Annotated in this window: 54 protein-coding genes and 1 tRNA gene; 24 read left to right on the top strand and 31 right to left on the bottom strand. The window is 49.2% G+C overall.

The window, feature by feature from the left end:
* Positions 1–581 precede the first annotated feature (581 nt).
* Positions 582–1,316: a 2-phosphosulfolactate phosphatase family protein gene (locus tag KME12_19740; protein MBW4490019.1), complete on the bottom strand. Its 735-nt coding sequence runs from the start codon at positions 1,314–1,316 to the stop codon at positions 582–584.
* A 145-nt stretch (positions 1,317–1,461) separates the two neighbouring features.
* Here KME12_19740 and KME12_19735 point away from each other — a divergent pair, with 145 nt between their 5' ends.
* Entirely contained in the window at positions 1,462–2,043 is a 582-nt protein-coding gene (locus tag KME12_19735; GenBank protein MBW4490018.1) for a thioredoxin family protein, read from the top strand.
* Positions 2,044–2,423: 380 nt separating this feature from the next.
* On the opposite strand, the gene KME12_19730 is transcribed toward KME12_19735, so the two are convergent.
* Positions 2,424–2,642, bottom strand: coding sequence for a hypothetical protein (locus KME12_19730; protein MBW4490017.1), 219 nt, complete (start codon positions 2,640–2,642; stop codon positions 2,424–2,426).
* A 79-nt stretch (positions 2,643–2,721) separates the two neighbouring features.
* Here KME12_19730 and KME12_19725 point away from each other — a divergent pair, with 79 nt between their 5' ends.
* The 3 genes from KME12_19725 to KME12_19715 all read left to right on the top strand — a co-directional run bounded on the left by KME12_19725 (position 2,722) and on the right by KME12_19715 (position 5,916).
* Positions 2,722–3,405: a Crp/Fnr family transcriptional regulator gene (locus tag KME12_19725; GenBank protein MBW4490016.1), complete on the top strand. Its 684-nt coding sequence runs from the start codon at positions 2,722–2,724 to the stop codon at positions 3,403–3,405.
* Between the two features lie 119 nt (positions 3,406–3,524).
* Positions 3,525–5,312 carry a M61 family metallopeptidase gene (locus KME12_19720; protein ID MBW4490015.1) on the top strand — a complete coding sequence of 596 codons (1,788 nt, stop codon included), beginning with the start codon at positions 3,525–3,527 and terminating at the stop codon, positions 5,310–5,312.
* Positions 5,313–5,436: 124 nt separating this feature from the next.
* Positions 5,437–5,916, top strand: a complete 480-nt coding sequence (locus KME12_19715; GenBank protein ID MBW4490014.1) for a TerB family tellurite resistance protein — start codon at positions 5,437–5,439, stop codon at positions 5,914–5,916.
* Positions 5,917–6,152: 236 nt separating this feature from the next.
* Here the strand turns inward: KME12_19715 and nadA are convergent, their stop codons facing one another.
* Positions 6,153–7,124 carry a quinolinate synthase NadA gene (nadA, locus tag KME12_19710; protein MBW4490013.1) on the bottom strand — a complete coding sequence of 324 codons (972 nt, stop codon included), beginning with the start codon at positions 7,122–7,124 and terminating at the stop codon, positions 6,153–6,155.
* A 527-nt stretch (positions 7,125–7,651) separates the two neighbouring features.
* Here nadA and KME12_19705 point away from each other — a divergent pair.
* On the top strand, positions 7,652–7,927 hold the full coding sequence (locus tag KME12_19705) for a YbjN domain-containing protein (GenBank protein MBW4490012.1): 276 nt from the start codon (positions 7,652–7,654) through the stop codon (positions 7,925–7,927).
* 49 nt (positions 7,928–7,976) lie between these two features.
* Here the strand turns inward: KME12_19705 and KME12_19700 are convergent, their stop codons facing one another.
* Together KME12_19700 and KME12_19695 are read right to left on the bottom strand one after the other, a co-directional pair.
* Positions 7,977–8,306 carry a helix-turn-helix domain-containing protein gene (locus KME12_19700; GenBank protein MBW4490011.1) on the bottom strand — a complete coding sequence of 110 codons (330 nt, stop codon included), beginning with the start codon at positions 8,304–8,306 and terminating at the stop codon, positions 7,977–7,979.
* A gap of 2 nt (positions 8,307–8,308) precedes the next feature.
* Positions 8,309–8,686 carry a type II toxin-antitoxin system RelE/ParE family toxin gene (locus KME12_19695; GenBank protein ID MBW4490010.1) on the bottom strand — a complete coding sequence of 126 codons (378 nt, stop codon included), beginning with the start codon at positions 8,684–8,686 and terminating at the stop codon, positions 8,309–8,311.
* A 128-nt stretch (positions 8,687–8,814) separates the two neighbouring features.
* Between KME12_19695 and KME12_19690 the strand changes: the two genes are divergently transcribed.
* From KME12_19690 to cobA, 4 genes are all read left to right on the top strand, one after another.
* A complete protein-coding gene (locus tag KME12_19690) occupies positions 8,815–9,744 on the top strand; it encodes a TIGR04168 family protein (protein ID MBW4490009.1) in 930 nt (309 codons plus the stop codon).
* Between the two features lie 108 nt (positions 9,745–9,852).
* A tRNA-Ser gene (locus KME12_19685) sits at positions 9,853–9,937 on the top strand.
* Positions 9,938–10,005: 68 nt separating this feature from the next.
* Positions 10,006–10,860, top strand: a complete 855-nt coding sequence (locus KME12_19680; protein MBW4490008.1) for a DUF72 domain-containing protein — start codon at positions 10,006–10,008, stop codon at positions 10,858–10,860.
* Positions 10,861–10,992: 132 nt separating this feature from the next.
* Positions 10,993–12,636 carry a uroporphyrinogen-III C-methyltransferase gene (gene cobA / locus KME12_19675; protein ID MBW4490007.1) on the top strand — a complete coding sequence of 548 codons (1,644 nt, stop codon included), beginning with the start codon at positions 10,993–10,995 and terminating at the stop codon, positions 12,634–12,636.
* A 302-nt stretch (positions 12,637–12,938) separates the two neighbouring features.
* On the opposite strand, the gene KME12_19670 is transcribed toward cobA, so the two are convergent.
* A complete protein-coding gene (locus tag KME12_19670; GenBank protein ID MBW4490006.1) occupies positions 12,939–14,492 on the bottom strand; it encodes a hypothetical protein in 1,554 nt (517 codons plus the stop codon).
* A 509-nt stretch (positions 14,493–15,001) separates the two neighbouring features.
* On the opposite strand from KME12_19670, the gene KME12_19665 reads away from it, so the two are divergent.
* Positions 15,002–15,835, top strand: coding sequence for a tetratricopeptide repeat protein (locus KME12_19665; GenBank protein ID MBW4490005.1), 834 nt, complete (start codon positions 15,002–15,004; stop codon positions 15,833–15,835).
* A 43-nt stretch (positions 15,836–15,878) separates the two neighbouring features.
* On the opposite strand, the gene KME12_19660 is transcribed toward KME12_19665, so the two are convergent.
* Together KME12_19660 and KME12_19655 are read right to left on the bottom strand one after the other, a co-directional pair.
* Positions 15,879–16,265 (bottom strand): ankyrin repeat domain-containing protein, encoded by a 387-nt coding sequence (locus tag KME12_19660; protein ID MBW4490004.1) that lies wholly within the window; start codon positions 16,263–16,265, stop codon positions 15,879–15,881.
* 209 nt (positions 16,266–16,474) lie between these two features.
* A complete protein-coding gene (locus KME12_19655) occupies positions 16,475–16,669 on the bottom strand; it encodes a hypothetical protein (GenBank protein MBW4490003.1) in 195 nt (64 codons plus the stop codon).
* Between the two features lie 336 nt (positions 16,670–17,005).
* Between KME12_19655 and KME12_19650 the strand changes: the two genes are divergently transcribed.
* The gene (locus KME12_19650) at positions 17,006–18,079 is read left to right on the top strand and encodes an SGNH/GDSL hydrolase family protein (GenBank protein MBW4490002.1); all 1,074 of its coding nucleotides are present in this window, start codon (positions 17,006–17,008) and stop codon (positions 18,077–18,079) included.
* Here the strand turns inward: KME12_19650 and KME12_19645 are convergent.
* Complete coding sequence (locus tag KME12_19645) at positions 18,036–18,839, bottom strand: creatininase family protein (protein ID MBW4490001.1); 804 nt, start codon at positions 18,837–18,839, stop codon at positions 18,036–18,038. The genes KME12_19650 and KME12_19645 overlap by 44 nt on opposite strands.
* Positions 18,840–19,238: 399 nt before the next feature.
* Here KME12_19645 and KME12_19640 point away from each other — a divergent pair, with 399 nt between their 5' ends.
* From KME12_19640 to KME12_19615, 6 genes are all read left to right on the top strand, one after another.
* The gene (locus KME12_19640) at positions 19,239–19,844 is read left to right on the top strand and encodes a lytic transglycosylase domain-containing protein (GenBank protein MBW4490000.1); all 606 of its coding nucleotides are present in this window, start codon (positions 19,239–19,241) and stop codon (positions 19,842–19,844) included.
* A 191-nt stretch (positions 19,845–20,035) separates the two neighbouring features.
* A complete protein-coding gene (locus KME12_19635) occupies positions 20,036–20,998 on the top strand; it encodes a polyphosphate kinase 2 family protein (protein MBW4489999.1) in 963 nt (320 codons plus the stop codon).
* Between the two features lie 88 nt (positions 20,999–21,086).
* Complete coding sequence (locus KME12_19630; protein MBW4489998.1) at positions 21,087–22,427, top strand: cytochrome P450; 1,341 nt, start codon at positions 21,087–21,089, stop codon at positions 22,425–22,427.
* 281 nt (positions 22,428–22,708) lie between these two features.
* Positions 22,709–23,779 (top strand): AAA family ATPase, encoded by a 1,071-nt coding sequence (locus KME12_19625; GenBank protein ID MBW4489997.1) that lies wholly within the window; start codon positions 22,709–22,711, stop codon positions 23,777–23,779.
* Positions 23,763–24,512 (top strand): hypothetical protein, encoded by a 750-nt coding sequence (locus KME12_19620; protein MBW4489996.1) that lies wholly within the window; start codon positions 23,763–23,765, stop codon positions 24,510–24,512. The genes KME12_19625 and KME12_19620 overlap by 17 nt, the downstream gene beginning before the upstream one ends.
* Before the next feature lie 341 nt (positions 24,513–24,853).
* Positions 24,854–25,063, top strand: a complete 210-nt coding sequence (locus KME12_19615; protein MBW4489995.1) for a sister chromatid cohesion protein PDS5 — start codon at positions 24,854–24,856, stop codon at positions 25,061–25,063.
* Between the two features lie 91 nt (positions 25,064–25,154).
* Here the strand turns inward: KME12_19615 and KME12_19610 are convergent, their stop codons facing one another.
* On the bottom strand, positions 25,155–25,481 hold the full coding sequence (locus KME12_19610) for a hypothetical protein (GenBank protein ID MBW4489994.1): 327 nt from the start codon (positions 25,479–25,481) through the stop codon (positions 25,155–25,157).
* A gap of 411 nt (positions 25,482–25,892) precedes the next feature.
* On the opposite strand from KME12_19610, the gene KME12_19605 reads away from it, so the two are divergent.
* Positions 25,893–27,596 carry an NAD(P)H-quinone oxidoreductase subunit 4 gene (locus KME12_19605; protein MBW4489993.1) on the top strand — a complete coding sequence of 568 codons (1,704 nt, stop codon included), beginning with the start codon at positions 25,893–25,895 and terminating at the stop codon, positions 27,594–27,596.
* Between the two features lie 126 nt (positions 27,597–27,722).
* Here the strand turns inward: KME12_19605 and KME12_19600 are convergent, their stop codons facing one another.
* The 6 genes from KME12_19600 to KME12_19575 all read right to left on the bottom strand — a co-directional run bounded on the left by KME12_19600 (position 27,723) and on the right by KME12_19575 (position 34,310).
* The gene (locus tag KME12_19600; GenBank protein MBW4489992.1) at positions 27,723–29,078 is read right to left on the bottom strand and encodes an FAD-binding oxidoreductase; all 1,356 of its coding nucleotides are present in this window, start codon (positions 29,076–29,078) and stop codon (positions 27,723–27,725) included.
* On the bottom strand, positions 29,079–30,410 hold the full coding sequence (locus KME12_19595) for a cytosine deaminase (protein MBW4489991.1): 1,332 nt from the start codon (positions 30,408–30,410) through the stop codon (positions 29,079–29,081).
* A 15-nt stretch (positions 30,411–30,425) separates the two neighbouring features.
* Positions 30,426–31,226, bottom strand: a complete 801-nt coding sequence (locus KME12_19590; GenBank protein ID MBW4489990.1) for an ABC transporter permease — start codon at positions 31,224–31,226, stop codon at positions 30,426–30,428.
* 206 nt (positions 31,227–31,432) lie between these two features.
* Complete coding sequence (locus KME12_19585; GenBank protein ID MBW4489989.1) at positions 31,433–32,308, bottom strand: ABC transporter ATP-binding protein; 876 nt, start codon at positions 32,306–32,308, stop codon at positions 31,433–31,435.
* A gap of 84 nt (positions 32,309–32,392) precedes the next feature.
* Positions 32,393–33,445 carry an ABC transporter substrate-binding protein gene (locus tag KME12_19580; GenBank protein MBW4489988.1) on the bottom strand — a complete coding sequence of 351 codons (1,053 nt, stop codon included), beginning with the start codon at positions 33,443–33,445 and terminating at the stop codon, positions 32,393–32,395.
* An 88-nt stretch (positions 33,446–33,533) separates the two neighbouring features.
* Entirely contained in the window at positions 33,534–34,310 is a 777-nt protein-coding gene (locus tag KME12_19575) for a sulfite exporter TauE/SafE family protein (GenBank protein MBW4489987.1), read from the bottom strand.
* Between the two features lie 185 nt (positions 34,311–34,495).
* Here KME12_19575 and KME12_19570 point away from each other — a divergent pair, with 185 nt between their 5' ends.
* From KME12_19570 to KME12_19550, 5 genes are all read left to right on the top strand, one after another.
* Positions 34,496–35,806 (top strand): ABC transporter substrate-binding protein, encoded by a 1,311-nt coding sequence (locus KME12_19570; GenBank protein MBW4489986.1) that lies wholly within the window; start codon positions 34,496–34,498, stop codon positions 35,804–35,806.
* Positions 35,807–35,827: 21 nt separating this feature from the next.
* Complete coding sequence (locus KME12_19565; GenBank protein MBW4489985.1) at positions 35,828–36,742, top strand: sugar ABC transporter permease; 915 nt, start codon at positions 35,828–35,830, stop codon at positions 36,740–36,742.
* Positions 36,739–37,641, top strand: a complete 903-nt coding sequence (locus KME12_19560; protein ID MBW4489984.1) for a carbohydrate ABC transporter permease — start codon at positions 36,739–36,741, stop codon at positions 37,639–37,641. Before KME12_19565 ends, KME12_19560 begins: the two co-directional genes overlap by 4 nt.
* A 35-nt stretch (positions 37,642–37,676) precedes the next feature.
* Positions 37,677–38,066, top strand: a complete 390-nt coding sequence (locus KME12_19555) for a four helix bundle protein (protein MBW4489983.1) — start codon at positions 37,677–37,679, stop codon at positions 38,064–38,066.
* Between the two features lie 78 nt (positions 38,067–38,144).
* Positions 38,145–39,230, top strand: coding sequence for an ABC transporter ATP-binding protein (locus tag KME12_19550; GenBank protein MBW4489982.1), 1,086 nt, complete (start codon positions 38,145–38,147; stop codon positions 39,228–39,230).
* 21 nt (positions 39,231–39,251) lie between these two features.
* Here the strand turns inward: KME12_19550 and KME12_19545 are convergent, their stop codons facing one another.
* From KME12_19545 to KME12_19535, 3 genes are all read right to left on the bottom strand, one after another.
* Positions 39,252–39,779, bottom strand: a complete 528-nt coding sequence (locus KME12_19545; protein MBW4489981.1) for a class I SAM-dependent methyltransferase — start codon at positions 39,777–39,779, stop codon at positions 39,252–39,254.
* A gap of 456 nt (positions 39,780–40,235) precedes the next feature.
* The gene (locus tag KME12_19540; protein MBW4489980.1) at positions 40,236–40,520 is read right to left on the bottom strand and encodes a hypothetical protein; all 285 of its coding nucleotides are present in this window, start codon (positions 40,518–40,520) and stop codon (positions 40,236–40,238) included.
* 79 nt (positions 40,521–40,599) lie between these two features.
* Positions 40,600–40,836 carry a hypothetical protein gene (locus tag KME12_19535; protein MBW4489979.1) on the bottom strand — a complete coding sequence of 79 codons (237 nt, stop codon included), beginning with the start codon at positions 40,834–40,836 and terminating at the stop codon, positions 40,600–40,602.
* Between the two features lie 296 nt (positions 40,837–41,132).
* Here KME12_19535 and KME12_19530 point away from each other — a divergent pair, with 296 nt between their 5' ends.
* Positions 41,133–41,378, top strand: coding sequence for a helix-turn-helix transcriptional regulator (locus KME12_19530; GenBank protein MBW4489978.1), 246 nt, complete (start codon positions 41,133–41,135; stop codon positions 41,376–41,378).
* A gap of 17 nt (positions 41,379–41,395) precedes the next feature.
* Here the strand turns inward: KME12_19530 and KME12_19525 are convergent, their stop codons facing one another.
* From KME12_19525 to KME12_19470, 12 genes are all read right to left on the bottom strand, one after another.
* On the bottom strand, positions 41,396–43,396 hold the full coding sequence (locus KME12_19525; GenBank protein MBW4489977.1) for a tetratricopeptide repeat protein: 2,001 nt from the start codon (positions 43,394–43,396) through the stop codon (positions 41,396–41,398).
* On the bottom strand, positions 43,386–44,678 hold the full coding sequence (locus KME12_19520; GenBank protein MBW4489976.1) for an ATP-binding protein: 1,293 nt from the start codon (positions 44,676–44,678) through the stop codon (positions 43,386–43,388). Before KME12_19520 ends, KME12_19525 begins: the two co-directional genes overlap by 11 nt.
* Positions 44,679–44,703: 25 nt before the next feature.
* On the bottom strand, positions 44,704–45,285 hold the full coding sequence (locus KME12_19515; GenBank protein ID MBW4489975.1) for a Uma2 family endonuclease: 582 nt from the start codon (positions 45,283–45,285) through the stop codon (positions 44,704–44,706).
* A gap of 146 nt (positions 45,286–45,431) precedes the next feature.
* On the bottom strand, positions 45,432–47,045 hold the full coding sequence (gene ndhD1 / locus KME12_19510) for a photosynthetic/respiratory NAD(P)H-quinone oxidoreductase subunit D1 (protein MBW4489974.1): 1,614 nt from the start codon (positions 47,043–47,045) through the stop codon (positions 45,432–45,434).
* A gap of 76 nt (positions 47,046–47,121) precedes the next feature.
* Positions 47,122–49,206 carry an NAD(P)H-quinone oxidoreductase subunit 5 gene (locus KME12_19505; GenBank protein MBW4489973.1) on the bottom strand — a complete coding sequence of 695 codons (2,085 nt, stop codon included), beginning with the start codon at positions 49,204–49,206 and terminating at the stop codon, positions 47,122–47,124.
* Positions 49,207–49,682: 476 nt separating this feature from the next.
* On the bottom strand, positions 49,683–50,042 hold the full coding sequence (locus KME12_19500; protein ID MBW4489972.1) for a thioredoxin: 360 nt from the start codon (positions 50,040–50,042) through the stop codon (positions 49,683–49,685).
* 41 nt (positions 50,043–50,083) lie between these two features.
* The gene (locus KME12_19495) at positions 50,084–50,797 is read right to left on the bottom strand and encodes a hypothetical protein (GenBank protein ID MBW4489971.1); all 714 of its coding nucleotides are present in this window, start codon (positions 50,795–50,797) and stop codon (positions 50,084–50,086) included.
* A 94-nt stretch (positions 50,798–50,891) separates the two neighbouring features.
* A complete protein-coding gene (locus KME12_19490) occupies positions 50,892–52,838 on the bottom strand; it encodes a serine/threonine protein kinase (protein ID MBW4489970.1) in 1,947 nt (648 codons plus the stop codon).
* Between the two features lie 59 nt (positions 52,839–52,897).
* A complete protein-coding gene (locus KME12_19485) occupies positions 52,898–53,554 on the bottom strand; it encodes a 4-vinyl reductase (GenBank protein MBW4489969.1) in 657 nt (218 codons plus the stop codon).
* A gap of 91 nt (positions 53,555–53,645) precedes the next feature.
* The gene (locus tag KME12_19480; GenBank protein ID MBW4489968.1) at positions 53,646–54,116 is read right to left on the bottom strand and encodes a hypothetical protein; all 471 of its coding nucleotides are present in this window, start codon (positions 54,114–54,116) and stop codon (positions 53,646–53,648) included.
* 88 nt (positions 54,117–54,204) lie between these two features.
* Complete coding sequence (locus KME12_19475) at positions 54,205–54,525, bottom strand: hypothetical protein (GenBank protein ID MBW4489967.1); 321 nt, start codon at positions 54,523–54,525, stop codon at positions 54,205–54,207.
* The gene (locus KME12_19470) at positions 54,522–55,205 is read right to left on the bottom strand and encodes a 4-vinyl reductase (protein ID MBW4489966.1); all 684 of its coding nucleotides are present in this window, start codon (positions 55,203–55,205) and stop codon (positions 54,522–54,524) included. The genes KME12_19475 and KME12_19470 overlap by 4 nt, the downstream gene beginning before the upstream one ends.
* Between the last annotated feature and the right edge of the window lie 462 nt (positions 55,206–55,667).

Genomic DNA, 55,667 nt, shown 5'->3' with positions numbered 1-55,667 from the left:
GCTTTAATCGTGTCATTGAACATCGTTGGAGGGTTTCCTTCACTAGCAAGCTTGAGCAAGGGAGGGAACTCCCGGCTCCATTCTTGCTAGAGTGACTGGTATCTTATTTATTTGCAAGCCCCTTACAACAGTTTCTTCAACACCAATAAATACAAATAAATATACCTAGCGCTTGGAATGAAATTTGTGACGGAAGCTATCATCCCAATATTGTTGAGCAGCACTGAAAGTAATAGGTAGCCTCTGGACTAAAGCCACTAGTTCTTCTAAGTTGCTATAAAGTCTGCTTGTGAAATGCGGGCTTTCTAGCCAATAGAACTCTTCACCGCCAAGGCTTTCTGTTTTTAGCAGGCATCCTCTAGACATAATTAAACTAGAAATGCTGTCCATCGAAGATCCATGCCTCACTGTGTCTGTGTTGTCATCATCCGATTACTTGATGACACAACTCATCCGCAAAGCAACTGACTTTCTTCCGCTGAATGATGTATTTAGGCTGGGGATTGGCAGTTCAGCTCTCAACCCCCATTCCTGGCTCACGAATACGCCATCAAGCTGGCCCTACTAGCGGTCAATTTGAGTTACTTGCTGACCAAAACTCCAGGTTCTCGCTGAATCGGCAGCACATCTAGAATGTCCGTTGTGGCGCAATACTTCAAATCTTCGTGACCATTGAGGCGGAGCAAACGTTGACCGTGGCTGGCGTGGTGCAATAGGTCTAGTAAACGCTCTTGCCATTGCGTGTAAAGCGCGATCGCTCCAATGACTTCATCATTGCCTGCCAACTCATCTAGTTTGGCCCCACTTTCTGTCAAGACCGTATGCGCGATCGCCCCAGCACAAACCGTGTCTTCCAGCGAAAAACTACCTTCCCAGCCAGAGCCTGCAAGCCAAACCGCCTCTGGCTGTTGTGCTAACAAATAATTTGCCACTGTTCGACGATTGATCAGCGCTGCCGCTAGCACCGTTTTTGCATTTTGCACCCTTTGCAGGCAGCGTGTGCCATTGGTCGTGCTAATAAAGAGCCGTCGCCCCTGAACTCTAGCTGCGGTGCAATCTAGAGGAGAATTGCCCATATCAAACCCTTCTACCTTGGCACCTCCCCGCTCTCCAGCCCGAATCCGCTGCTCAGCAGGCCATTGCTCACTCACCTGGAGCAACTCCGACAAATCACTAAACACTTGCACCGCTTCTGCCCCCTCTGCCAAGGCCGTCGCCATTGTGCTCGTGGCTCGCAAGACATCAATTGCGATCGCGCAATCAGGAATTGCGTCAGACGGAACCAACTCAGGCGTGTGATAAACAAATAGCTTCATATCAGTCGGGCTACAAAACAAAGACGACGTGGCTTCTAATTTTTACCGTTTCTCTACAGCACATTACAAGCCATTGGCTCAACTTCCCAGACGAAGGCGTTAAGATGCCAAGGGTGTTTGAGATGAATTGTAAGGAGTTGATCACATGGCACGCACTGCCTCAACCATGCTGGCTTTGGGTACCCAAGCCCCAGATTTTCAGTTACCCGATGTGGTGTCCGGTCAAACCATTTCCTTGTCCACCTTTGCTGACAAACAAGCGCTACTCGTTATGTTCATTTGTCAGCATTGCCCCTTCGTCAAGCACATTCAAGACCAACTCGCCCAACTCGGTCAAGACTACACCACCCAAAACCTTGGTATCATCGCCATCAGCGCCAACGACGCCGAAAAATACCCCGACGACGGCCCCGACTCCCTCAAAGCAATGGCTCAAACCCTTGGGTTCACCTTCCCCCTGTGCTACGACGAAACCCAAGCCACAGCCAAAGCCTACACCGCCGCCTGCACCCCCGACTTCTTCCTGTTTGACGCCAATCGCCAGCTGATCTATCGCGGTCAACTCGACGACAGCCGCCCCGGAAACGACAAACCCGTTACAGGCCAAGATTTACGAGCCGCGATCGATGCAGCCCTATCCAACCAACCCATCAACTCCCAGCAACTCCCCAGCATCGGCTGCAACATCAAATGGAAACCAGGTAACGAACCTGCCTACTACGGCTAGAGCCAGGGTTAAGGCTACGGTTAAAGCGATCGCTAATCTACCCACTACACCCACTTCTAAAGCAACATTGGCCTTCTCCCCCGGCCCCTCGCCCAGAATTGGGCGAGGGGAGTAAAACAGCCAACAAAACCAACCAATGTTGGAGGAGTTCAATTTTGGGCGAGGGGAGTTAGACAAACTTTCAAAATAATCAGAAAAACCACTTTGGAGGGGGTCTGGGGGACGCAACCGTCCCTCAGCGGGGGTTTGGGGGCGAGTGCCCCCAAGGCTCGGTTTTAGTCAACGTACCGCAACCTAACAAATCAACCCACACCCGGAAACCTCAGCCCTATCCCCATCGTCCACCAAAGCATCAATATTTTTTGCTACAGAAATATCCATCAGGGTGCTTCATGAACATTAGTAATAGACCATCCCTCAACACCCCAACCGCAAGCTGTAACATAGAAGGAACAGGTTAGACAGCGCAAAACTAGGACTTTGTCTCCTAAATCTGCTGCCCAGCGATCGCTAATATTACCGAGACTCACTTCTAAGAATCCGTACATTCCCGCTTTAGCTACATCCACCCGCCCTATCATCGTAGAGAGGAACAGCACCTTCACTGCTCCCTCTAGGTTCCTCGGTTTTCTAGTTTTGACCTGCTGCTAATCCTACGTCCTATCCTAAAGATCCTTCATGCAGACTGAAGCTTTTAACGAGCTTTTTCCTCTCTTTAACGCCGCCAACCCCGAAACCTTGGAATGGCTGATGTCCATTGCCACAGAACACGACTACCCAGCGGGCCGAGCGGTTTTAATGGAAGACGCTTGGGGTAATGCCGTTTACTTTGTAGTTTCCGGTTGGGTGAAAGTGCGTCGGCACGCTGGAGAAGATGTGCTGACCTTGGCAATTTTAGGTCAAGGAGACTTCTTTGGTGAAATGGCCATTCTGGACGAATCTCCCCGATCGACCGATGTCATTGCCCTCTCAGCCGTTCAATTGCTCAGCATTTCGGCTCAGCGATTTATCCAAACCTTATTCAAAGACTCCCAACTCCATCACCGCATGCTGCAACTGATGGTACGGCGGCTGCGGCAAACCAATATCCGGTTTCAACTGCGGCATCAACCCCCTGCCGTCAAGCTCGCCAATACCCTGGTTTCTTTGGGTGAAAACTACGGCCAAGCCTCCAACAAAGGCACCGAAATCTTCAATATTCCCTTTCAAGACTTGGCAGACGTAGCCGACATTGGGATAGAAGAAACTGCCAAAATTATGGAAAAGCTCAATGATAAAGGCTGGATCAAAATCGACCCAGCTCACCAGGTAATTCATCTGGTGCATCAGAAACAACTGGCACATCTCGCGGGTAAAGCCTAAGCCGCCAAATTTTGCAAGATGACCTAACCTAAAGGGATGGGTTGAGTGATGGGCTGGGATCAGCGATCGCCACTCACTCCAACCCTGTGCCGACACTTCTTGCTGCTTAACTATCACCTATGACTGAAGCGACGCAGACTCGTCCTAGCAACTCATCCCGCACCAACCTGGAAATTTGCTACCAGGTGGCAATGCCCAACCCCCAAACTCACCTGTTTGAAGTCACCTTGCAAGTACAAGAATGGACAGCACCAGTACTGGATCTGAAGCTACCTGTCTGGACTCCTGGTTCTTACTTGGTGCGTGAATATGCTAAACATCTGCAAAACTTTAGTGCTACGGGTCAAGATGCTTTGCCTTGGCGCAAAGTTAGCAAAAACCATTGGCAAGTAGACACGCTAGGGCAGTCAGCAATTACCGTTTGCTATCGCGTCTTTGCCAACGAACTCTCTGTCCGCACCAACCATCTAGACAGCACCCACGGCTACTTTAACGGGGCAGCGCTGTTCTTTTACCTCCCTGGATTTGAGTACCAACCGATTCAAGTCGCGATCGCGCCTCCATACCCCAACTGGCAAGTCGCCACCCCCCTCCCTCCAGTGCCTGGTCAAACTCATACCTTCTACGCCGCTGACTTTGACACCTTAGTAGATAGCCCGTTTGAAATTGGCACCCATGCCCTGTATGAATTTGAAGCTCAGGGCAAACCGCATCAACTGGCAATCTGGGGCCAAGGCAACACCGACCCCGATCGGATCATTCAAGACACGCAAAAAATTATTGACGTAGAAGCCGAGCTATTTGGGGGTCTGCCCTATGACTCCTACCTGTTTTTGCTGCACCTATCCCCCCAAGGCAACGGCGGCTTAGAGCACAAAAACGCTTGCTCCCTCAACTATCCCCGCTTTGGCTTCCGCGCGAAAGAGAAGTACCAGCGGTTTATGCAGTTGGTGGCGCACGAATTCTTCCATTTGTGGAACGTCAAGCGGATTCGCCCTAAACCGCTAGAAGTGTTTGACTACGAGCAGGAAAACTACACCACCTCCCTCTGGTTTAGCGAAGGCACCACCAGTTACTACGACCTCAACATCCCTTTTCGGGCAGGCATCTACGACGCGAAAACCTTGCTCAGCAACTTAAGCAAAGAAATTACCCGCCTGCAAACCACCCCCGGTCGGCAAGTGCAGCCTGCCAGTGAATCCAGCTTTGATGCCTGGATTAAGCTTTATCGCCCCGATGCCAACAGCGCCAACTCACAAATCTCCTACTACCTCAAAGGCGAGATGGTGTCCTTCCTGCTGGATCTGCTGATTCGGCAACGGCATAGTAACCAGCGATCGCTCGACGACGTACTGCGACAGATGTGGCAGCAGTTTGGCAAAGACGAAATCGGTTTCACCCCAGAGCAACTGAAAGCCACCCTAGAAGCGGTCGCCGACACTGACCTGTCTGACTTCTTTGCCCGCTACATCGACGGCACCGAAGAACTCCCCTTCGACACCTTTCTAGAACCCTTTGGCCTGCGATTACAAGCCGAGGGCGACAGCGACGACCAACCGCCATTCCTAGGGCTAACCGTCAAAACTGAAAACAGCCGCGAAACAATCAAGTTCGTTGAAACAGGTTCCCCCGCCCACCAAGCAGGGATTGACGCTGGAGATGAGCTGCTTGCCATCAATGGCTTCCGGATTAGCGCTGACCAACTGAGCGATCGCCTCAAAGACTTCCAACCCGGACAAACGGTTGAGATTAGCCACTTCCATCAAGACGAGTTACGCAGCAGCGCCGTCACCCTAGCAAAACCGCGTCCCACCCGTTACCAGCTTGTCGTAGTTGACGACCCTTCCCCAGCTCAAGAACAAAACTTTGCGAGTTGGTTAGGAGTTCCCCTTAAGGCGATCGCCTAACTCAATTCGGAACTCATTAAGAACCGCATCAACTATTAAAGCGCTTCCGGAGTTGTATGTTAGCGTGAGGGCAAGCAATTCGATGTTTGCCTACTTCTTCACACTTCCCAATGGGAGGGAAATCATGCCGACTCAACCGCCCCCATCCATTACCCCTCGCCAGATGAACTTGTTGCGAGCCGTGGTATCAATGGCTTGGTCAGACGGCCACCTGGCTACAGAAGAAATTGACCTCATACTCGACCAATTCAGTCGCTTGTTTGCCACCGATCCCAAGCAGCAACAGAAACTGCAACAAGAACTGCGAGACTATCTGATTCAAAATATTCCGCTCGAAGAGATCATTCCCAAACTAGACAGACAGGAAGAGCGCGAGCTAGTACTACGACTAGGCTACGAAGTGATTCGCTCCAGCGCCCGTACCCCCAACGAACCAGAAATTAACGAAGAAGAAGCCACAGCCTACGAGCGCCTAAAAAGCTTACTAAACCTGTCATCCGATGTCGTGCAGCGAGTCGAAGCCGAAGCCGAAACCAGTCTAGAAACCCAAGACGGCATCGTCGAGCTGTTAGTCGTGCAAATTCAGCACTTTATTAATGGGTAAATGACCTAACCCCCCAGCCCCCTTCCCTACTAGGGAAGGAGGAGTAAGAAGCCAGAAGGTGAGGGGTAAGGGGAGAGGAGTGAGGACTGAAGAACTCACAACAATGCCTGATATCGAAATACTCACACTCAAGTTCGTTTGGAGGGGGTCTGGGGGACGCAACCGTCCCTCAGCGGGGGTTTGGGGGCGAGTGCCCCCAAGGTTCGGATTTTGCAAAAATGTTTAACTAAAGCCGTTTAACTCATCTCCAACATCCGCTGCATCGGACGTAACGCCGCCACCCTTATATCTTCTGGTAATGTAACCTCCGGCGATCGCTGCTTCATCGCCAAATACAACTTCTCCAGCGTATTCAGCCGCATGTGCGGACACTCATTGCAGGCACAATTATTCATCGGCGGCGCAGGAATGAATCGCTTGTGAGGTGCTTGCTTCTCCATTTGGTGAATAATCCCCGGTTCCGTCGCCACAATAAAAGCTTGGCGATCGCTTTGCTCTGCATACTTTAGCAACGCCGTCGTCGAGCCAATATATTGAGCATAACGTAGCACCGCAGGTTCACATTCCGGGTGAGCAATCACTTCCGCCTCTGGATGCTCCATCTGCAACTGCACAATCTTTTTCTCAGAAAAAGTTTCATGCACCATGCAACTTCCTTGCCACAACACCAAATCTCGCCCAGTTTGCTCCATCACATAACGACCCAAGTTGCGATCGGGCGCAAAGATGATCGGTTGGTCTTCGGGAATTTGGCGCACGATTTTGACCGCGTTGGAGCTGGTGCAAATGATGTCACTCATCGCCTTAATCTCAGCGGTGCAGTTGATATAAGACACCACCAAATGATTCGGATGAGCTGCTTTAAACTCGGCAAAAGCTTGAGGTGGGCAACTGTCAGCCAAGGAGCAACCCGCGTCTAAGTCGGGCAGCAACACCAACTTAGTAGGGTTGAGAATTTTGGCAGTTTCCGCCATAAAGTGAACCCCCGCAAACACGATCACATCCGCATCAGTTTGGGCGGCTTGTTGCGAGAGACCCAATGAATCTCCCAAGTAATCAGCGACATCCTGAATGTCTGGGTCTTGGTAGTAGTGAGCCAGAATAATCGCGTTCAGTTCTTGCTTCAGCGCTTGGATGGCTGCAAACAGGTCATGAGGCAAAGCAGTGGATGGGTTGGAGCGTTGCTGAGGAAGGGCAGTGGTAAACACAGTTGCAAGCCACCTAGAGTGCAAAGAAGTGTGAAGTATTCTATTGTACTTCAATTATAGTGTTTTTCACCAAAAGCCAGGTGTTCCGTGTTCCAGCCCCAATATTGCACTTGAAGCACTTCAGTGAAATCAGATATCCCTGAAACAGAGGGTAATCACTTTAGGAAATAAAAATGGGCATAATCATTGAGAACATATTTAGTAAGGAGTAGAAAGTGATTGAATTTAGCTGTCACCAGTGTGGAAATGAATTAAGCGTTGACAGACAACTCGAAATCTGGGCTACGCGGAAAATGTTCTCGATGCTCTTCGATAATTGTTGTGCCAGCCGTATCAACTCCCAGCAATCAACTCATATTTGTAGATGATGATAATTTCTTCTCGGATGACGAGCTAAATATACTTTACAAACAGTTTTTGGATCTGCGAGAGAATTCAATTTACAGCCATCAAGTATTAACTGAAAAGTGGGGAGATTGCGCCAGATTTGAAATTGCTACTAGCACCGGACGTCACAGCTTGTATGGTTGATTAACTTTAAGAGTGGTACTGGTGAAAGTTGGGTAGGTATTTTTAGTATTGTTGGTGAAATTACTCTTATGGAATCAGCAGTTCATGCTTTACGCAGCGTAGACGCATTTGCTCCTTATTGCTTAAGGCTAGATGACAAAAATCAACTAGTCCTAACGGTAAGTGCCAAAATTAGCAATCTTGATATCGAGTCCTTTGCTCGAAGCATTATGATGGTTGCATCTAAAGCTGACGAACTGGAAGAGACATTATTCGGTGTTGATCAACTTTAAGATTTTCAATTACCTAAAATTTCTATCAATCAGAGTAAATACGAAAAAATTATGAAGTAACAACCCGCGTTCTAGCCTGCAAGTGAGATTTAGGTTTAGTTTTTACTACAACCTCCACATCTTGACCCAAAGCGTTTAAGAAGCGGAATAGTCGTACCGTCGAAAACCCTGATAACTTTCCATTCATTAGGGCAGACACTTTTGGTTGGTCAATCTTCAAAAGCTCTGCTGCTTCAGCCTGGGTCATTTCTTGCTTGGTAATAATGCTGCTGATCTTACGAGCGAGCTCTGCTTTCACCAGCAATTCATCCGAGTTCTCCAACCCTAAGTCGGCAAAGACATTGCCACTACTTGCTTGTACTTTAATTTCTTGATTCATCCTTATTTTCCCTGCTGCTTTTTGTAGTTTTGAGAGTGGTGTTCCTTGGCTCGCTTAAGCCTTGCCTCAATCAACTTAATGTCTTGTTTGGGTGTAGCAATCCCTTGCTTTGATTTCTTCTGAAAAGCGTGCAAGACATAAACGACATCGACAAATTTTATGGTGTAAACAGCTCGATAAGTGTCTCCATCAAAGTCGTCCACTACTTCAAGCACCCCAGCACCCTTAAATCCTTTGAGTGGTTTAGCAAAGGGATGCTTCTCACCGCATTGAGCCAAGTACAGAGCATATCCAACAACCTGCTGAACTTCCTCTGGAAAATCTTTCAGATCCTCAAGGGAGCTTCCAACCCATTCAACTGGTTTCAAATTTGAACTCATATCATCAGTATGCTAGTTTTGGCATATTAGTGTCAACTCTGTCCTAAAGTCCTGTTAAAACGTTCAATGCTTGCCTATCCTGGAAAAGGGTTGGTTTGGTCAGCCCCTAGCGACGAAAAGGAATAGGCATGAGCAGTCAGAGCGATCGCAATCAAACCATCAAAATTGCTGTTATTGGTGATGTCCACGATGCTTGGGAAGCCGAAGATGGGCAAGCCCTGAAACATTTAGGCGTGGATTTAGCGTTCTTTGTGGGCGACTTTGGCAACGAATCCGTAGAAGTGGTCCGGGCGATCGCTGCTGTAGAGGTGCCTAAAGCCGCCATCATGGGCAACCACGACGCTTGGTATAGTGCCTCTGACTGGGGCAGAAAAAAATGTCCCTACGATCGCACTAAAGAAGACTGGGTGCAAGACCAATTAGATTTGCTCGGTGAAACCCACGTCGGCTACAGCAAGCTCGACTTTCCCGTTTTTAACTTAACCGTTGTGGGCAGTCGCCCGTTTAGCTGGGGTGGCTCCTCTTGGAAGAACGAACAATTTTACCGAGAACGTTACGAAGTGACAAGTTTCCAAGAATCGACCGCCAAAATCTTAGAAGCAGTTCAAAGTACGACTCACGAAACCGTGATCTTTTTAGGTCACTGCGGCCCTACTGGACTCGGCGATCGCCCAGAAGACCCTTGTGGCCGAGATTGGATGCCCATCGGCGGAGATTATGGTGATCCTGACTTTGCTGCTGCGATCGCGCAAACTCATCTCCTCAACAAAACAGTGCCACTAGTCGCTTTTGGGCACATGCACCACAACCTCCGCCACACCAGAGATCGCTTAAGAACTTCTGTCTATGAAGACGCGAGAGGTACCGTTTATCTCAATGCCGCCAATGTGCCTCGAATTAAGGCAGTTGAGGGCGATCGCTTACGCAATTTCTCTTTGGTTTCTCTCCAAGCTGGGGTAGTGGAGCAAGCGTCTTTGGTTTGGGTAAATCAAGCGTTTGAGGTAGTTTCAGAGCAATTGATGTACCGCAAAACCAATGCTGTGGCCGAAGCAGTGTAGAAAAAGTCGTAAGATTGCCGCAAAAATACAACAGTTTGGAGCTGAACGGGTTAGAATATTCTTCGGTTTGGGTTTGCCTGAGTGGATAGAAACCTTAACTAAATACCTGGAGAGGTGGCAGAGTGGTCGAATGCGCTCGACTTGAAATCGAGTGTCTCGAAAGAGACCGTGGGTTCGAATCCCACCCTCTCCGTTGAGAAATAGAAATGTCGGGCGAGTCTTAGTGAAACCAGAGTAAGGTTTCAGTCTAGGATCAAGAACATGAACTTTTTTCTAGGCTGTGCCGTTTGGGCTTACAAAGATTGGGTGGGAGATTTATTTCCCCCGAAGAGTCGTCCTGCTGATTTCCTGCAACTCTACAGTCGTCGCTTTACTACGGTGGAAGGCAACACCACGTTTTACTCGGTTCCTGATGCAGAAACGGTGGCGCGATGGGCAGCAGAAACACCTCCTGGCTTTGAGTTTTGCCTCAAGTTACCGCGCGATATTACCCATCAAGGATTACTAGAGCCGCAAATTCCCGCCGCTTTGGGATTTCTAGAACACATGCAAGGGTTGGGCGATCGCTTGGGGCCGATGTTTGTGCAGTTGCCGCCCAGCTACAATCCTGCTTGGATCGATGATCTCACCGCTTTTCTCCAGGCATGGCCGCGCGAAACAGCGCCTCTAGCTTTAGAAGTGCGCCACCTAGATTGGTTTAAGGCCACTCATGCCATCAAACTCACTGAGCTTCTAGAAAACTTGGGGGTAGGACGAGTTTTGCTCGACACTCGCGCGGTTTACAATGGCCCGGACGACCCGCAGTTAAATTCAGAGCGACGCAAACCTAAGCTGCCGCTGCAACCCAGTGTCACGGCTCCGTTTAGTTTGGTTCGCTTCATCAATCATCCAGAGCGAGACGTGAATCAGGAATATTGGGCGGAGTGGGTGACTCATGTAGAGCAATGGCTGCATCAAGGCACTCGCGTTTACTTCTTTATGCACTGCCCCCAAGAAGCGCGATCGCCCGGTCATGCCCGCGCTTTTCAACACCTGCTGGAACAACAAGGTGTACCCATCCCTGCCTTACCGTGGGATAGTTTCGATCAGCCTCCCGCTCAGCTCAGCTTGTTTTAAGAACGGTATTTGCACAACTAGATGGACGCAGAACAATCAAACATAGAACCTAACCCCCTAACCCCCTTCCCTACGAGGGAATGGGGAATTAAAAGCCCCTCTCCGTATCGAGGAGGGTTGGGGAGGGGGCAAATGATTGAGCAACCAGGCAAAGTTTATTTGGTGGGTTCTGGGCCAGGAGATGTAGCTTACCTAACGGTGCGCGGATATCAACTGCTCACCCAAGCTGAGGTGTTAGTTTACGATGCCTTGGCCGAGGAGGAGTTGCTGCAATTCGTCCCTGAGACTTGCTTGAAGCTGAACGTGGGCAAACGAGGGGGACAACCAAGCACACCCCAAACTGAGATCGATCGCCTGCTGGTGGAGTATTGCCTCCAAGGAAAACAAGTGGTGCGACTGAAGAGTGGTGATCCGTTTATTTTTGGTCGCTCTACTTCAGAAATTCAGGCTTTGGTGGCAGCTAACTGTGTGTTTGAAGTCGTACCAGGAATTTCTTCTGCGATCGCCGCGCCTTTATTTGCAGGTATTCCCCTCACTGATCCAGTTCTAAGTTCCTGCTTTGCCGTTGCCACCGCTCACGACCTAGATGCACTCAATTGGGCCGCTTTAGCTCAAATCGAAACCCTCACCTTGCTGATGGGCGGCAGAAACTTAGCCGAGATTGTGACGCGGTTGCAGCAACAGGGGCGATCGCCCGATACCCCGATCGCGATTGTGCGTTGGGCAGGACGACCACAACAGCAAGTTTGGGTCGGCACCTTGGCAACCATCGTGGCGCAAACGGCGGGCATCGCTCTCTCGCCTTGCGTGATTACGATTGGTGAAGTTGTACGGCTACAAGACTACCTGCGATCGCCCACCAACAGGCAGAATGATACACAGACAAACCCGATAAACGGGTTGGTTTTGAATTCTCTGTTATCCCCTGGAACTGTGGTTAGCACTCCTGATCAAGCCTTAATAACTCAATTGCCCCTCACGGGTAAAACTGTCCTAGTGACTCGCTCGGTCGGTCAGTCGAGTGAGTTTTGCGATCGCTTGCAAGCCATTGGTGCTCAAGTGATTGAAATGCCCACTTTAGAGATTGGCCCGCCGTCCAGTTGGCAAGAGTTGGATCAGGCGATCGCGCAGCTTCACAGCTTTGACTGGTTAGTCCTCACCTCAACCAATGCTGTGGATTACTTTTTTGAACGTCTAGCCGCTCAAGGCAAGGATGCGCGAGCCTTGGCAGGCGTTAAAATTGCCGTGGTAGGACAAAAAACCGCTAGCAGTTTAGGACAGCGTGGCCTTAAAGCAGATTTCACCCCACCCGATTTTGTTGCAGATTCCTTAGTGACCCATTTCCCTGAAGCTAGCTTGCAAGGTAGCAAAATTCTGTTTCCCAGAGTTGAGAGTGGGGGTCGAGAAGTGCTGGTGAAAGAGTTCAGCGCTCAAGGTGCAGAAGTGGTTGAAGTGGCTGCCTACCAATCTGCTTGCCCTGCCGCGATCGCCCCTGCTGCCCTCAATGCTCTACAACACGGCTCCGTGGATATCATCACCTTTGCTAGCTCCAAAACCGTGAAGCATTTCTGCCAGCTTGTCGAAGCAGCCCTGGGACATTCGTTTCTGATTGATGAACTTCAACGAATTTGCATTGCTTCTATCGGCCCCCAGACCTCCAAAACCTGTCTTGAGCGTTTTGGAAGAGTCGAGGTCGAAGCACAAGAATATACTCTGCCAGGGCTGACCCAGGCGATCGCTCAGTGGGCTGTAGAGCGGGCCACATCACAAGCCTAACGACTGATAACCTTTGTCGCCCCCTAGCCCCCCCAATTCTGAGCAGTGCTGTTCCATGTTACAAGAGGAAAAATTGAAATGTGGTTCAACTCCCTGCACTGCCCCCTAAATCCCCCAATTCTGGGGGACTTTGAGTCTTGTTCCCCCCAAACTTGGGGGGCTAGGGGGGCCTAGTTCGGAACGCTTTCGTTGTATGAAACAACCCTGCCAATTCTGGGGGAATAAGGCTTGAAGCTTCACAAAATATAGCCTTGCGGGCATACCAGAAAAGGGGATTCAGCGTAACGATTTGGGCAGGATGTTTACCGCAATTTGCAGGATTTGCGATCGCGATCGGATTGGGGGTCTTGCCAGGAGTAGGCAAAGTGGCTAACTGCATTAATTTGGGGAGCAGCTTGGCGAATCGCTTGCATCTGAAGTTCTAGAGGCGGACGGTTGCCGAGAGATTGCCCCCAAGCACCCGCGATCGCTGGAGTAATTCTGGCACCTGGAGGAGCCATACTGACGACCCGCCGCACCAAGGAGACAATGCAGCTAGAGTCAGAGGCACCGCAAACACCATAAGACATTGGGTGCCACTCAATCGAAGCAGGAAAACGCTCCCACGGCTGCAATCGGGAATCGAACCCTTGCCCAATCGTCTGGTTGCCGTCGGGGAAAAAGACAGCACCCGCCGTCATGCCCTGCTGCTGCACTTGCGAGACTGCCAGATTCAAGAAGTCCACAATGCCCTGCAACGCATGAGCCACCGTCAAAAGCCATAGCTCTTGTTGCAGGAAAGGTTGGCGCTGAGTCGCTGGCAACGCCTTAGTCAGGTTAGAAGGAATGCGGCCCTGCCACATCGGTTCTGATTCTTGGGGATACAGCTTATCCGCCGCCGCCACATCTCCAGCCGTGATATATCCCCGCCCTAAAAATCGTCGAATTAGCTCTAAGCCCTTATTATTCAAGGCGCGTTGGTACAAGGCTTGTTGAGCTGAGTCCCCGTAGATCCACAAATCGTGAACTTTACTGGAAACTGAAGCTGCCCCTGTGCCTCTGGGATAACGAATGTAGTCAAACAGCACTCCGTCTGGACGGCGACGGGTCACTGCCTGCACCATCTGGTAATAGTCTTGTTTGGCTTGAATACTATAAGGATCGATAAAAGTTTCATCTGCAACCACCACACCCGTTTCCCCGTTGGGGTCAAAAATATTGCGGGTGGTTGTTGTGGTCTCGCCTCTGCCGTTGCGAGCGATCGCTTGTTGCCGATCGGGTCGTTGGGAGTAAGAATAGCCAAAGTTCATCGTGAACATCCAGGCATAGACTTTCAGCCCCCGCTCACGGCCTTTCTCGATCGCTTGGGCTAACAAATCAGCTTTTTCAGAACCTGGTACGCGAACCACGGAAGGCCAAGACGTAGGATTCTCCGCCATTGGTAGCAACACTTGCCCGTTGTAGAAAACTTCTACATAGACTTGGTTGTAGCCACGATTGATGATGCGATCCATGACGCTTTCGATCGCTCCTGGCTGCAAGTCGCAGGGGTAAAGGCGCAACCAAATGGCTTGCGTTTGGGGCCAGGTACGGCTGCGGCACTGCTGCATTTGCGCCGCATGTTCACGAACTAAGGCTTTGTAACGCTCTTTAGCTTTCTCTTCTCCTTTCATGGCTGCTTGACGAGCCGCTTCTTTTTGCGCGATCGCCTCAGCTGAAAGCTGGCAGTAGGCTGCTGCTTGAGCTTGAAGAGGTTGAATCCAGGCGGTTTGGCTGATGAGGCTGGTTGTCAAGGCAGCAGTAGCTACAAAACCGCGATAGTAAGACTTCCAAGAGGGAGTTTTTGGGGTTTGGCTCTGACGACATACAGAGGGCAACAGTCGCGAAAATCTCATGGAAAGGTGAAATACTCCTTCGCACACACAAGAACAGGACTAGGCAAAACTGGCTTGATGCAGCCTACGGCAGTTCAAATCTTTCAAATCTTCAACCAATTCACTGATTGAAACAAAGTATTCCTATAAAGTTCCCTGTTCTAGGACAAAGTACAACCTAGGCTTGACGCTAAGAGCAAGTAAATAATGCATCAGCAGACATCTTAAACCATCTTGGTTCTGTGGACTTATGAATACACACCTTCAGGTGTATTCCTTCTAGTAGATTAGCTGGTACAGAATTACCCAAAACCTCCGTGCTCAGGCAAGCTTAGCGATCGCCCTAGCTTTGTTTATTCCGGCGTACGACTACGGGCTGACTGGGAGGTTGCAACAGTCTCTCTTTGGCTTAGTGAACTTGCTGACTCAGTTCAGTAACCTAATGGGTAAATAACAAATGTTTATCAGACACCGCATCGGATTGAGCCGATTTTTAGTAAATGGAGACGACTATGACTAGCAGTAGCATCCAGGCTTTCGACCAACCCTTTGAGACTGCTGATCTCACCACAACTCAGTCCACCTCAGAGCAGGTAGAAGGCCGTACTCTAGCGGAGAAACTGGGAACTGATCCCGTCAAAACCACCGTTGCGGCTGCTGTGAGTGCAGGCGTAGCAGGTGCAGCGATCGGGCGTTTGTTTGCGGGTCGGGTCGGAGCCACGATTGGGGCTGTGGTTGGGACCATTGCTGGGGCGACTATTAGCAATGACGACAGTCCGACAACTACTCAAGCCATTGAAGGAGCAGTTAGCACTGTTAAGGATGCTTCTGAGCAAGTCAAGACTTCTGCCACTCGCCTTGCTGACTCTGCCCAGCAGGTGGTTCATTCATCTCAAGTGAAGCTAGCCGACACGGCTCAGACCGCCAAACAGCAAGTCCAAGCCTCTCAAGCTCAACTGAGCAGCGCTGCTAGAAAAGCCGCCGAGAACTTACGCCATCAGCAACTGCAACCTCAACAGGCAGCTAATGGCTCTCACCGCTTTAGTTTGGAGCAAAACTACGAACTGTCGGCTGAGATGCATTATCAGATTGGTGTAGCTCTAGGCCGACAAGGAAAACTAGATAAGGCGATCGAGGAGTTTCAAGAAGCGCTTGATCTCGCTCCTGACTCTGCCGAAACTCATTACAACTTAGGCATTGCTTTTAGTAAGCAAGGCGATGTAGATCAAGGTTTGGAATACTTACAACAAGCCAATGAGCTGTGCTTAGCCCATGGCAATCCTAAAGGAGCCAAGCTAATTAAGCGAGCCATTAAGAGGATAGACCAGACGCTGGTGCTTGATTAGGTTTGTGGCTTGTGGGCGATCGCTTAGACAGCAAGTCTAGAAGCTAGGGGTTAATTTCGGCTCCTGCGGCTAATAGCAGCTCAAAAGCTTTTCTTTTTTCAATCGCATAGGCAGACGCTAAATAGTGCAGTACGGTTTTGCCCTGGTTATCCTTGGCGTTCACATCCGCGCCTTGCGTCAACAATAGTTTGATCTTGTCTCCTTTGGCGTCCTGGAATTGAGCCGCGATCGCTAAAGGAGTCATGCCATCCTTACGTTTGACTTGCACATCACCTCCTCTTGTCATCGCATTAGGATTACCACCACTGTTGAGGTAACGCCTCATGGCGGTGGCATCTTGGCAAAGACTAGGGTGGGGTTGGATGCTGAGCTTGCTTAAAAGTGCCCATTGATAAGGATTGGGCACAGTGGCGATCGCAGCAGTTGCCAAGGCTCGCGATCGCCAGCCACCCTAAAGATCCTAAAAACTTATTGCTCATCAACTGTATCTAGAGCTTGGCATGTCGCTTGCCCGTTTGGGTTTGCCCGCTCCTAGTTAAGGCGAACCATATTAAGGCCAACCATTAGAGATGACGTTTGTGGGGGACATCCCTAATGGTGTGCAGTGTCAATTTTATTTAGAATCAGGCGGCTAAAGGCTTAATAGCTGTCTTCTCCTGGGACTGCGTCTGCACTAGGCTCCGAAAAGTCTTGCTGCATAGAGCCTTCGCAGATGGCTTGCCACTGGCAAAAAAGTTCGTAGCCGTGCAAATCGGTATTGCGATAGCGCTGAATGGCTTGATCTAACTCTTGAGGAGTCCGGGGAACTGGAATCGTACAGGTAAGCTCAGGCATAATCAAAACCTCGACTGACAGAACTAAATACTGTGGCTTAGAAACTGTGGCTTAGAATCCGTAGCTGAAATCTGGAAGTTGAACTGTCTCTAACTCCAATGTAATGAAATCAAGACGGAAATAGTATCTAAAGTTACAAATTTTAGGCTGTAGTTAGGGTAAAGAGCGAAAATAAAGTCTAGCGATCGCACTGGAGACTTCACTTCCTTAGCCCCGTTGTAACACTCCTGTTTAGCAGGCTGGTGAACTTCTCGTAAATTTATTCCAAAGATTGGGTGATCTTACGTAAAGGTTGCTACAAATAGTATGAACAATACCTAGAACTACGGCAGCTTCATGAAATCAGTATTGACAGGAATTGCTGGAGTGGCGATCGCGGTTGGCAGCTTGGCTTTGGTCAGCCAGCCTAGCACCGCAGCCACCCTAAGCTTTAACCAAGTCTATTTTTTTGGCGACAGTCTGAGCGATCCTGGTAACGCCTATAGAGCATCAGGGGGTTTAGTTCCTCCTAGTCCTCCCTATGCCCAGCGATTTAGCAATGGCCCTGTTTGGGCGGAATACTTAGCAGGTCAACTGGGTCTCAGCCCCTTACCTAGCACTCAGCTTTCAGCTCAAAATCCACCGATTCAAGGAGCCAATTTTGCCTTTGGGGGTGCCACCTCAGGCACAGCCAATACCGTATTTCCCCTTTTCCCAGCACTGCAACAACAAATTGCTCAGTTCCTGAGCTTACCGCTTCCTGCGAATCCAAACGCCCTTTTTGTACTCTGGGCAGGAGCCAATGACTACCTACCCACGCAAAGCGCTTTTCAGCCCTTCAACGACCCTAACCCTTCGGTTACCAACCTCACAACGGCAGTGACTGCCCTTGAAGGGGCTGGGGCGCGAAGTATTTTAGTGCTGAACTTGCCAGATTTAGGCACTTTACCTTTAACCCGTACCACTCCCGATGCTCAGAGGCTGAACAACTTATCTCAAGCTCACAATAATCTTCTCTTTCAGGAAATTGGAAATTTAGAGCGCTCGCCTGGTTTTGATGCCAATATCATTCCGCTTGACGTCAATGCTTTGTTTCAACAAGTCATTAGCCAACCGTCGCAGTTTGGCTTTACCAACGTCACCGAACCCTGCTTTAATCAACAACCCTTTAGCATCTGTAGTAATCCCAACGAGTATTTGTTTTGGGATAGCATTCATCCCACCACAGCCGCTCACCAGGCTATTAGCAATTTGGCCTTGACAACACTTCGCTCTAGCGATGAAGATCCCGCTTCTGTACCCGAACCTACTGCTACTTTGGGCTTACTAGCCTTAGCAGGTTTAGGCATCAGCCAAGTGAAGCGGCGTGGCCTAATCAATAGGGCTGCTAATAAGGCTGAAGGGGCTGAAACGCATACACATCTTGAATAACTTGCGCCCAACCTGCTGCTAGCGACTCTAGGAGGCGATCGCCCTTCTCTGCGGTGGCAGTCGTTGGGTCACCGATTACTCCACTTTGGCTCATGTCTCGCGTGGCCCAAGCAAAAGGTAGTTTGCCTTCCATACTCAAGAGGCTACCTTCAGGTTGCTCTGAGGGATACTCGGCGATCGCCCGTTCCATCCGGATTTGGTTTGGCAAAATAGCCAGCATCAGGCTAGTTTCTGCATCTCCCGCATGAATGCCCCATGCCAGTTCTTTGGGACTGAGGAGTTCTTTGGCAATGTGGGGTGCTTGCCAGGTAAACAAAGGGAAAATGCTGAAATCTTCGTACTTAACGTGCAAATCCCGCGCAACAATTTCTAGCACTTGTGGCTGTCCACCGTGAGAGTTCATCAGCACCAACTTGCGGAATCCAGCTCTGTAGACGCTCTCAGCAATTTCGCTTAGAGTTGCCAGCAACGTTTGGGCACTGAGCGTAATCGTACCCGGAAAGTGCCAGTGCTCATTTGACTTGCCATAGTACAGCGGCGGTAAGGCATAGGCAGGAATGCTAGCCTCTAGTTGATGCAAGGCTTTGCCCAAAACAGCCACCCCGATCGCGGCATCGACAATCAGCGGTAAATGTGGCCCATGTTGCTCGATCGCCCCTAGTGGCTGAACTAGCACTACATTGGCCTTATCTGGCATGGCTTGAATTTCAGTCCAGGTAAGGTAAGGAAAAAACCGCTCCGGGGGAATAAAGCTATGCATAAATTAAAATCTTTGTTAAAAAATTATCCTGATTCATTCAATACCGTAGTTCACCGATTGCTTCAAGCTAATTCCTAGCCTCTCACGCTCTAGAACTTCATTCGGTTCAGTATAAGCACGAAGGTTTCCTTCTAGCGATCGCCCCAAACCTTGCTAGTTCAATCACAAGTCCAATTACATGCGGTGGCTGCTTGGATTCATTTTGGCCTTAGTCTAAACCAAAGCATCAGCTTTTCAGCGATCGCAACCCTGCTAATTGCCGCTAAATTCTCTGAGCAGAGAGCCAACAGCCGTAGATTCACTGATTTGCTGTTTTAGGAGCACAGGCATCTTAAGGAGACTTGAGTTTTGGTCTGTCTCTCAAGTTCAGTGTGAAGTTGACTTTAGGAAGGTTAGATTTTGCTAAAACAGTGGACAAGTTCGCGCTCCCTCACAGCCGTAACTGCTCTGATTGTTCGAGGCTTATTGGTGGGAGGGCTAGCTTTGCCAGTGGTGGTTCCGGCTGCTCAGGCAAGTACTTACGATTTCCAAGTAGAACCAGCCTCAACGCTCCCTGCTCAGGTGGTTGCTTTGCGCCGCGCCATTATTGGACAAGAAAGTGGAGCTAATTTTCGCGCTGTGAACCGCCATTCTGGAGCGTTGGGCTATGGTCAGGTTATGCCTGCTAATGTCCCTAGCTGGACGAAAGAAGCTCTGGGGCACTCCATTAGCGCCTCCGAATTTCTCAACAGCCCCGAACTGCAACTACAAGTGATTGACTTCAAACTCAATCAATACTGGCAAGCCGCTTTGGTTGCTAGCAACGGAGATGAAGCGATCGCCGTTCGTCGGGTGGCTTCTCATTGGTACAGTGGCAAGCCTTACCGCTATAACTACACGACAGCCAGCTATTATGGTGGGCATCGCTACCCCAGTGTTGCCGAGTATACGCTAGCCATTTTGCAGCGCTATGAACAACAAAAAGGCTTGTTAGGACTGACTCAACTGGGCTACAGCTCCTGGTAATGATGGCCAACTGAGATCTGTTGAAAGCTTTCTGGATGAAAGGGCGACTAAATGCTGTCGCTAGAATAAGGCTGAAGGCGATCGCGGCATTGCAAAGCAAAAGTTAGCGATCGCCTGACCTTAGAAAACAGACAACCTGAAATGGCGCAATTCAGTCAGGTTAGTCAAGTTGATCAACCAGGGAGAAGGACATGGGCAAGAAAAAGCACGTAGCCAAAAACGCAGCGGTAGAAGGCGACGCTAATTCTGAGATGCGTCAGGCTAAGAAAGCCGCGAATCAGGCCACCGATGCAATTGCTGATGTCATGACCCCAGAGGATAATGTTGGCGATCGCCCGCCTAGCCCAGATTATCCGCGTTATCGCGTTCGCCCCAATCAACCCATTGTTCTGGCCGATCTAGACCCCAATGCGTCAAATGATTACCCCACTAAGAAAGACGCAGAACAAGAATTAGAAAAGCAACGCCAACGGCTCCAAGAACTACAAGCTCGTCTTTATGCAGAGCAAAAACAAAGCCTCTTGATCGTGTTGCAAGCCATTGATACCGGAGGCAAAGATGGCACGATCAAGAACGTGTTTCGGGGCGTGAATCCGCAGGGATGCCAGGTTTGGTCATTTAAGCAGCCCAGTGTTGATGAACTCAGTCACGACTTTCTCTGGCGGTATCATCAACGCGCGCCGGGACGGGGCATGATTGCTATTTTTAACCGATCGCACTACGAAGATGTGCTGGTGACAAGAGTGAAACAGTTGGTGCCAGAGCAAGTTTGGCGGGGGCGCTACCAGTTGATTAATGAGTTTGAGCATATGCTGGCTCTGAACCATATCATGGTGCTCAAGTTCTTTCTCAACATCTCCAAAGATGAGCAAAAGCGTCGCCTTGAATCTCGCTTAGCTGAACCCAATAAGCGCTGGAAGTTCTCGGTGAACGATGTCAAAGAGCGTCTCCTTTGGGATGATTACCAATTGGCGTTTCAAGATGCGCTCAATTCCTGCTCGACAGAATATGCGCCTTGGTATGTGATTCCCGCTAACAAGAAGTGGTATCGCAATCTAGTGGTGGCCCGCACGATCGCAGATACGCTAGAAGCCATGAATCCTCAATATCCCACTGACCCTGCCGGATTAGATGAGATTGTGATTCCCGATTGAGCGATCGCCCTAAAGCAGCAAGTGCGAGATCAGACAGCGTGAAATCATAAAACGCTAGATCATAAAAGTAGATCAGCAAAGAGAGATCATGTCTAGCCCCTTACCAAATCTCATTAATAAACCTGCTTGGTGGCAACTGTTCAATTGGATTGCCGATCCCATCAAGTTTCAACAGAAATACAGCCAGCAGTATGGTGATATCTTCACGATGCGGCTAGGCAGCTTGGGAACTCCGATAGTAGTGGGAAATCCGCAAGCAATTCAGGATATTTTTAATCAGGATGCCAAGTTTGATATTGGTCGAGCCAATGCGATCGCGGAACCGCTGATTGGGCGCAACTCTTTGATGTTGATGGATGGCGATCGCCACCGTCGCGATCGCAAACTGTTAATGCCGCCTTTTCATGGAGAAAGGCTCCAGACCTACGCCCAACAGATCTGCCTAATCACAGAACAGGTAGCTAGCCGCTGGCAAATTGGGCAAACCTTCGTGGCTCGAACTGCCATGCAACGGGTCAGCCTAGAAATCATTCTGCAAATTGTCTTTGGCTTAAGCGAGGGAGAACGCTACCAACAACTCAAATCATTGCTTACCCAGTGGCTAGACATGACGGATTCTCCCCTCCGCTCCAGTGTCCTATTCCTGAAATTCTTGCAAAAAGATTGGGGAGCCTGGAGTCCTTGGGGCCAAATGCGACAGCGGCAACGCCAGGTGCATGATCTCTTGCAAGCAGAAATTGCAGAGAGACGAACCCGAGATACAGGTCGAAAGGATGTCCTGAGTTTGATGATGGCGGTGCGGGATGAACAGGGAAAAGCCATGACCGATGAGGAGATCAGAGATGAACTCCTAACAATCTTGTTTGCAGGACATGAAAGCACGGCTACCACCCTGGCTTGGGCTTTCTATCAAATTCATCGCAACCCACAGGTTCTAGAAAAACTGCTGCATGAATTAGATAGCCTGGGCGATCGCTCCTCTCCAATGGAGTTAACTCAGTTGCCTTACCTGAATGCAGTTTGTCAAGAAGCATTACGGATGTATCCAGTTCTTCCAGTAATCTTTCCTCGCATTTCCAAATCACCTGTGAAGGTAGGAGGGCATGAGTTTGCTCCTGAAACCACTTTTATCCCCAGCATTTATCTGGTGCATTACCGAGAGGAGTTATATCCCAATGCTCAGCAATTCCAGCCAGAACGGTTTCTAGAGCGACAATATTCTCCTTCCGAATATCTCCCCTTCGGTGGCGGCAGTCGGCGGTGTTTGGGATATGCCTTAGCACAGCTAGAAATGAAGCTGATTCTAGCCACCGTGCTTTCTCAATACCAACTAACTTTGACAGGGAATGAGCCTGTGAAACTCCAACGCCGTGGCTTCACCCTCGCTCCTAAAGGCGGAGTACGCATGGTGATGACGGGAAAGAGATGAATTAGGGATATTGTTTTCTGGGTTGTATTTGCATTGCAGTGCTTTGGATTCCGTCTAATACTGCTTTCGGCATATTAAACCGAAGGAGAGAGGGAATTAGTCCAAAGAAATGCTGGGAAATCCTCTGTAATTAGCTAAATCAGGGGTATTATATGGAACATGTAAGTCTCCGGTCAAAAAGCTTCAAGCTATACTGAAGACAAAAGGTTAGGAAAGACCTCACCTTTTCCGTTTTGTTTCGAGCAGCCAGCGATCGCAATCTCACAGGAAGGCTTGGTGCAATGGTTCAAAAAATTGCTTTATTCAACCACAAGGGCGGAGTCAGCAAAACTACAACCACCTTCAACTTGGGCTGGATGCTTGCTTCAAAAGGAAAAAGAGTAATTCTTGTTGACAGCGACCCCCAGTGCAATCTCACAGGCATGGCTTTGGGAGAGGAAACTGAGGATGACGAGGCGAGAATTCAAGAAATATACAATACAACCTCCAATATAAAGGTAGGATTGGCTCCTGCATTCGAGTCGCAACCAAAAGCAATTGAGGCTGTTGATTGCATTCAAATACAAGGTCGAGATGATTTATTTTTATTACCTGGTCACGTTGGCTTTGCTGAGTATGAAGTAACACTAGGCATTGCTCAAGAGCTGAGTGGTTCAATTCAAGCTCTTAAGAACTTGCCAGGTTCTATTAATGATTTATTTGAGAAGACAGCAGCTAAGTTTAATGCAGACTATATCTTGATTGATATGAGCCCCAGCTTAGGCTCAATTAACCAGAATTTGCTGATGATTAGTGACTTCTTCTTAGTGCCTACTACTGCTGACTTTTTCTCTGTAATGGCAATCGACTCTTTGGCTAAGGTTTTACCAAGATGGTATGCCTGGGCTAAATCAGCGAGTTCACTTCAAATCCTAAGAGAGGCTAATTATCCTTTTCCTGATGTTAATCTGCGTTTTTTAGGAACAATTGTTCAGAACTATCGAATTATTCGAGGCAAAGAAACTACTGCGTTCCAAATCTGGATTGAGAAGATTGAACAAGCTGTCTCTAAAAAACTGGTTCCAATCCTAGGGCGAAGCAATATGCTGTTGCCAAGTGACATCTATAGAAATCAGGGGATTGAAAGTAGTTTCACGCTTGCAAAAATTTCAAATTTTAATAGCCTGATTGCTAAATCTCAAGAGCATCGAACCCCAGTCTATGAACTAACTCCTCAGCAACTAGGACAAGGAGGAGTTGTCCTAGTTAACAATCAGCAGAAACAGGAGGAGTTTAGACAAACTTTTTCAAATTTAGCAGACAAAATTATTGCACTAAGTTCCGAAAGCTCTACGTATGCAGTCAGCGCTTGACCAGTTTCGCATCAGTATTAGTCGTGTTCGAGACCTAATTGCACTTCACAATTCTGTAAAAGCTCAAGCTACAGGTGCACTTGATGTTTCAGACATGTTACGTGCTGCACTGGTTCTTGCTGTAAGCGCCTTGGATTATTATGTACATGAAGTTGTAACATTAGGAATGCTGGAAATCCATCGAGGAAGTCGTTCCGAACCAGCACCTTCAGCAAATACAACTCAATCAGCGTTCTCACGCTTTCACGTAACGCTGGGCGGCGCGCGTCAAGATCGACTGACAGCAATTGATATTGCCTCTTGGCTTGAAGCTGAAATTCAACAAACTCAAGGGTATACATTTGTCCAGCAATCTTACACAGTTTCAGACTTAATTCCCGCGATATCAAGTAGCATCCTGGATAAGCTAAATAATACTTCCTGGTTAGAAAGTGAAATCAGGGAACGTCTAGGATATCAGAGCTTTCAACAAGCAGACAAAATTGCCGATGCAATCAGATACATCTCAGACAAGAAATTGTGGGATGAAGTAGCTATTCAAATGACTAAATCTGCAAAAGATGTTAAGCAGCAATTAAATTCAATTGTTGATCGGAGAAATAAAATTGCTCATGAAGCCGATATAGATCCAACTTTTAATATTGGAGGTCGATGGAACATTGATGAAGTACTTGTTGGTGATGCAGTTAACTTTGTTGAGAGGCTTGTTGAGAGTATCCATCAAGTGTTGTAGAAATAGCAAATAAGTTAACTAACAGCTCGGTTGGAGTAGACTAGCAAGGGATGTTGCAAAGGTTCTCAGCAACCACTCAGTCAACATGTTAGCTGGCTCCACGTTGAGTTTTTTCCCTGTGTAGTTATCGGTGTGCTGGAAAAGCACTGCAAAGTTGGTTGGTGGCGTTGCTGGGGAAGGGCATCGCGGTATTAGGACTCGGTATATCGTCAATAATGATTTTGCTGATGTAGTTGGGCGCGATCGCGATATAGCGATTGAAATACCTTGCTAATGGCCGAACTCAGTATTTGCATATACTAAAGTTGGACAAGCATGTTTTCGTAGGAAACCTTGAGCGCATGACAAATCGTGAGCAATTGATTCAGGAACTCGAACAGGCTCCCGATGATCTAGTCCAGACTGTGCTGGATTTTTTGCATTGGGTTAAGGCTCGCCGCAAGAGTCATCCTCTCGCAAAGTTTGCAGGAATTTTAATTACCTCAGAAGCAGAAGAACTACAACAAGCAATTGCAACCGAGTGTCGCCAGGTAGACGTGAGTGAGTGGTGAGATTGCACTAGATACTTCAGTTGCGATTCGTTTCTTGAATGGAGACGCAGCAATTACCGGAAGAGGATCTTGGTGAGTTCCCTTCAGAGATTTATACTCTAATGAGGTTCAGTCCCAACGCCAGCAGGCTTGCTAACCCAACCAAGCCCAGCGATCGCCGAAAGTAGTTAACTCCCTCAAAGAGTTCCTGCCATGCCCAAGTGAATAAAGCACCGAAGGCTACTAAACTTGATACCGTCTGAATTTCGCCGCTTGGGAGAACGAATCGCAGAAAGGCCGCTATGAGCCCAACCAGAATCGGCAGATTGGGCATTTGAGCAATCACAATGTTGCCTTCACCATCTCGAAAGGTGCGATCGAACAATGTGGTTTCCTTCGTCTCAAACTTCTCTAGATCGCGGTTTAATTGAGATGACATCTGCTCTGCCTGAAATACGACTGAAAATTAATGTTAATGCTGTCCTGCATAGCAGCACCTATACCGAGCGTTAGATTAACTAGGCTCGTACGCAGTTTTAGTAATTGTCACTAGGCGATCGCCTCTCATTGATAGGTGTCATTAACTTCTATGGTGCGTTGTCTTATCAATTGGACAGTTTTGGCATCAGCGTTTGAATCTGGTTTGGCTAATATAAGTTTCAAGATGCTGTTCAGATAACGGTCGCTCAAACTCAGCTTGCCTAACGCGATCGCTGGTAAGAAGTGATGCGGCTGATCAATCAATCTCGTAACTTGACCAGACCTTAGGTAAAAGTTCTGTTAAAAATACTTCACAAAGCCTTGTAAAATATCTTTTATTACCAGATAAGTATTTGTTCTTATCCACATGATGCTAGATCGAGTTCCTTGGCTCACCGCGATCGTTCTACTGCCCCTCATCGCTGCCATGTTCATCCCGCTGCTGCCTGATAAAGACGGCAAGTTGGTGCGTTGGTATGCCCTTGGCGTAGGAGTCATAGACTTTGCTTTAATGTGTTTCACCTTTTGGACGCATTACGATGCCAGTAGTGCGACCTTCCAACTCGTGGAAAAAATTGCCTGGGTACCGCAGTTAGGTCTCAACTGGGCAGTTTCGGTTGATGGCTTGTCCGCCCCGCTCGTGTTGTTGGCTGGGCTAGTGACAACGCTCTCAATTTTTGCCGCTTGGCGAGTCGATCGCAGACCGCGATTGTTCTACGGCTTAATGCTGGTGTTGTATGCCGCCCAAGTCGGTGTATTTGTGGCCCAAGACCTGCTGTTGTTCTTCATCATGTGGGAGATTGAGCTGGTTCCGGTCTATCTACTCGTTTGCATTTGGGGTGGGCAAAACCGCCGTTATGCTGCGACGAAATTTTTGATGTATACGGCGATCGCGTCCATCTTTATTTTGGTGGCGGCGATGGCAATGGCATTCTACGGTGATACCACCACCTTCGATATTGCCGAATTGCACCTAAAAGAATTTCCACTGGCGCTTGAGCTGTTGCTGTATGCAGGGTTACTGGTCGCCTTTGGAGTCAAACTGGCAATCGTGCCTTTCCACACTTGGCTACCCGATGCTCATGGCGAAGCTTCTTCTCCAGTGTCAATGGTGCTGGCAGGAGTGCTGTTGAAAATGGGCGGTTATGGCTTAATTCGCCTCAACCTCGAACTGTTGCCCCATGCTCACATCTATTTCGCTCCGGTTCTAGCAATTCTAGGAGTCATCAACATTGTCTATGGCGCGTTGAACTCCTTTGCCCAGACCAACATGAAGCGTCGCCTCGCCTATTCGTCGATTTCTCACATGGGATTCGTCTTGTTAGGCATTGCCTCGTTTACTGATTTAGGGGTGAGTGGGGCGCTGTTGCAGATGATTTCCCACGGGCTGATCGCGTCGGTGCTGTTCTTCCTGGCAGGAGTCACCTACGATCGCACCCACACCATGATGATGAATCAGATGGGTGGAATTGGTCAGGCATTACCTAAGGTGTTTGCACTATTCACGATCGCGGCGTTGGCATCCTTGGCGCTGCCTGGAATGAGTGGTTTTGCTAGCGAGATCGCGGTGTTCATGGGCGTCACCACTAGCGACGTTTATAGTTCTAACTTCCGCACAGCGACTGTGTTTCTCTCGGCAGTGGGGCTTATCCTCACCCCTATCTATCTGCTCTCAATGTTGAGACAGGTATTCTACGGGCCGAGTTCAGAGCTGATGTGCGACATTTTGCCTTCTTGTGACCTAGACGACGTTGACTTGAAGAATCAGGGCAATGATGAACCTGCTTGCTTTGGCACCAACTGCGACTTGCCTGTAGAAGCCAAGTTTGAGGATGCGAATCCCCGTGAGGTGTTCATTGCGGCCTGTTTCATCGCACTGATTGTTGGGATTGGGTTCTACCCCAAAATGGCGATGCAGATGTATGACGTGAAAACAGTTGCGGTGAATGCTCAGCTACGCGAGTCCTATCGTCAGGCTGCCCAAGCCAATCCTCAGATCTACGCTAAGGGTTTTTGGAACTCGACGACGATCTCAGAATCCCAAGCACCTCCTTTGTTGGGCCTCGTTAAGTAGCTCATAAATTCTTGAGGATAAGTTGAGGTCTTGAACCCCTCTCCTCAGACCTCTCTCCTTTGAGGAGAGGGGTTTTTAATTTGGCTACCCTCTCACGGAAGGGGCTGGGGTTGGGTGCGATCGCCCTTAACGCTCTAGCCAAGCTCGCATCTTGCCCGGATTGAGCAAGCCGTAAGGATCGACCATTTCCTTAAACTTCAATTGCTCTACGTTAATCGTCTTCATGCCGCCATCTTCCAGGATGTAAGTGTGGGGATTGAAGATAAAAGCTCCTTGGGCTTCGTGGTAGGCAATGATCTCGTTGAGGCGGGCTTCTGTGGTGTAGCGCACCAACTGGAGGGCCGCAGGACGAGCGACACTCCCCACGCGGAAGAATTCTAGGTGCATCATCAGCTCATCGGCAAAGTGGTGATAGATGTGCTCTACTAACTTGAGATTTTTGTCATCAGGAAAGAGGGTTTGTAAATAAGTGAGGGAGGGGTCAACACTGCGGGCATGAAGTGTAGTGTGATTCCAGGAAAACTCTCCCAACGGCATGCCATGACTGGCTTCTTGAGCAGTCTTTTGGTAGCAAACAGTGCCGCCATACTCTTTGACTAAATCCGCTAGAGGCTCTAGGCAAGACTCGGCCACCATCAACAACGCACAGTGTGCACCTTCGGGGATACAAGAACGGATCGCCGCAAAATAGGTAGGCACTGGCCAAGCGTGGATGCTAATCAGTTTCTTGATGATGCCGTCGGAGTCTGCCAAAGTTTGCCCGAAGCGAGCCGCAGTCATGAAGTCAGGGAAACCGACAATGCACTCAGCCCAAGGATAAGCAGGGCCAAGGGGAATCTCCAATTCGGTGATGATGCCATTCACGCCGTAAGCATGGTTCACCTTTTGCACTTCATCGCCGCGTAGCTCGATCGCGCGGGGGTTGTCTTCCATCGTCACCACCCGTACTGCTAGGAGATTGCCGCGATCGCGCAGTTGCCCATAGGTAATCGAGCCAATCCCACCGCTGCCCCCCGCAATAAATCCACCAATGGTCGCGGTGCGGTAAGTGGAGGGAGCCATACGGATTTCCCAGCCGATTTCTCGCGTTTTCTTGTCGAGATTGGCAAGCTTTACCCCTGGTTCCACACAGGCCAATCCGGGTTTGACCCAATGAATCGCTTGCATGGGACTCAAATCCAAAACCACACCACCATTGAGCGGCACACATTGCCCATAGTTACCCGTGCCTGCTCCCCTCACCGTCAGGGGAACTCGGAACTTCACGCAAGCCGCCGCTACCCGCAACACGTCCGCCTCACTCATAGCCCGCACGACCAAATCGCCTTTCTTCCCAGCTAATTGCGGCTGGAGCACCGGGCTAAAAGTGTAATAATCCTGCGAAAGCTTAGCCACCTGAGCGGGATCGGTGATGATTTCTAACCCTGCCAGTTCAGCAATTAGGGCATCAAGATCCATAGGTTTGACAGGGGTAGTGGTCATCTAGCAAATCTCCGTACCGCACAGATGATCTAATTCAGCATAATTGGGTAGGGCGGTGTCAATAGCTTGGCCCGATCGCAAAACAACCCGATCATGCTGCGATCGCGACAGCAACTCACTAAAGCTGCGGCCCTTAAACAAAATTAAATCAGCGGGTAAACCCACACCAATCCGCCCCACCTCAGGCAATTGCATCAAATCAGCCGGGGTTGTAGCGATCGCACGAGGCCAATCTCCGTAGGGCCGATCTAAGTGGGCAATTTTGGTGGAGAGTGTGAAGACTTCCAGACAATCATGATCACCAAAGCCATGAAACGGATCACGGCAGTTGTCACTAGCGATCGCCACCGGAATTCCTTGTTGCCGCAATTCATGCAGCAAAGTCACCCCTCGCCACCGAGGAGTCCGCTGCGGCACGCGGTCTTGCAGGTACAGATTGCACAGCGGCAAACTGACAATGCCAATTCGCGCTTGCTGCACCAAATTCAACGTCTCGGCCACGTCTTCAGGGCTTTGCACCGCCAAACTGCAACAGTGCCCACAGACAATCTGCCCCGTGAATTCATGCCGCAGAACTGCTGCCGCCACTTGCCTCAGCGTTTTGCTAGCTGGATCGTCGGTTTCATCGGTATGAAAATCTAGATTCAGTCCTCGCTCTTGGGCCAAAACAAACACGCGATCTAGTTGAGCATCTAGTTCCGGATGCGTAGGCGCAAATCCGCCCAAAACGCCTCCTAGTTCCGCTATTTTGTCGGCTAGCACTTCTCCTTGGGGTGTGAGAAACATTTCCAAAGGAGCGAGGGAAACAGCTTGCAGCGTCAGGCGATCGCGCCATTCTTGCTGGAGCAACCGAAACGCCTCGAAACTATGCTGGGAGAACTCCCCAATCGCATCAATATGAGTCCGAATGGCCCGCGTGCCGTGGGCATAGCTGCACTTGAGGCCAAACTCCATGCGCCGATAGATATCTTCCAGGTTCCAATGTTGAGCCGCATCCTTCTCAACCGTGGTCAAGGCACTAGCAAACGTGCCATCCGGATTCGTCGCCCGCTCCCAAATATGTCCCTTATCGAGATGGGTGTGAATATCGACCAAGCAAGGCCAAACCTGCCCACCCCGCAGATCTTGCGAGGGTAAGGAAGCGAGTTCCGGTGCTGTATCCCGCGATCGCGCTGATTGAATCGACTGCACCAACCCAGCCCGAATTTCCAGATCAACTAACGCCAAACCATCGGCATTCTGTTGAGCGGCAATCTCAGGGCGATCGCCTGTAAGCAAACAAACTGGAACGTGGGCATTCAGGAGCCAGTAATGATCAGCAATTGGCAACATGCAAGCATTCAAGAGTTAATTCTCACGTTTTATCGCACTTTCATGCCAGTGGCGCAGTAAGAAATTAGACAACAGCGTCAGCACTACAAAGATCGCCACCCCTAAACCAGTCGTCATCAGCAGCGCCGCAAACATCCGAGGAATTTGCAAGTTATAGCTCGCCATCAAAATCTGATAGGCAATCCCCGCCCGTGCTCCGCCTGTCCCTGCCACAAACTCAGCCACCACCGCCCCAATTAACGCCAGCCCCCCACTAATCCGCAACCCTCCCAAAAAATAGGGCAACGCACTCGGCAAACGCAGATACCACAGAGTCTGCCAACGAGAAGCCCGATAAAGCTGAAACAAATTCAACAAATTATGGTCCGCACTGTTCAGCCCCAGCGTCGTATTGGCAATGATGGGAAACAACGCCACCATCCAAGCACAAACTACCAATGCCGCAAAGGTGTTATTCCGGAGCCAAATAATGATCAACGGCGCGATCGCCACAATCGGCGTCGTTTGCAACAGCACCGCATAAGGAAACAAACTTCGCTCAATCCACTTACTCTGAGCAAACAAAACCGCGATCGCCACTCCAGAAACCACCGCCGCCAGAAACGCCACCACCGTAATTTGCAGCGTCACCAACAGCGAAGGAAATAACTCCGACCAATCCCGAACCAGCGTCCGCAACACTAACAGCGGCCCAGGCAAAAGATAAGGCGGTATCCCCGTCACCCGCACAAAGATATCCCACCCGAAGAGAGCGATAACTGCGATCGCCAAAGGTGCCAGAACATCCGCAGTGACTAGTACTTTTAATTTCTGCACTTCGCCCCCCTAGCCCCCCAATTCTGGGGGGAACTGGAGTGTTTCTCCCCTCCCCACGGGTAAAGCGATAAGAATATTTTTTGGAGGGGGTCTGGGGGACGCAACCGTCCCTCAGCGGGGGTTTGGGGGCGAGTGCCCCCAAGGATCGGATTTCTCAAAGTCATATCTCTCAAACATTCCCTAACCACAAATCTCAAAAACATAGATTAGAACCCAATCCCCCGAGATAATGCCCCCGAAACCTCCCGACAATACTCATTAAACAGCGACGACAAACGAAACCCCTCCGACCGCGGATAAGGAACCGCAATTTCCACCTCAGCCACCACCCGACCCGGACGCGCCGCCATCACCACCACCCGATTCGACAGATACACCGCCTCATAGATGTTGTGCGTCACAAACACCACCGTCCAGCGCTTCTGACCCCACAAACTCAACAAATCACTATTGAGCTGGCTCCGCGTCATCTCATCCAACGCCCCGAACGGCTCATCCATCAGCAAAATATCAGGCTGCGTCACCAACGCCCGCGCGATCGAAACCCGCATCTTCATGCCACCCGATAACTCACGGGGATAGGCTTGCTCAAACCCTTCCAGCCCCACCAGCGCGATCGCCTCAGCCACCGCAGCCCTAGCCGCCAACCTCGACATCCCTGCCAACTGCAACGGCAACCACACATTTTCCAGCACCGTTGCCCAAGGCATCAACGCCGCTTCCTGAAACACAAAAGCTAACTTTGGTCCAGCCTTAGCAGTCGCTGAGCGCTGCCAGAACTTTCTCGCTCCCTTTGCCTCAGTCCGAACCGCACCCCAAGCAATTTCCCCAGAACTCGCCGCCCCCAGCCCTGCCATAATCCGCAGCGCCGTACTTTTACCACATCCCGATGGCCCCACCAAGCTAATGAACTCAGACTCCGCAATCTTTAAGCTCATGTTCTGCAAGGCGATCGTGCCATTCGAGTAAACCTTGCTAACTTGGTGCAGAGCGATCGCACAGGCACTCTGAGCATAACTAGACTCAGACGAGTCGTGTTGGTAGCAGGATTCAGGGCAGTCCTGCGCTGGGGGCGTTTCCATTCCCGGCATATTCCTTACAATATGACCACAGTCTTAAAGATATATTGGCAAATGTAACCCATTGGAGAACGAGATACAGACCCGTTAAGCTTTGTAAGCTTGGACACCCTTATTGATGAACTTTAAGGTGTAAGCCTCTTTGTAGTTAGTGTCAGGTTGAAACACGCCAGCCGTCACCATGCCGTCAAAAAATACCTTCCAGCGATCGTCTGTCATCGCGCCAATTCCCAACTGCTCGGCATCACCAGACACCACAATGCCATACTGCTTCATCTTCTCCAGGCTGTAAGCCAGCTGATCATCCGTCATTTCAGGATTGGCTTTCTTAATCAGCTCGTTGCCGAGTGCAGGATCTTGAAAATAGCTATACCAGCCTTTGATCGAAGCATCCACAAATCGCTGCACCAAGTCAGGCTGTTGTTCTACCAAGTCTTTGCGTGTCTCAATCGTTGTGGAGTAAGGGTCATAGCCGTAATCTGCCAACAAAATTACCACTGGCTCAAAGCCGCCTTGCTGCTTAACTTTGAACGGTTCAGAACTGAGATATCCTTGTTGCGCTAAAGTCTTATCTGCCAAAAAAGGCCCGACATTAAAGTTGTAAGGACGCTTTTGGTCATCAGTGAAGCCATACTTAGATTTCAAAAACGGCCAAAAAGTTGTATTCGCTGCGGCAGAAACCAGAATTGGAGATCCTTTGATTTTCTCTAAAGAGTCACGCCCTGTACCTGGATGAGCCAGCAGAACTTGGGGATCTTTCTGGAAGATAGACGCCACTGTTACTTTAGGGATGCCCTCCGCGATCGCTTTGATCGCATCCGATCCATATCCCATAAAAAAGTCCACTGCCCCTCCCATCAGCAGCTGAGTCCCATTAACCTGTGGTCCCCCCATCTGAATCGTGACATCCAAACCATGCGCTTGGTAAATACCTGCCGCTACTGCTTGATAAAAGCCCCCATGCTCAGCTTGGGCAAACCAATTAGTTCCATAGTTGACTTTATCGAGTTGGTCACTCCCGGTCGCTGCCGAACCCCTAGAAGAGGATGGCTGAGCGTTATTGGCACAAGCAGTCACAATACTGGTTCCTAGCGCCAGTGCGCCATAGTGCATAAATTTGCGGCGCTTCAGTTGCCTCATCATCACCCTACCTCTTACTGGAAACTACAAATCAAGCTTGACCCCTGAGGAGATCAATATTTTCTCGCTTAAGGACTGGCTCCGTTGGTTAGAAGCTACTGTAACTTTGCCAAGCTTGCCAAAAAATGTAGAGCGATAGCACGCCTAGAAACCCTCGAAAAAGCAGGCTAACGATCGCATCTGACAGTTTTGGCAGAAAGCGAGTACTGATTTGCGCTCCCAGCAGCCCGCCCATCCCTAAGAGCAAGCCTTCTGTGGGCAACACATTGCCCGCTAAGGTGTGTCCTATGCAAGCCGAAATTGCGGTAATCACAATCACGCCTAAGCTCGTTTGGATGGCTGTTTTGATGTTCTCTCCTAACAGCAAAATTTGCAAAGGCACCATAATCACGCCACCTCCCACCCCAAACAATCCCGCCAAAATCCCCGCAGATCCGCCTGTCCCCAAGCGAGCCATCATAGGGTTGATATCAGCATGGGTGGCATGAGTCCCCTCGGCAACAAGGCGTTTGCGTAGGTCAACTAAATAAATGTTGAGAAGGAGCAACAGGCCAAAGGCTGCTAGCAAGACATAGGGAGGAATGCGGCTTGCCAAGTACACGCCAATCTGAGCCGTCGCCAAAGCGGGAAAGCCTAGGTAGAGCACTTGCTTGGCATTGAAATACCCCATCCGCCAATTCTGGAGAGTACCAGAAATGGACGTAATCAAAATGGCTAAGCTACTCGTCGCCACTGCTTGCACGGGGCTATATCCTAAAGCCACCAGCAACGGCACCAAAACGGTACCACCCCCAATTCCCAGAAGTCCGGCTAGAATCCCGGAGAATAGACCACCCGCTGCAAGAACTAACCCATTCGCTGGCATGCGATCGCCCTAATAATACATCTTGTCATTTTTGTTAACTTACTTAAACTTACTTTTAATTTATTCTCATATACTCAAACCTTTATTTATTCACTTCTGAAATCGCGATATGACTAGGATGTAGGACACACAATTACAGCGCCTATATTTTTAAGTTCAACTTTTATTAAAGCGTTCAATAATTCATGCCATCCCAGAAACTTTTTAGTAAATTGAAAATCTTTTTTCACAAAGTTCGGCGATCGCGCTTCCTCGCTTTATGGATCGCTGGGTTAGTTCTGACCTTGTGCGTGGTAGTGCCTGCTTTCTCTCAGCAGCCCGTTACCCTGAACTTTTTGATTGGGGCACCAGAGCGACCTACCTGGGAACCGATCCTTCGAGACTTTGAGGCCACCCATCCAGGGATTCGGCTCAACTTTGTGGAAGGCCCCAACGCCACCAACGCCGTTGAGGATTTGTACACTTCTTCTTTTCTGTTAGGCAGCTCTCCCTACGACTTGGTGTACATGGACATTGTCTGGGTGCCCAAGTTTGCGGCGGCTGGTTGGCTAACGGATCTGTCCGATAAAGTTGCTGATGCTGACTTAACAGACTTCCTCGAAGGAGATGTCGCGGGAGGACGCTACCAAGGGGGGCTGTACCGGATGCCTGTGCGATCGGATGCAGGCATGCTCTACTACCGCAAAGATTTACTAGATGCAGCAGGTTTGAAGCCACCTGAAACCTTCACGGAATTGATGCAAATCTCCCAAACGCTGCAAAAAAGCAAAGCGGTGCCTTGGGGCTATGTATGGCAGGGCCGTCAGTATGAAGGAGCGGCTGCCATGTTTGTGGAAGTTCTCGTAGGCTCTGGTGGCTTCTGGATTGACCCTCAGACCAAGGCAGTTGGGTTGGATCGCCCAGAGTCGGTTCAGGCGGTGCAATTTTTGCTCGACACAATTCAAACAGGCATCTCTCCCTCCGGAGTCGTCACTTACCAAGAGGAAGAGGCTCGGCGCTTGTTTCAAAGTGGGGCAGCAGCCTTTGTCCGTAACTGGCCTTACGCATGGTCTCTAGGCAATGCTGAAGATTCACCCGTTCGCGGCAAGATTGCCATTAAGCCAATGGTTCACGCTCCAGGGCAGGAAAGCGCTGCTTGCCAAGGAGGTTGGGGCTGGGGAATTGCCAAAACGACCAGACACCCCAAAGAAGCCTGGGAAGCGGTGCAATATCTCACTAGCTTAGAAACCCAACGCAAATTGACGCTGAGTACAGGCTATTTACCCTCTCGGCGATCGCTCTATAATGACCCCGAAATTGTCCGCACCTACGACTTTTTCCCCACCATGCTCAACGTGCTAGAGAATGCGGCTCTGCGGCCTCCGATCGCTCAGTATGCTCAGGCATCCGATATTTTGCAGCGCTACTTAAGCTCAGCTCTGACCGGGCAAATGACCCCACAACGAGCTATGACCGCCGCTGCTAACGAAACCCGCCGATTGCTAGGAACCGCTTGAGCCGCAGGAGCAAAAAGTCTAATGACCATAGATGCGATTCGTCAAAGAGAGCAGAGAACAGGCTGGATTCTAGTCACACCCGCGCTCCTGTTGCTGCTGCTCGTGTTTGCTTACCCGATCGGTCGGGCCTTCTGGGAAAGCTTTTTTACCAAAAACCTAGGTAGTGAACTTCAGCCCGTGTTTTCTGGTGTGGAAAACTATACCCGGATGGCGTTGGATGGCCGCTTCTGGCAAAGCCTCCGCAACACCACCATCTTTACCGTTGCCTCGGTTGTCCTAGAACTCTTGATTGGAATGGGGATTGCCTTGGTCTTAAACCAGGCTTTCAGGGGGCGAGGGATTGTGCGCACGATCGCGATTCTGCCTTGGGCTTTACCCACCGCCTTGATTGCCCTCGCTTGGACTTGGATCTTTAACGACCAGTACGGCGTGGTGAATGACATTTTGCAACGGTTGGGGTTGATTGAAACTGGGATCAACTGGTTAGGTGACCCCACCCTCGCCATGATTGCCGTGATCATCGCGGATGTTTGGAAAACGACTCCTTTCATCAGCATTCTTTTGTTGGCAGGGTTGCAGTCTATTTCCAGTGATCTTTATGAAGCCCATGCCCTGGATGGGGCCAGCGCTTGGCAAAGCTTTCGACAAATTACGCTGCCGCTGTTGATGCCCCAAATTCTGATTGCAGGGCTGTTTCGCTTTGCTCAAGCCTTTGGCATCTTCGACCTGATTGCCGTGATGACCGGAGGTGGCCCTGGAGGCGCGACAGAAACCGTTTCGCTCTATGTCTACTCCACCGTCATGCGCTACTTAGACTTTGGCTATGGAGCAGCCCTAGTCGTTGTCACCTTCTTACTGTTGGTATTAGCTGTAGCGATCGCCAACTTCCTACTCAGCAAACTTAGAGCCAGAGCGGCAGGAGTGGAAACCCGATGACAACCCTTGACCGCCCCGTTGATTCCGGATCAGAGGAAGTAGCCGTTGCCAAGCAACCCCCCAAACCAGGTCTTTCCTGGCGACGCTTGGGGCTACCGATCGCCGCTTTGCTGATTGCGGTGTTCTGCTTGGCTCCGATCCTGTGGCAGCTTCTGACTTCCATCAAAGTCAATACTGATATTTCAGCCGTACCCACGGTTTATTTCCCGACCCGCTTCACCCTGAATCACTACACAGAGCTGTTTACTCGCCGTCCCTTCCTGCAATACGTCGGCAATAGCTTCCTCGTCTCTATCCTCTCAACGCTTTTAGCTTTAGGATTGGGAGCCCCCGCTGCCTACACCTTAGCCCGTATGCGAATTCCCGGTGAAAAAGCCGTGCTCGCCGGAGTTCTGATTGTGACGCTATTCCCCTACATCCTGTTGTTTTTGGGGTTGCTAGAAGTCGTGCGATCGCTGGGCTTGGGCAACAACTACCTAGCCCTGATCATTCCTTACACGGCCATTAACCTGCCTCTAACCATTCTGGTGATGCGGAGCTTTTTCCAGCAGCTCCCCCGTGACTTAGAAGATGCTGCCAAAGTAGATGGCTTCAACACCTGGCAAATGCTGACGCAGATTGTTCTGCCTATGACCTTGCCTGCTCTCGTCACGACTGGCATTCTCACCTTTATCTCCGCCTGGAATGAGTTTATCTTTGCCCTCACCTTCATCACCCGTGAGGACATGAAAACCATCCCCGTCGCCGCCGCCCAACTCGGTGGTGCCTCCATCTTTGAAATCCCCTACGGCCCGATCGCCGCTGCCACCGTCCTCGGCACCCTACCCCTCGTCATCCTCGTGCTGCTATTTCAACGCAAGATCGTCCAAGGACTGACAGCAGGAGCTGTTAAAGGATAGCCGATTTTGGATTTTAGATTTTGGATTTTGGATTGATGGATGAGCAAACGTTTAAGCAGCGAACTAAAGATCTAGCCCTGCGGGTGATCCGTTTGATCAATGCTTTGCCTCATGACAAGGTTGCGGAAGTTATTGGCAAACAACTACTTCGTTCTGCAACATCCGTCGGCGCTAACTATCGAGCCGCTTGCCGAGGCAAGTCAACCGCCGATGTCATTGCTAAACTTTGCATTGTTGAAGAAGAAGCTGATGAAACCCTTTACTGGCTTGAACTCCTCATTGAAGCAGAGGTAGTCCCAGCGCCAAAACTAGAAAAATTAATGGTAGAAACCAATGAGGTTGTAGCGATGACAGTTGCTTCAATCAAAACTCTGCGAGCTAAATCTCGTCATTCAATCGTGCCAAACTCCAGTCCTAAAACCTAAGCCTTCAATCCAAAATCTAAAACCTGAAATTCAAAATCACTAAGCCTTTCAATCCAAAATCCAAAATCTAAAATTGCTATGGCTACTCTCGAATTACAAAACCTAAATAAAACCTACACCCCCAAAATTGTTCCAGTTAAGGATGTCAGCTTGAGTGTGGAGGAAGGCGAATTTCTCACCCTTTTGGGGCCGTCGGGTTGTGGTAAATCCACGATCCTGCGGTTGATTGCGGGTCTGGAAGCTCCGACACGAGGCAATATTTCTATCGGGGGTCGAGATGTCAGTCGCATGAGTCCGGGCGATCGCAACATTGCGATGGTGTTTCAAAGCTACGCCCTCTATCCGCACCTAACGGTCTACGACAACATTGCTTCTGGCTTGAAACTCCGGGGCAAGCTCTCCGGTGAGGAAATTCGCCAGCGCATTAGTGAGGTATCTCATGTATTGGGCCTAGAGGAGCTGATGAGCCGAAAGCCAGGACAGCTCTCTGGCGGTCAGCGACAACGGGTGGCTGTAGCACGAGCTTTAGTCCGCCGACCGGATGTATTTTTACTTGATGAGCCACTGAGTAACTTGGATGCTTTACTCCGGGAGCATGTGCGAGCTGAGCTGAAGCAACTGTTTGAAACCCAAAATACTCCGGTTGTCTATGTGACTCACGACCAAACGGAAGCCATGACGCTTTCGACCAAGGTGGCCGTACTTTCTAACGGTTCTGTCCAACAGCTTGCGTCCCCTCAGCGCATCTACACCCATCCCGCCAACCAGTTTGTGGCGGGGTTTGTCGGTAGTCCGCAGATGAACTTGCTGACTCTGCCTTGTCAAGGCAATTATGCCTTGTTGGGAGACACCAAAATTCCTTTACCCACAGGCATTGCGGCCCCCAAGCAAATCTCGATGGGCATTCGACCCGAACATGTTACCTTAGCTCAAACCGAAGCTCCTCAAGCTGCAATGGTGCAGGGCAAGATTTTCCTGGTAGAGAATCTGGGAATGCAGAACTTGCTAAGTGTCCGCGTGCAGCACCAGCAATCTCACGAAATTAGGCTCCGGGCTTTATTACCAGCGGATCATAAGTGGGATGGTGAGGTGGTGAGTCTCGCCTTGCCCTGGGAATCGATCCACTGGTTTGATGTGGAAACGGGCGATCGCCTCAACCCCTAAATTCTCAAACTTAACTTAGGTCTAAACAGGCTCCAAAATCCAGTAATAGCCTTCATAAATTACCTTAAAACCAGCCTCTCGGAAAATCTGTTGGTTGATTTCCTGATTTTCTAGTGAAGCAGGTAATAGGGGTACGCTGGTATATAGCAATCCTTGAGGCGAAATTGCTTTTCTGAAGTTACGGAAGAAGTGAGTGATTTCCTTGGGTGAACTGTAGGTATAGAGGAAGTCGGGACGACTAAACAAGTGCAAGCAAGCGATGACATCAAATTTTTCTTCGACAGATGGCAACCAATCGCCAATCTCCGAGAATTCCATGACTTTGTGCTTGTAGGAAAGGGGGTGCGAGTATTCCTGTTTGTTGTGCGGTCTGGGTTCAATTCCAGTGACTTGTGCCCCTAGAATTTGCAGAATTTCGGCTGCGATCGGTGGGTGATCGTTGTAGAAGTGCACTAGTAAGTCTTCACCATCTGGAGAAGGTGCATAAGAGGAAAGAGCACCACAGCCAATATCTAAAACTTTGAATCCATACAAGGGACTAGTGTTCATGTGGTCAAAATTGCCACATAGTGTCCCAGCTAAAAATAGAATATGAGGATTCAAAATATGGTCTTTTAGATCAATTTTGAATCCTCTGAAACTAGAGTTGCTCCTCATCATCTGAATGATGATTTGCTTGCCGAAACTGTTCAGGTTATGGATCTTTGGATATTCATCAATCTGAACATCGAAGTGATCTTTGATACCAAACTTTGTGTGGAGTAAATCCCGTGACAAAGCCTCAATCTTAGCGGCTTCGGTAACTATTAACTTGACGGGGGGTAATATCCTGCGGTTAAGGATTTTTGAACTTCCACTTGCTTGTCTTTTAGAAGCATCAAAAGACATAAGATTCAGCCTAGATGTTGATGAATAAATCCATACGGATCATATCTGACCAAATCCAATTCTTACTTGTATTAAGTTATTTGGCAAAGCCCACAGTAATCTTCATTTGTCAGTGATTTAATTCACTGCTTTAAGCAAGCCTCGATGTAGCAGTTCATAAACTTGCTTGAGTAAATTCTCTTCTTGAGTGGTGAGAGCCGATTGATAGGAAGCAGCCATTAGCAGGCGTTGGTCGAGGCGGCTAATGCGGCGGGAAGCAAGGATTTTAGCGATAATTTGTTCGAGGGTGGCTTGGGGAGTAGCAAGTTCAACGGTCATCTGCGTGGGGGGAACATCGACATATTTAATATCGGTGATCTCCCGCTTGCTAGAGGTGATGTGCAATCCGGGGGCATGTGACAATTTGAGGCACTGTCGGTGATTTAGATTACGAAGCTGAGCGATCGCCTGCCAGACCCCCTTCTCTGCAAGCGTTTATCCCTCATTCAGTTTCTCCACTTTTGACGGCACAAGGGCTAGATTCAGGCTCTAAACTGCTCAAATTGGCAATGGCGGCATCAAACATAATGGTGTAGGTGGCTGTGGGTAAAATGCGCTGCAAGATTTGCAGATGAGCCTCTGCTTCACTCCGCCGCCGAAATCGCGCTACGGTGATCGATCGCGCCTGAGGCAAACACCGGACGATACACCAAGGATGCAACTGGTCTCTGTAAGCCATAGAAACTCCTTACGATCGCCTGTTTCGCGATCGCGCTTGGGGATAATATGAGCAGGACATTGGCTCAACGCAGCCTGAACTGCCGCCAATCAGCAAAATTTTTGGCGATCGCTGGTGAGAAATGCCTACAAGTAGCGGTATTGATGAGACACTTGGAAAGAAGCAAGGAACGGTCAGCCAAACCTTATAGAAGGGGCTGTTCGATTCACCTGCTTGTTTACTATGTAGTCAAACTATAAGCCGCTTATATTTCCTGTGTCAAGTTGCTTATATAAGCTGCTTATGATTTTGTGAAGATGACGGAAGAACGAGCAACTGAGCAAGAATCTCCTTTGAAGCAGCGTCGAGAAGAACTGCGCCTGACGCAGAGAGATGTTGCAGTTGCGATCGATGTCTCGGTACAGACGGTGAGTAACTGGGAAACGGGACGCTACAAAGAAGCTAAACTCACCCTGCCGCAAGTGAAAGCCCTTTGTCGATTATTAAATTGGACAGTTGAAGATTTACCTAATGATCTCGGCCCATCGCTGATTCAGAATTAAGATTCAGAAGTAAGAGGTTATTGTTGAGAAGCGATCGCCTCTCGCAAAATCTCTAAATTCTCACGGATGGTAACGGTATTCGGATGATTTTCTCCTAAGCATTGCTCTGCGATCGCTAAAGCTTTCCTATACAGTGTTTCTGACTCTTCATAGCGCCCTTGAACATCATAGAGTCCTGCTAGATTATTCAGACTTTGCGCCACATCAGGATGCTCCTCTCCTAATATGTGTTTGCTCAACTCTAATGCTTGGACATACAATGGCTCTGCTTCTTCGTAGCGTCTCTGATATTTATAGAGCAGCCCCAAATTGTTGAGGCCAGTTGCCACATCAGGATGCTCCTCTCCTAATAGGCGTTTGCTTAACTCTAATGCTTGCACGAGCAACAGTTCTGCTTCTCCGTAGCGCTCTTGGGAATTGTAGAGTAGCCCTAAATTGTTGAGGCTGGTTGCTACAGTAGGATGTTCCTCTCCTAATAGGCGCTTACTCAACTCCAATGCTTGCACAAGCAACGGCTCTGCTTCTTCGTAGCGTCTCTGATATTTATAGAGCAGCCCCAAATTGTTGAGGCTAGTTGCTACATCAGGATGCTCCTCTCCTAGCAGGCGCTTACTCAACTCCAATGCTTGCACAAGCAACGGCTCTGCTTCTTCGTAACGCCCTTGGGAATTGTAAAGCAGCCCCAAGTTATTGAGACTTTGTGCTACATCGGGATGCTCCTCTCCTAATAGGCGTTTGCTCAACTCTAACGCTTGCAAAAACAGTGGTTCTGCCTGCCCATAGTGCCCTTGCAAATAGTAAAGTAATGCCAAATTGTTGAGGCTAGTTGCTACAGCAGGGTGTTCCTCTCCTAACAGGCGTTTTCTCAACTCCAATGCTTGCACATACAGAGGTTCTGCTTCCTCGTAACGCCCTTGGGAATTGTAGAGGGATGCCAGATTGTTGAGGCTGGTTGCCATATCGGGATGCTCCTCTTCTAAGAGCTGCTGGTTCAGCTCCAATGCTTGCAACAACAGCAGTTCCGCTTCCTCGTAGCGCCCTTGCGAATAGTAAAGTAATGCCAAATTGTTGAGGCTTCCTACTACAGCAGGGTGTTCCTCTCCTAATAGGCGTTTTCTCAACTCTAATGCTTGCACATACAGAGGTTCTGCTTCCCCGTAACGCCCTTGCGACCTGTATAGATATCCCAACCAAGTTAGGCTAGTGCCGAAGTCTGCCTCTAAACCCAGCCTCTGTTGTAATTCAGCAGCTTTACCAAAATATTTAATCGCAGACAATTGCTCTGCCTGGTAATCCGGAACCTCACCCTGTTCTAACCTGCGGGTATAAATTAAACCCATACTAAAATAAAGGTTAGCTAAAAGCGGATCTTTCGTACCTTGCTCTGTTTGCTGAATCAGCGCTTGTAAATCTTCTAAGGGCAACAAAGCTTCCTCATCCAAGTCAGCAATGCCTAACTCGGTCAGGGTCGAGCGTAGCGGAGCCATCTCTGTCTTAGGCACCATTGCTGTTTTGCGAGATGCAAACCGAAACACTCCTTTCCGCCAGCTCCAAAAATCAGGTGCTTTTTTGCTCAACTTCTTAAGAAGTTGGTTAGTCACCCACAGCACAATCGGATAGGGAAACTCCCGCAACCCTTCTCTAGTCCATTGCAAATAACCAAAGAAGATTTCCTGCTGCGATCGATCCTGCCCCAATTTCAAGAAAAAAAGCTGCTCAGCTCCCAAGACTGTAAAGACTGCATTGCCTCGGTTTTGAAGATATTCATCGGATTCAACCGTTTGGGCGATCGCTCGTTTCAGGCTGGGTTCTTCGCGATCGAGTTGGACGCGGTAGCAGCGCATCTCGGCTTCTAGCTCTGCTTCATATCGCCCCACAATCTCATCTCGCAAATCGCTGTCATCGCAAACCGCAATCAAGAGACTCAGGACACCTTCACTCGCTTCGATCACGACCACTAAATCGTCGTAAGCATCCTGATTTTGTATTTGTGGATCTGGTAATCCTCTAGGTTCCATTGACTAAGCCCTGATCTCTCAGCAAATCCACCACAATTGGATGCACGTCATACCAGTTTTGCCGATTGCGATACTCCAACACATACAGCCCATGTAATAAGTCTAGAAATTCTGCCTGTTTTGGGTCATCGGGCATGAAGCTTTCATAGGTTTTTCGCAAAATCTCGTAATCAACTTTTCCTAGAGGAACCGCAAAATCATTACGAATCCCATTCACAGCCTGATCTAAAATCTCATCATCAATCACAACGGGCTGATCAGGCTGGCGTCGAATTAAGCGTAAACAAATGCGGCAGCACTCATTAGCAATCCGAATTAACTCTCGCAATACACCGCCACTACTTAGTACAATTTTCTCTGCGGTATGGTGCTCCAAAAGCTGATCTGAAATCCGTTTTTTCAAGATCTCGCAAAGCACTTCATAGGCTTCGGGGCGTGGTTGAGCGTCAGGTTGGCGACTTTTTCCTTTCTCAAACAGCTTCACCACCGACATCACGACAACTTGGTCATTAGTTTCCGTCTCTAGTAGAGGTCTAAGAAACTTATCACGCAAAACTGGAATTGGAATCGTATAAATAATTCGGAATCCAGGTAAACAAAGTGCCTTGATATTATCGCGATAAATATCATTAACTCTAGACAACTCTAACTTATCCAAATCATCAATAATAACTAGAACATCTTTTTTGGCTACAGCCTGAATTGAGGCAGCAATAATATTAATCTGAGCAACTAAATCTGAAATTCTACGTTCAAACTCTTGTTTGATTTCGTGCCGTACAGTGGCATCAACTTTTAACTTGCTGCTAATAATTTTTAATAGTTCCAGTCCACCCGAAACCTCAGCTCCCACAGTTTGAGTCTCGGTTTTTGTGCGTGTGGCAAACCACTTATAAAACTCATTTCTAGTAGATTTAGGAATCGGAATCTGTTGCTTCTCAGCCTCAGTCATCAGATTGACGGCGATCGCAAACAAAATGTTGGTGTGATTCACATCCGACATCTCAATCGTGTCTGCGATCGAGAACAGCACCACGAAATACCGATCATCAAAGCGTCGGGTAAATTCAGCGAGTAGAGTAGATTTACCGCAACCCCGATGCCCAGTGAAAATGATCTTGCCATCTGCATTCGGGCTGTCTTCGACGAGTTGCTCTAGTTCCGCAATCACGTCGTTGCCATAATCCACCCTAAACCTCTCAAGGTCTTTCTGATCATTGAGCGGTGACAACTCTAAATTTCTGTAAGCTTCTTGAAATGCTTTAAGTAGCTCGTCAGCCATAGTCTTCCGTTGTTAGATGCCATTATTATCCCAGCACTTCATCCACAGCCAAACTAACATCTGCGATCGCCTGCACCGTTAACACTTGCCCTCGCTGCAACTGCTGCATTTGAGCGTAACCACTCAAACTCGGTTCTCGGTAAACCGCGATCGCATTCTGGTTCAAATCCACCAGCCACACTTCCCGCACCCCGCTCTTGGCATACAGCGGCATCTTAATCTCCCGATCAAACTCAACCGTCGTATCCGCCACTTCTACCAGCAACAAAATATCTTGCGGTTGGGGATGACCTGCTTCGTAAAAATCTGGACGTGGTTGTAGTAACGCCACATCCGGTTGAGGTTCCGAGCGATCGCTTAACTCCACTGGATTCTGGACTGCAACAATCACGCGATTCCTTCGGATAGCTTCGCTAACGCCTAGCCGCTCAGAAAACAGACGGACTAAACGATTCACACAAGCGGCATGACGACGACCGATCGGTGACATCTCGATAATTTCTCCCTCAAGCAACTCCACTCGGTCATCCTCAGTCAGAATGCCTGCCTCAACCATTTGGTGATACTGCGCCACCGTAAATTGTCGCCGGAGTAACTGAACCGCCATCGCTGCTTCACCTCACGCAATTGGGGTTGTTCTCCCATTATGCTCAACGCGTTTAGCAGAACACGCGATCGCCCAACAAAAAACCCCAGCGGGGAGCTGAGGTCTTGCGAAAATTTTAACTGATGAGTTGGAGGATTAGCGAAGGGTTAGCGATCGCCAATCGTCGGAGCTTGCAGCGATTGCGCTTTGATCCCCAACGGTAAGAAAGAAGGGAGCGTTGAAGCTGTCGTTGATTGCGGCCTTTGAGCCACCGTAAACACAGAATCACGCAGGCGAGCCGTGAGCTGAGCGGTCTTGGAGTCGTAAACCTGCGTCAACAGCTTGGGGTAGAACCCAATCCCAATGATGGGGATGAGCAAGCAAGCCACGATGAAGACTTCACGGGGTTCAGCGTCAATCAACGCTTCGTGAGAAGTAAGCTCTTTATTTTCTGGCCCAAAGAAGATCTCTCGGAGCATTGAGAGCAAGTAAATCGGAGTCAGAATTACGCCGATCGCCGCCAGGAAGACAATGATCACCTTAAAGGTAGAGCTGTAAGCATCACTGGTAGAGAAGCCGACAAACACCATCAACTCAGCCACAAACCCACTCATCCCTGGTAGCGCCAAGGAAGCCAGCGAGCAAGCAGTAAACATCGAGAAGATCTTAGGCATTTGTTGGCCTACCCCACCCATCTCATCCAAAATCAGCGTATGGGTGCGATCGTAGGTGGCTCCTACGAGAAAGAACAAGCTGGCTCCAATTAGACCGTGGGAAACCATTTGAAGTACGGCTCCACTCATGCCCAGCTCTGTGAAGGAACCGATCCCGATCAGCACAAAGCCCATGTGGGAAATCGAAGAGTAGGCAATTTTCCGCTTTAGGTTACGTTGAGCAAACGAGGTCAGGGCCGCGTAAATAATGTTCACTACCCCTAACACCACCAAAATCGGGGCGAAATAGGCGTGAGCATCGGGCAGCATTTCGGCATTCATCCGAATCAAGGCATAACCGCCCATCTTCAGCAGAATCCCCGCCAGCAACATGTGGACTGGAGCTGTCGCCTCTCCGTGGGCATCCGGTAGCCAAGTATGCAGTGGGAAGATCGGCAGCTTCACCGCATAAGCAATTAAGAATGCTCCATATAGCCACAATTGCAAGTTGACCGGCAAGTTCTTATCCATCAGCGATCGCATGTCAAACGTGACCGTATCGCCGTAGAAGGCCATCGCCAAGGCTGCCACCAAAATGAACAGCGATCCCCCAGCGGTGTAAAGGATAAACTTGGTCGCGGCATAGAGGCGCTTTTTCCCACCCCAAATTGCTAGCAGCAAGTAAACCGGGATCAGCTCCAGCTCCCACACCAGGAAGAACAGCAGCATATCCTGCACGGCAAACACCGCGATCTGACCGCCGTACATGGCTAGCAGCAGGAAGTAAAACAGTTTTGGCTTTAGGGTGACAGGCCAAGCCGCTAAAGTTGCCAGTGTGGTAATAAAGCCTGTCAGCAAAATCAGTGGCATGGAGAGGCCATCAGCCCCCACAGACCATTTCAGGTCAAGCTGTGGCACCCAAGAATAACTCTCCACCAGTTGTAAGCCTGGGTTGGAGAAGTCGTATTGCGTATAAAAAGCGTAAACGAGCAGAGCAAAATCGAGCAGGCCCACAATTAGGGCATACCAGCGGACAGTGCGACCATCCTTATCTGGAATGATGGGCAAGAGCAAAGCTGCCGCGATCGGAAACAAAATGCTCGTACTGAGCCAAGGAAAATGTGTCAAATCCATAACAGCTTAAAATCACAATCAAAACTCAGTTTTAAACCGCAAAGGGCGGGATGGTCCCGCCCCTGTCGCTTTAGGTAATGCCAGAGAGAATTACCAAGCCCAGCACTGCCCCGAATACAATCAAGGCGTAGAACTGCGCTCGACCATTCTCTAAATATTTCAGACCTTCGCCTGTAATTAGGGTAACGAATCCAGCTAGGTTCACAACTCCATCTACAATCCGCACGTCTACTTCTAACACTTGACGAGCCAGACGACGACTTCCTTGGATAAAGACCGCGTCGTAGATTTCGTCAAAGTACCACTTGTTTTTGGAGAGTTGGTAGAGGGAAGGAATTTTGGCCGCGATCGCGCCTGGGTCGATTTGATGTCGCAGATACATCAGCGAGGCCAACGTGATCCCAATCAGGGAGACACCGACGGAACCGCCCGCCAATACGAGAAACTCATTTAAGTTGAAAGCTTCCGCCGCCTCCATCACCTCATGCGCCGCTTCTGTGGGTGGGTGAATGAACGCTTCAAAGTAATTGTTGAAGGGAGTTCCGACCAAGCCAATCAGCATGGAGGGCACCGCCAAAACCAACAGCGGTAGCGTCATCGAGAACGGTGACTCATGGGGAGAAGCACTATGCTCATGATCGTGCCCGCTATCCACTTCATGATCCTCAGCTTCTCCTAAGGTCAGCTCTTGAGGGTTCATCGCGCCAGGGCCAAACGCTAAACCGCGAGCTTGTAGCGTTTCAATGCGGATCTGCTGGCGAATGTCAGAATCTGTACCGCGAAATGGGCCTTCAAAGGTAGAGAAGTACATGCGGAACATGTAGAAGGCAGTGATCCCAGCAGTTAGCCAGCCGACAGCCCACAAAGCAGGGTTAGCCGCAAAGGCAGCTCCCAAAATCTCATCTTTAGACCAGAAACCCGCAAAAGGTGGAATTCCAGAGATGGCCAAGGTGCCGATCAGGAAAGTTAAACCCGTGATTGGCATATACTTTCGCAGACCGCCCATCATCCGCATATCCTGGGCATAAGCTGGATCGTGGCCTACCACACCTTCCATGCCATGAATCACCGAGCCAGAACCCAAGAACAACATCGCCTTAAAGTAGGCGTGTGTCATCAGGTGAAAGAGACCTGCGGTGTAAGCACCTGCCCCCATTGCCATCACCATGTAACCCAACTGGGACATGGTGGAGTAGGCTAAGCCTTTTTTAATATCGTTTTGGGTGATCGCGATCGTTGCGCCTAGAAAGGCTGTAAAGGCTCCCGTCCAGGCAATCACATCCATGACCAAGGGAATACCTTCGAACACTGGAAACATCCGTGCAATCAGGAAAACCCCAGCCGCCACCATCGTTGCCGCGTGAATCAGGGCGGAAATGGGAGTCGGGCCTTCCATAGCATCGGGTAGCCAGACATGCAGCGGGAATTGAGCCGATTTGGCAACTGGGCCTAAGAACACTAAAACCGCAAATAAGGCAGCGAGACCTGCACTCAAAGATCCAGAAGCGGTGAGTTCTTGCAGGCGATCGCCAATCACATCGAACTCAAAGCTATTGGTAGCCCAAAATAGCCCTAAAATCCCCAACAGCAAACCAAAGTCACCAACTCGGTTCGTGACAAAGGCTTTTTGGCAAGCATCAGCGGCAGCCTTACGGTCAAACCAGAAACCAATGAGCAGGTAGGAGCACATCCCCACCAGTTCCCAGAAGATGTAGACCTGCACTAAGTTCGGGCTAATGACCAGACCCAACATAGAGGAGCTGAACAAACTCAGGTAGGCGTAGAAGCGCACATATCCTGGGTCATGGGCCATGTAGCCGTCGGTGTAAATCATGACTAAAAAGGCAACCGTTGTCACAATGACCAGCATTAGTGACGTTAAGTGGTCGATGGTGTAACCCATCGCCAGCTGGAAATTACCAGCTGCGGCCCAATCAATCATTTGGGTATAAGTTTCATGTCCTTGTAGCTGACTCCACAGCAACGCAAAGGAGAGCACCATTGCTGCTCCAATCAGCGACACGATGAAAATTGCACTCACTCGTCGTAGGTGAGCTGTAGTTTGGCTAAAGGAGATTAGCCCTAGGCCCACTATCATCGCGCCTAGCAGTGGTAGCACTGGAATCAGCCAGGCATACTGATATATCGGTTCCATCACTCGCGCCTACTTTAGTTTTTCTACCTACTCTATGTTGGCAAAGCCCTTAACATTCTGGCATACACTTGCGACGGAGACTGTCAAGTAGAAATCAACGTCTTTAGCTTGAAGCAGGGCTTCGCGAGGAATCAACAGTAGAGGGTTCCGCTTCCATCTACGGTCTCAAAGGCGAAACAGTCAAGATGTATGTCAGTATTCCCAGTTTTTATCTCACCATAAATTTCTCCAATTCAAGCATGTCGAATGGAGTTTGGTGCCAAAATTTAGTTTGAAAAAATAATTAAGCCGAGTCGTTGGGTTGCTATATATAGCAGTCCTTTTTGATTCTTGAATGGGGTGCAGGAGTAAAACCCTTGCGTGGGGGCAAAGCCTCCACCCCCTGTTCCCAATCCATTTAGGGTTGCTATATCTACTTTGTTAAGAGTTTGCCAAGGGTAGGCAGTGCAAACGAAAGCTGTCTCAAAAATTTGTTCTTATGAAGAAGTTGGCAGTTTTCTAGCAGAAAGCGTCCGACTGGTCGCAATTTTCTCTAAAGCAATTCGCAGATCATCCCGTCCATGAAAACTATCGATCCGATGGAGGACTTTGCCGCCTTCAATCCACAGCAAGGTGGGTAGGGTGGTGAGTCGGTAAGTGCTAGCGAGTTTTAGACTTTCGTCTGCATTTACACCCACCAGCTTGACTTGCTCACCCCACTCAGTTTGGAAGCGGCTGAGCAAGGGATTAATCATGCGGCAGAGACCACACCAGGGAGCCCCAAAATTTACTAAAACGGGAGTTGGAGATTCTAAAACCTCTTGTTTAAAAGTCCGCTCATTCACAGACAATTGCATGATCCCTCAGGGTTTGTTATTTGATCTTATTTGGGATCATGCTACCAGCCTACGCTCCCTGTCGCACGCATTAAAAGTGGATGTGCCCACCAAAAAATTAAAACAAATCCAGCCACTCCTATGTAAGCAGGACGAGCAAACTCCTGCCAGTTAAGGGTTTGGTCGCCTCGCCAGACAGCCAAAAACGGAATAATAGAAGTGCGCGATTTTAGGGTTTCAAAAGATTCGCCATATCGAGCTTGTAAGCGGCGATCGCCATGCCATACGGCAAAAAGATGATGTGCCATCAGCCCAACCGAGGTCAGCAGTGTAAAGGTAGTGCCTAGCCAAAGCGTGTGAGCGATACACCAAATCAACTGGCCGACCATCTGGGGGTGACGGGTAATTCGAATGATCCCGCTTTCAAACAGATGGACTTGAGGTTTCTGAATAGCCGCAACTTCTAACAAGTTAAATGTGGCTGGATAGAGAAACAAAAAGGAAATTGCGGAGAGAATCCAGACCGTTTCCTTAACTCCAGGGATGCCCTGTGCTTGCCAAAGCTGGAAACCGTCGTAGCGATGATTGAAGAAGTAAATAATCAGCACTGAGGCTAAGGGCAAACTCACGAGCGCAAATAAAATTCGATAGAGGCGAGGGCCAATCAATTTCTCACCACGGGATCGCAGTGCTGCTAGACCGCTGTGAGCGATCGCAAATCCCAAGAGCAGCCCCAGCATAATCCAGTGGCTAGGAGTCAACCAATCGTAAGACATTCTAGAGTTAGAGAAGAGTTAGAGAGCAAATCTAAACGTACCAGGTTATAGACTATCGTTTTTTGCCAACGACCTCACCCTCAAGCCCTGTACTCTAAAACATCATATCTAGGTCAAATTCTCGCAAGTCAAGGGTGTGAATATGTCCTTGGTGAGTTGCTTGCTGCCAGGTAGCCAGGAGAACTCCAAAGTTATTAAAAGAAGCGATCGCCGTCGCTACAGTGGGTGAGTGAAGGGAATTAGCAATGGGAGCGGCAATCTGACCGACTTGTTGCCCTACCTCATCTAACAAAACGAGTTGCCCTTGCTGATCGGCCAAAATATAACCCCAGGGCGTAGCAGTAAAGAAGGCTGGCTCTATACTCACCCTGATGCGGCGCACTCGCAGCGGCTTTAGATCAATTAGCACCATTGAGTGAGTGCAACCTGCCTCTTTCCCCAAGATGCGGTAGGGAATCGCACTGAGAACCACTGAATCAACCGCGAGAGGCAGCAACCAAGAGCCTAAGCTTTGGCCTCGCCGGGTAAAGCCTGCAATCAAGGTGCCAGTGCTCAACCCATCTGGAAAACTATCACTCAACAGCTTAGTACTACTAGAAAGCACTCCAGCCGCCATGCTATCCGTAGAATTATTGCCCCAAGTGGAAATAGCTGCGATATGTCTGGAGTCCAAAGCTAGGATGAGGCAAGGACCAGCGGTTGGATACTCAATGGTTGCTTGAGGCGCAAATTCTGGTTCTTGTTGGCTCAGCCGACGATGCCAGACTGTAATGTTTGCGGTTGTTTCAGGCTGACGAGTCACGGTTGCCAGCCAATGGCTTTGCGGTTCTACAGTCGCCACAAAATCAGACTCAAGCTGTACTAAACATTGAGTCAGTAGCCGTCCATCACTGCTAGCTGCAGGAATTGATTTTTCTAATGGCAGTAGATAAATCGAACGAGAGGCGATCGCAAAACAACCTTGAGGACGTGCCACCAAAGCTTGAATGGCTTCTGTTATAGCTACTGCACCTACCAGTTGCTTCTGAACGGAGAGAGGTGAAGTAGTCGTAGAAATCAGCTGATCTGTAATAATCTCCCCATTACAGGCGCTAGAAGTGCTGCGATAGAGCCACTGACCCGCTTCTGAAGCAATCACGGATATATCAGACATCGGGGCAATTAAAGGCTCTTGCTCTAAGCTATGAAAGGCGCAGGGAGGCACTAAGGCTTCTGGAACTGGCCGCAGGGGCAATCGTACCGACTCTAGCAACCGGGAACTCAATCCTGCCACCGCAGTTTGGGTCGCACTTAACATTTCCGCAGCCGATTGAAAGCGACGGGCTGGCAGTTTTTGTAGTGCACTCAGCAGGAGTTGACTAATTTCGGCTGGGACGATCTCTGGAATGGTGACAGGTGAATTGAGGTGAGCCGACATTAACTCCGCCGGCGAACCCGAAAAGGGCCGATAACCGAGGAGCAACTCAAAGAACAAGATGCCCACAGCGTAGAGGTCAGAAGAAGGGAAGTACTGACCATAAAAGCGTTCGGGGGCCATATAGGCAGGTGAACCTGTATTACCCGCCTCCGGGCCTAGCTCTTGACTTAAGCGAGCAATGCCAAAATCTGAGATCCGCGCCGTCCAACCACTAGATTGAGTATTCAGTAAAACGTTTTCTGGCTTGATGTCACAATGCACAATGCTGCGCTGATGGGCATGAGCTAAGCCTGCCAGGATATCTAGCACCAACTTCAAGCCTTGAGCCAATGTGATACACGCTGAACCCTCCATCAGGTTGCGTAGCGTGCCCCCCTCATAGTAGTCCATGACCAAATAGCGACTTCTGCGCCCATGCTCTAGGGCGTGACAGGTCACGATATTGGCATGCTGCAAGCTCAGCAAAAAGCGCAATTCCCGGAGGAATTTATGAGTGGGAAAGCGCTGATGATCTAATTCTTTGAGTGCAACTAGACGGCCAGTTTTACGATGACTCGCACAAAAAACACGACCAAATTGCCCCTGACCCACAAGTCCGAGTAACCGATACTTAGAGCGTTTCAGTGGTTGGGAGGCCAGCGGATCAGGACGAACTAACCGATTTGACACAAGTTAAGCCAAGGTTAGGCGCAAAGTTTTTGCATGATTGTTTCGTGGTCTACCTGATTCTCTACCATAACTTCTACAGGTTCCAGTCGTTTGGCTAAACCCAGGAGAAAGCGATTGCGATCGGCACCCATTGATTCGCAGGTTGTTTGCACACAGTAAAGCTCTTTATTGGTGAGTTGGCTAAAGAAGGAGCTGAGAATTCCAGCTTCTAAAAAGCAGACTGGGCGATTGAGTTTTGGCGCGTGCTGGGCAAAGGGCGAATTCACGATCTCTACTACCAAAAATCCTCGGTTTTGGTGAGATTGATCCAAGTCAATTTTGCCCCAACCGTGAGTTAGCCAACATTGTTGTAGAGATTGCAAAAACTCGACCATTGCCATGTCTGCTAGTGCAGTGCCGTAATAGTCGTTTAGCTCTTCACAAAAGCGAGCATAAAAGTTTTTACCCCACCAGCGGCCACAGTTCATCAGAACTAAGCGAGTGGCTTGACCTGTTTCTTTGTCTAGACCCGCATAAATGCCTTGAATCAGAGTTTCAGGCAAGGCCAATAAGCGATCGCCCCGCCGATTTTCTAGCAGACCCAATTCCAGGTCACCCTGAACATAGGCATCAGTCGCAAAATAATTGCCAGGAATACGATTATCAATCAGTAGATCAGCAACAGAAATCATAAAAACTGCTCTAAGGATAATTCAGTGACTAATGGTTAGAAGCTTGTGAAAGTTGGAGAAAATCGCGATCGCTTCGGCCTATCTCGTAACTTTAAGCTTTAACTTGGTTCAGTAGCGTACTTTGAGCCAACACGAGGGGTGGTTTCAGCAAGCTCAACTGCTGGGGACTGAGGACTTGGCTTAAACGCTGATTGAGGAGCCGATACAGCGCCATGTCAACCGTCTGCGTATTATAGGTTTGGACAGTGCGAGTCAGCCAGCTCAACAGGCGATGCTGCACAAAAGAATTATCATTGAGCAGCATCGACATGGCGCAGTAACGCAGCATTAACAAGGCATGCTTGATGCTCCGCTCTAGAGTCTCTGTACTTTCTTGCGGCATAGCTGCCTGCAACTGATTCGCCACCTGTTGCATTAAGTCCAATTCCTGATCTCGCAATTGCCGATAGGTTTCTAGTCGTTGTGGCAAAGAGTCCACATACTGGCTTAAGACACCGAGTTCTTCAGGTTTTAAGTAACGACTCTCAGCCTCATCGAAAAGCGATTCAATTTGTTGGTGCATAGTTACAGGCCAGGTTTAGAGAGAAGTTGCGAAAGGGCGCTAACAAAAAGGCGAAATAGGAGTGACAAGCTAAGCTAACAGCAGCAAGCTAGAAAAGGCTAGAGAAGTCATCTAGGGTCAAATCGTTTGCCACCGATACAGGTTGCGACGTGGAAGCTGGAACCGCTACAGGAGCTGCTGCCGCCACACCTTCCCAATTGATGGCCCCAAAGAATTGGCTCACACTGAGAGTCAGGCTCAAAGGCGTGTTGCTTCCCTGTAGAGCCTGAAGTTTCAGTTCCTGCACTTCAGGTGAGTGATCTTCCCAATTAAAACCTGTGAAAAAAGTTTGAACTGATGACTGCAACCATCTCTGAGCTTGCGCTTCAGGTTTAGTACCATTGGGTGGAGCAGCAGTTATGGCAGTCATCCCAATCTATCTCCCAAACGTAGACGCTTCTCAATATCTCGTGCGGTCGCGCCTTCATTGAGCCAGAAGGCAGCGGCATCAATTCGATCTTGCCCGCCCAACAGGAACTTGCAGTAGGTTTCGCCCATTGAGTAACACTGAATTTCGATGCAGCTCAGTTGCTTTTTCACCATTTCTGTAAAGAAGCCTGCAAATAAGCCTGCGTACAAGTAGCAAACTGGCTTACCCACGTCTCCTAAGGAACGAGCCACGGCTGAGTCAAACAGGTTGATGAACATGAATCCCTGTTTGCGATCGCCCAAGTCTACTTCCCAGCGACCCCAGCCTTGAGAGGTGAACGGCCACCACCAAGTTTCTAGAAGAAACAGCAGGTTAGTCTGGCGCATATTGCGTTCAAACTCTTTCTCAAACCATTTTTCAAAGAAGAAAGAATCTTTCTGGCCCCACTCACAACCAATGGTGTACATGATGGCGGCAGAAGCATCACCGACTTCTTCTTCAAGACCTTCCACCAGGCCAATGATAAAGTCTTCACTGGTCAAGAGGTTTTGGCTCCCGTTCCAATCGACAATCGTGCCGCGATCGGGATCGAACTGAAAGAAATCTTTGAAGCCGTAGTGGTTATGCTTCTTAGCAATTTTGCTTTTAAGGGCTTGGGAGCTGTTAGCTGCGATCACCATAGGATGCTCTTGACAAACTGCAAGTGGACTGAAACAAAAACAAACGTAAAAGTTTTAATTGGCGCTCTCAATCAGCTGACTGACCCGCAAAAATGGCTAGAGCAATGCGGCAAGCTGATATTCAACAAAACTGCGTTCCTAATTTTAAGGGGTTGGGAAACTAGAGGTTGTCGGGTCTTTACAATGCTTAGTCTGTTAGCGTTACGACCAGCTCATTTTCAATCTAAAACGGTCTGAAGCGGCCCTAAAAAAACCTAGCGTCCCTTACTGATTCAATATTCCCTAAACGTTATAAATCTAACAACTGTTAGTAGAGCATTAATGTTCACTGCCAAACTAGTGGTCAGTCAATAAAAGCTTGACAGGCTTCTGGGGTAAGATAGAGCTAGTTGATCGAGTTACCCAGGCAATGCCCAAGAAATACGTTGTGTGTCTCACTGAAATAGAACGGCAGTATCTGGA

The sequence above is a fragment of the Trichocoleus desertorum ATA4-8-CV12 genome (assembly GCA_019358975.1).
Taxonomy (GTDB): Bacteria; Cyanobacteriota; Cyanobacteriia; order FACHB-46; family FACHB-46; genus Trichocoleus; species Trichocoleus desertorum_A.
Note: the sequence above shows the minus strand (reverse complement) of the source record. Positions and strands in the feature narration are given on the sequence as shown.

Excerpts from the sequence above, each read along its gene's own strand:
- cobA (MBW4490007.1), top strand. The coding sequence starts at position 10,993 with ATGATTGAGCAACCAGGCAAAGTTTATTTGGTGGGTTCTGGGCCAGGA.
- KME12_19470 (MBW4489966.1), bottom strand. The coding sequence starts at position 55,205 with ATGGTGATCGCAGCTAACAGCTCCCAAGCCCTTAAAAGCAAAATTGCT.
- KME12_19575 (MBW4489987.1), bottom strand. The coding sequence starts at position 34,310 with ATGCCAGCGAATGGGTTAGTTCTTGCAGCGGGTGGTCTATTCTCCGGG.
- KME12_19735 (MBW4490018.1), top strand. The coding sequence starts at position 1,462 with ATGGCACGCACTGCCTCAACCATGCTGGCTTTGGGTACCCAAGCCCCA.
- KME12_19715 (MBW4490014.1), top strand. The coding sequence starts at position 5,437 with ATGCCGACTCAACCGCCCCCATCCATTACCCCTCGCCAGATGAACTTG.
- KME12_19500 (MBW4489972.1), bottom strand. The coding sequence starts at position 50,042 with ATGCAATTGTCTGTGAATGAGCGGACTTTTAAACAAGAGGTTTTAGAA.
- KME12_19505 (MBW4489973.1), bottom strand. The coding sequence starts at position 49,206 with ATGGAACCGATATATCAGTATGCCTGGCTGATTCCAGTGCTACCACTG.
- KME12_19515 (MBW4489975.1), bottom strand. The coding sequence starts at position 45,285 with ATGGCGGTTCAGTTACTCCGGCGACAATTTACGGTGGCGCAGTATCAC.
- KME12_19550 (MBW4489982.1), top strand. The coding sequence starts at position 38,145 with ATGGCTACTCTCGAATTACAAAACCTAAATAAAACCTACACCCCCAAA.
- KME12_19585 (MBW4489989.1), bottom strand. The coding sequence starts at position 32,308 with ATGGAAACGCCCCCAGCGCAGGACTGCCCTGAATCCTGCTACCAACAC.
- KME12_19600 (MBW4489992.1), bottom strand. The coding sequence starts at position 29,078 with ATGACCACTACCCCTGTCAAACCTATGGATCTTGATGCCCTAATTGCT.
- KME12_19625 (MBW4489997.1), top strand. The coding sequence starts at position 22,709 with ATGGTTCAAAAAATTGCTTTATTCAACCACAAGGGCGGAGTCAGCAAA.
- KME12_19680 (MBW4490008.1), top strand. The coding sequence starts at position 10,006 with ATGAACTTTTTTCTAGGCTGTGCCGTTTGGGCTTACAAAGATTGGGTG.
- KME12_19725 (MBW4490016.1), top strand. The coding sequence starts at position 2,722 with ATGCAGACTGAAGCTTTTAACGAGCTTTTTCCTCTCTTTAACGCCGCC.
- KME12_19475 (MBW4489967.1), bottom strand. The coding sequence starts at position 54,525 with ATGACTGCCATAACTGCTGCTCCACCCAATGGTACTAAACCTGAAGCG.
- KME12_19570 (MBW4489986.1), top strand. The coding sequence starts at position 34,496 with ATGCCATCCCAGAAACTTTTTAGTAAATTGAAAATCTTTTTTCACAAA.
- KME12_19740 (MBW4490019.1), bottom strand. The coding sequence starts at position 1,316 with ATGAAGCTATTTGTTTATCACACGCCTGAGTTGGTTCCGTCTGACGCA.
- KME12_19530 (MBW4489978.1), top strand. The coding sequence starts at position 41,133 with ATGACGGAAGAACGAGCAACTGAGCAAGAATCTCCTTTGAAGCAGCGT.
- KME12_19610 (MBW4489994.1), bottom strand. The coding sequence starts at position 25,481 with ATGTCATCTCAATTAAACCGCGATCTAGAGAAGTTTGAGACGAAGGAA.
- KME12_19485 (MBW4489969.1), bottom strand. The coding sequence starts at position 53,554 with ATGATTTCTGTTGCTGATCTACTGATTGATAATCGTATTCCTGGCAAT.
- KME12_19580 (MBW4489988.1), bottom strand. The coding sequence starts at position 33,445 with ATGAGGCAACTGAAGCGCCGCAAATTTATGCACTATGGCGCACTGGCG.
- KME12_19720 (MBW4490015.1), top strand. The coding sequence starts at position 3,525 with ATGACTGAAGCGACGCAGACTCGTCCTAGCAACTCATCCCGCACCAAC.
- KME12_19555 (MBW4489983.1), top strand. The coding sequence starts at position 37,677 with ATGGATGAGCAAACGTTTAAGCAGCGAACTAAAGATCTAGCCCTGCGG.
- KME12_19535 (MBW4489979.1), bottom strand. The coding sequence starts at position 40,836 with ATGGCTTACAGAGACCAGTTGCATCCTTGGTGTATCGTCCGGTGTTTG.
- KME12_19650 (MBW4490002.1), top strand. The coding sequence starts at position 17,006 with ATGAAATCAGTATTGACAGGAATTGCTGGAGTGGCGATCGCGGTTGGC.
- KME12_19690 (MBW4490009.1), top strand. The coding sequence starts at position 8,815 with ATGAGCAGTCAGAGCGATCGCAATCAAACCATCAAAATTGCTGTTATT.
- KME12_19545 (MBW4489981.1), bottom strand. The coding sequence starts at position 39,779 with ATGAACACTAGTCCCTTGTATGGATTCAAAGTTTTAGATATTGGCTGT.
- KME12_19615 (MBW4489995.1), top strand. The coding sequence starts at position 24,854 with ATGACAAATCGTGAGCAATTGATTCAGGAACTCGAACAGGCTCCCGAT.
- KME12_19630 (MBW4489998.1), top strand. The coding sequence starts at position 21,087 with ATGTCTAGCCCCTTACCAAATCTCATTAATAAACCTGCTTGGTGGCAA.
- KME12_19645 (MBW4490001.1), bottom strand. The coding sequence starts at position 18,839 with ATGCATAGCTTTATTCCCCCGGAGCGGTTTTTTCCTTACCTTACCTGG.
- KME12_19565 (MBW4489985.1), top strand. The coding sequence starts at position 35,828 with ATGACCATAGATGCGATTCGTCAAAGAGAGCAGAGAACAGGCTGGATT.
- KME12_19495 (MBW4489971.1), bottom strand. The coding sequence starts at position 50,797 with ATGTCTTACGATTGGTTGACTCCTAGCCACTGGATTATGCTGGGGCTG.
- KME12_19665 (MBW4490005.1), top strand. The coding sequence starts at position 15,002 with ATGACTAGCAGTAGCATCCAGGCTTTCGACCAACCCTTTGAGACTGCT.
- KME12_19595 (MBW4489991.1), bottom strand. The coding sequence starts at position 30,410 with ATGTTGCCAATTGCTGATCATTACTGGCTCCTGAATGCCCACGTTCCA.
- KME12_19635 (MBW4489999.1), top strand. The coding sequence starts at position 20,036 with ATGGGCAAGAAAAAGCACGTAGCCAAAAACGCAGCGGTAGAAGGCGAC.
- KME12_19655 (MBW4490003.1), bottom strand. The coding sequence starts at position 16,669 with ATGCCTGAGCTTACCTGTACGATTCCAGTTCCCCGGACTCCTCAAGAG.
- KME12_19605 (MBW4489993.1), top strand. The coding sequence starts at position 25,893 with ATGCTAGATCGAGTTCCTTGGCTCACCGCGATCGTTCTACTGCCCCTC.
- KME12_19480 (MBW4489968.1), bottom strand. The coding sequence starts at position 54,116 with ATGCACCAACAAATTGAATCGCTTTTCGATGAGGCTGAGAGTCGTTAC.
- KME12_19520 (MBW4489976.1), bottom strand. The coding sequence starts at position 44,678 with ATGGCTGACGAGCTACTTAAAGCATTTCAAGAAGCTTACAGAAATTTA.
- KME12_19560 (MBW4489984.1), top strand. The coding sequence starts at position 36,739 with ATGACAACCCTTGACCGCCCCGTTGATTCCGGATCAGAGGAAGTAGCC.
- KME12_19695 (MBW4490010.1), bottom strand. The coding sequence starts at position 8,686 with ATGAGTTCAAATTTGAAACCAGTTGAATGGGTTGGAAGCTCCCTTGAG.
- KME12_19620 (MBW4489996.1), top strand. The coding sequence starts at position 23,763 with ATGCAGTCAGCGCTTGACCAGTTTCGCATCAGTATTAGTCGTGTTCGA.
- KME12_19525 (MBW4489977.1), bottom strand. The coding sequence starts at position 43,396 with ATGGAACCTAGAGGATTACCAGATCCACAAATACAAAATCAGGATGCT.
- KME12_19700 (MBW4490011.1), bottom strand. The coding sequence starts at position 8,306 with ATGAATCAAGAAATTAAAGTACAAGCAAGTAGTGGCAATGTCTTTGCC.